The sequence below is a fragment of the Faecalicatena sp. Marseille-Q4148 genome (genome assembly GCA_018228665.1).
Lineage (GTDB): Bacteria > Bacillota > Clostridia > Lachnospirales > Lachnospiraceae > UBA9414.
The window spans coordinates 288,358-346,028 of record CP073692.1 but is presented as its reverse complement, the minus strand read 5'-3'; the positions used below and the strand labels follow the sequence as shown (position 1 = coordinate 346,028).

Annotated in this window: 56 protein-coding genes, 1 tRNA gene, 2 pseudogenes and 1 riboswitch (2 of these 60 only partly in view); of the genes and pseudogenes, 10 read left to right on the top strand and 49 right to left on the bottom strand. The window is 39.6% G+C overall.

All coding sequences use genetic code 11. The features are described from left to right. Positions 1-62, top strand: the final stretch of a protein-coding gene (locus KFE17_01655) for a ribose-phosphate pyrophosphokinase (GenBank protein ID QUO32487.1). 1,111 nt of this gene lie to the left of the window's left edge; only the last 62 of its 1,173 coding nucleotides appear in the window; its start codon lies beyond the left edge, outside the window; it ends in the stop codon at positions 60-62. 54 nt (positions 63-116) lie between these two features. Here the strand turns inward: KFE17_01655 and KFE17_01650 are convergent, their stop codons facing one another. The 23 genes and pseudogenes from KFE17_01650 to pcrA form a co-directional block, all read right to left on the bottom strand. Beyond that, on the bottom strand, positions 117-1,031 hold the full coding sequence (locus KFE17_01650) for a DNA/RNA non-specific endonuclease (GenBank protein ID QUO32486.1): 915 nt from the start codon (positions 1,029-1,031) through the stop codon (positions 117-119). 5 nt (positions 1,032-1,036) lie between these two features. Then, positions 1,037-1,468 (bottom strand): hypothetical protein, encoded by a 432-nt coding sequence (locus tag KFE17_01645; GenBank protein ID QUO32485.1) that lies wholly within the window; start codon positions 1,466-1,468, stop codon positions 1,037-1,039. A gap of 90 nt (positions 1,469-1,558) precedes the next feature. After that, positions 1,559-1,631, bottom strand: a tRNA-Thr gene (locus KFE17_01640). A gap of 109 nt (positions 1,632-1,740) precedes the next feature. Next, positions 1,741-3,045 (bottom strand): phosphomethylpyrimidine synthase ThiC, encoded by a 1,305-nt coding sequence (gene thiC / locus KFE17_01635; GenBank protein QUO32484.1) that lies wholly within the window; start codon positions 3,043-3,045, stop codon positions 1,741-1,743. A 20-nt stretch (positions 3,046-3,065) separates the two neighbouring features. After that, positions 3,066-3,869 (bottom strand): bifunctional hydroxymethylpyrimidine kinase/phosphomethylpyrimidine kinase, encoded by an 804-nt coding sequence (gene thiD / locus KFE17_01630; GenBank protein QUO32483.1) that lies wholly within the window; start codon positions 3,867-3,869, stop codon positions 3,066-3,068. After that, positions 3,866-4,495, bottom strand: coding sequence for a thiamine phosphate synthase (gene thiE / locus KFE17_01625; protein ID QUO32482.1), 630 nt, complete (start codon positions 4,493-4,495; stop codon positions 3,866-3,868). Before thiE ends, thiD begins: the two co-directional genes overlap by 4 nt. Beyond that, a complete protein-coding gene (thiM, locus tag KFE17_01620; GenBank protein QUO32481.1) occupies positions 4,482-5,282 on the bottom strand; it encodes a hydroxyethylthiazole kinase in 801 nt (266 codons plus the stop codon). Before thiM ends, thiE begins: the two co-directional genes overlap by 14 nt. Before the next feature lie 3 nt (positions 5,283-5,285). Further along, positions 5,286-6,002: an energy coupling factor transporter S component ThiW gene (thiW, locus tag KFE17_01615; GenBank protein QUO32480.1), complete on the bottom strand. Its 717-nt coding sequence runs from the start codon at positions 6,000-6,002 to the stop codon at positions 5,286-5,288. Positions 6,003-6,272: 270 nt separating this feature from the next. Then, positions 6,273-6,377, bottom strand: a riboswitch (TPP riboswitch). A 46-nt stretch (positions 6,378-6,423) separates the two neighbouring features. Continuing rightward, positions 6,424-7,212 (bottom strand): ABC transporter permease subunit, encoded by a 789-nt coding sequence (locus KFE17_01610; protein ID QUO32479.1) that lies wholly within the window; start codon positions 7,210-7,212, stop codon positions 6,424-6,426. Next, positions 7,209-8,090, bottom strand: a complete 882-nt coding sequence (locus tag KFE17_01605) for an ABC transporter ATP-binding protein (protein QUO32478.1) — start codon at positions 8,088-8,090, stop codon at positions 7,209-7,211. The genes KFE17_01610 and KFE17_01605 overlap by 4 nt, the downstream gene beginning before the upstream one ends. Before the next feature lie 82 nt (positions 8,091-8,172). Continuing rightward, positions 8,173-8,661, bottom strand: coding sequence for an NAD(P)H-dependent oxidoreductase (locus KFE17_01600; GenBank protein QUO32477.1), 489 nt, complete (start codon positions 8,659-8,661; stop codon positions 8,173-8,175). A gap of 85 nt (positions 8,662-8,746) precedes the next feature. Continuing rightward, positions 8,747-9,604: an AraC family transcriptional regulator gene (locus KFE17_01595; GenBank protein ID QUO32476.1), complete on the bottom strand. Its 858-nt coding sequence runs from the start codon at positions 9,602-9,604 to the stop codon at positions 8,747-8,749. 88 nt (positions 9,605-9,692) lie between these two features. Next, positions 9,693-10,169: a hypothetical protein gene (locus KFE17_01590; GenBank protein ID QUO32475.1), complete on the bottom strand. Its 477-nt coding sequence runs from the start codon at positions 10,167-10,169 to the stop codon at positions 9,693-9,695. A gap of 22 nt (positions 10,170-10,191) precedes the next feature. Next, positions 10,192-10,629, bottom strand: a complete 438-nt coding sequence (locus tag KFE17_01585) for a GNAT family N-acetyltransferase (protein QUO32474.1) — start codon at positions 10,627-10,629, stop codon at positions 10,192-10,194. Positions 10,630-10,650: 21 nt separating this feature from the next. Then, entirely contained in the window at positions 10,651-11,331 is a 681-nt protein-coding gene (gene pnuC, locus KFE17_01580) for a nicotinamide riboside transporter PnuC (GenBank protein ID QUO32473.1), read from the bottom strand. 16 nt (positions 11,332-11,347) lie between these two features. Beyond that, positions 11,348-13,171: a cytidylate kinase family protein gene (locus KFE17_01575; GenBank protein QUO32472.1), complete on the bottom strand. Its 1,824-nt coding sequence runs from the start codon at positions 13,169-13,171 to the stop codon at positions 11,348-11,350. 9 nt (positions 13,172-13,180) lie between these two features. After that, on the bottom strand, positions 13,181-13,816 hold the full coding sequence (locus KFE17_01570; protein QUO32471.1) for a TetR/AcrR family transcriptional regulator: 636 nt from the start codon (positions 13,814-13,816) through the stop codon (positions 13,181-13,183). A 303-nt stretch (positions 13,817-14,119) separates the two neighbouring features. After that, positions 14,120-14,743, bottom strand: coding sequence for a fibronectin type III-like domain-contianing protein (locus KFE17_01565; GenBank protein QUO33585.1), 624 nt, complete (start codon positions 14,741-14,743; stop codon positions 14,120-14,122). 233 nt (positions 14,744-14,976) lie between these two features. Beyond that, positions 14,977-15,879: pseudogene (locus tag KFE17_01560) on the bottom strand (LD-carboxypeptidase). Positions 15,880-15,899: 20 nt separating this feature from the next. Further along, entirely contained in the window at positions 15,900-17,012 is a 1,113-nt protein-coding gene (locus tag KFE17_01555) for a Fic family protein (GenBank protein QUO33584.1), read from the bottom strand. Positions 17,013-17,081: 69 nt separating this feature from the next. Beyond that, a complete protein-coding gene (gene rlmD, locus KFE17_01550; protein QUO32470.1) occupies positions 17,082-18,470 on the bottom strand; it encodes a 23S rRNA (uracil(1939)-C(5))-methyltransferase RlmD in 1,389 nt (462 codons plus the stop codon). Between the two features lie 127 nt (positions 18,471-18,597). Continuing rightward, the gene (locus KFE17_01545; GenBank protein QUO32469.1) at positions 18,598-18,840 is read right to left on the bottom strand and encodes a DUF4366 domain-containing protein; all 243 of its coding nucleotides are present in this window, start codon (positions 18,838-18,840) and stop codon (positions 18,598-18,600) included. 139 nt (positions 18,841-18,979) lie between these two features. Further along, a complete protein-coding gene (gene pcrA / locus KFE17_01540) occupies positions 18,980-21,217 on the bottom strand; it encodes a DNA helicase PcrA (GenBank protein QUO32468.1) in 2,238 nt (745 codons plus the stop codon). Between the two features lie 218 nt (positions 21,218-21,435). Between pcrA and KFE17_01535 the strand changes: the two genes are divergently transcribed. Beyond that, a complete protein-coding gene (locus KFE17_01535) occupies positions 21,436-22,041 on the top strand; it encodes a DUF1836 domain-containing protein (protein ID QUO32467.1) in 606 nt (201 codons plus the stop codon). A gap of 119 nt (positions 22,042-22,160) precedes the next feature. On the opposite strand, the gene KFE17_01530 is transcribed toward KFE17_01535, so the two are convergent. Together KFE17_01530 and KFE17_01525 are read right to left on the bottom strand one after the other, a co-directional pair. Continuing rightward, positions 22,161-22,451: a TrpR YerC/YecD gene (locus tag KFE17_01530; GenBank protein QUO32466.1), complete on the bottom strand. Its 291-nt coding sequence runs from the start codon at positions 22,449-22,451 to the stop codon at positions 22,161-22,163. 76 nt (positions 22,452-22,527) lie between these two features. Continuing rightward, the gene (locus KFE17_01525; GenBank protein ID QUO33583.1) at positions 22,528-23,244 is read right to left on the bottom strand and encodes a phosphatase; all 717 of its coding nucleotides are present in this window, start codon (positions 23,242-23,244) and stop codon (positions 22,528-22,530) included. Positions 23,245-23,344: 100 nt separating this feature from the next. Between KFE17_01525 and KFE17_01520 the strand changes: the two genes are divergently transcribed. Further along, positions 23,345-23,563, top strand: a complete 219-nt coding sequence (locus KFE17_01520) for a hypothetical protein (GenBank protein QUO33582.1) — start codon at positions 23,345-23,347, stop codon at positions 23,561-23,563. Between the two features lie 67 nt (positions 23,564-23,630). Further along, a complete protein-coding gene (locus KFE17_01515; GenBank protein ID QUO32465.1) occupies positions 23,631-24,125 on the top strand; it encodes an ABC transporter substrate-binding protein in 495 nt (164 codons plus the stop codon). A 209-nt stretch (positions 24,126-24,334) separates the two neighbouring features. Here KFE17_01515 and KFE17_01510 read toward each other — a convergent pair whose 3' ends face one another. Both KFE17_01510 and KFE17_01505 read right to left on the bottom strand, forming a co-directional pair. Next, positions 24,335-25,318: an Abi family protein gene (locus KFE17_01510; GenBank protein QUO32464.1), complete on the bottom strand. Its 984-nt coding sequence runs from the start codon at positions 25,316-25,318 to the stop codon at positions 24,335-24,337. Positions 25,319-25,368: 50 nt separating this feature from the next. Next, positions 25,369-25,689 carry a multidrug transporter gene (locus KFE17_01505; protein ID QUO32463.1) on the bottom strand — a complete coding sequence of 107 codons (321 nt, stop codon included), beginning with the start codon at positions 25,687-25,689 and terminating at the stop codon, positions 25,369-25,371. Positions 25,690-25,958: 269 nt separating this feature from the next. On the opposite strand from KFE17_01505, the gene KFE17_01500 reads away from it, so the two are divergent. The 5 genes and pseudogenes from KFE17_01500 to KFE17_01480 all read left to right on the top strand — a co-directional run bounded on the left by KFE17_01500 (position 25,959) and on the right by KFE17_01480 (position 29,333). Further along, entirely contained in the window at positions 25,959-26,228 is a 270-nt protein-coding gene (locus KFE17_01500; GenBank protein QUO32462.1) for a cytoplasmic protein, read from the top strand. A 12-nt stretch (positions 26,229-26,240) separates the two neighbouring features. Beyond that, positions 26,241-26,603, top strand: a pseudogene (locus KFE17_01495) (ATP-binding protein). 39 nt (positions 26,604-26,642) lie between these two features. After that, on the top strand, positions 26,643-26,843 hold the full coding sequence (locus KFE17_01490) for a hypothetical protein (GenBank protein ID QUO32461.1): 201 nt from the start codon (positions 26,643-26,645) through the stop codon (positions 26,841-26,843). After that, positions 26,840-28,789: a recombinase family protein gene (locus KFE17_01485; GenBank protein QUO32460.1), complete on the top strand. Its 1,950-nt coding sequence runs from the start codon at positions 26,840-26,842 to the stop codon at positions 28,787-28,789. Before KFE17_01490 ends, KFE17_01485 begins: the two co-directional genes overlap by 4 nt. Then, the gene (locus KFE17_01480; GenBank protein ID QUO32459.1) at positions 28,770-29,333 is read left to right on the top strand and encodes an ABC transporter substrate-binding protein; all 564 of its coding nucleotides are present in this window, start codon (positions 28,770-28,772) and stop codon (positions 29,331-29,333) included. Before KFE17_01485 ends, KFE17_01480 begins: the two co-directional genes overlap by 20 nt. Positions 29,334-29,379: 46 nt before the next feature. On the opposite strand, the gene KFE17_01475 is transcribed toward KFE17_01480, so the two are convergent. Beyond that, entirely contained in the window at positions 29,380-30,336 is a 957-nt protein-coding gene (locus KFE17_01475; GenBank protein ID QUO32458.1) for an alpha/beta hydrolase, read from the bottom strand. A gap of 263 nt (positions 30,337-30,599) precedes the next feature. On the opposite strand from KFE17_01475, the gene KFE17_01470 reads away from it, so the two are divergent. Beyond that, complete coding sequence (locus KFE17_01470; GenBank protein QUO32457.1) at positions 30,600-30,800, top strand: cold-shock protein; 201 nt, start codon at positions 30,600-30,602, stop codon at positions 30,798-30,800. Between the two features lie 212 nt (positions 30,801-31,012). Here KFE17_01470 and KFE17_01465 read toward each other — a convergent pair whose 3' ends face one another. From KFE17_01465 to KFE17_01365, 21 genes are all read right to left on the bottom strand, one after another. Continuing rightward, positions 31,013-35,542, bottom strand: coding sequence for a PolC-type DNA polymerase III (locus tag KFE17_01465; GenBank protein QUO32456.1), 4,530 nt, complete (start codon positions 35,540-35,542; stop codon positions 31,013-31,015). 3 nt (positions 35,543-35,545) lie between these two features. Then, complete coding sequence (gene ispG, locus KFE17_01460; protein ID QUO32455.1) at positions 35,546-36,601, bottom strand: flavodoxin-dependent (E)-4-hydroxy-3-methylbut-2-enyl-diphosphate synthase; 1,056 nt, start codon at positions 36,599-36,601, stop codon at positions 35,546-35,548. 74 nt (positions 36,602-36,675) lie between these two features. Beyond that, positions 36,676-37,134, bottom strand: coding sequence for a hypothetical protein (locus KFE17_01455; protein QUO32454.1), 459 nt, complete (start codon positions 37,132-37,134; stop codon positions 36,676-36,678). Positions 37,135-37,310: 176 nt separating this feature from the next. Next, a complete protein-coding gene (gene dnaJ, locus KFE17_01450; protein QUO32453.1) occupies positions 37,311-38,510 on the bottom strand; it encodes a molecular chaperone DnaJ in 1,200 nt (399 codons plus the stop codon). Positions 38,511-38,646: 136 nt separating this feature from the next. After that, entirely contained in the window at positions 38,647-40,518 is a 1,872-nt protein-coding gene (gene dnaK, locus KFE17_01445) for a molecular chaperone DnaK (GenBank protein ID QUO32452.1), read from the bottom strand. Positions 40,519-40,610: 92 nt separating this feature from the next. Beyond that, positions 40,611-41,249 (bottom strand): nucleotide exchange factor GrpE, encoded by a 639-nt coding sequence (gene grpE, locus KFE17_01440; GenBank protein ID QUO33581.1) that lies wholly within the window; start codon positions 41,247-41,249, stop codon positions 40,611-40,613. Positions 41,250-41,276: 27 nt separating this feature from the next. Further along, entirely contained in the window at positions 41,277-42,311 is a 1,035-nt protein-coding gene (hrcA, locus tag KFE17_01435) for a heat-inducible transcription repressor HrcA (GenBank protein QUO33580.1), read from the bottom strand. A gap of 137 nt (positions 42,312-42,448) precedes the next feature. Beyond that, positions 42,449-43,621 carry an oxygen-independent coproporphyrinogen III oxidase gene (locus tag KFE17_01430; GenBank protein QUO33579.1) on the bottom strand — a complete coding sequence of 391 codons (1,173 nt, stop codon included), beginning with the start codon at positions 43,619-43,621 and terminating at the stop codon, positions 42,449-42,451. A 5-nt stretch (positions 43,622-43,626) separates the two neighbouring features. Continuing rightward, positions 43,627-44,709: a DUF3810 domain-containing protein gene (locus KFE17_01425; GenBank protein ID QUO32451.1), complete on the bottom strand. Its 1,083-nt coding sequence runs from the start codon at positions 44,707-44,709 to the stop codon at positions 43,627-43,629. Between the two features lie 130 nt (positions 44,710-44,839). Next, complete coding sequence (locus KFE17_01420) at positions 44,840-45,979, bottom strand: hypothetical protein (protein ID QUO32450.1); 1,140 nt, start codon at positions 45,977-45,979, stop codon at positions 44,840-44,842. 142 nt (positions 45,980-46,121) lie between these two features. After that, complete coding sequence (gene grdB, locus KFE17_01415; GenBank protein QUO32449.1) at positions 46,122-47,441, bottom strand: glycine reductase complex selenoprotein B; 1,320 nt, start codon at positions 47,439-47,441, stop codon at positions 46,122-46,124. Positions 47,442-47,457: 16 nt separating this feature from the next. Next, complete coding sequence (locus KFE17_01410; protein ID QUO32448.1) at positions 47,458-48,744, bottom strand: glycine/sarcosine/betaine reductase component B subunit; 1,287 nt, start codon at positions 48,742-48,744, stop codon at positions 47,458-47,460. Between the two features lie 266 nt (positions 48,745-49,010). Continuing rightward, positions 49,011-49,754 (bottom strand): TetR/AcrR family transcriptional regulator, encoded by a 744-nt coding sequence (locus KFE17_01405; protein ID QUO32447.1) that lies wholly within the window; start codon positions 49,752-49,754, stop codon positions 49,011-49,013. A gap of 33 nt (positions 49,755-49,787) precedes the next feature. Beyond that, complete coding sequence (locus KFE17_01400) at positions 49,788-50,177, bottom strand: GrdX family protein (GenBank protein QUO32446.1); 390 nt, start codon at positions 50,175-50,177, stop codon at positions 49,788-49,790. A 22-nt stretch (positions 50,178-50,199) separates the two neighbouring features. After that, positions 50,200-52,014: a translation elongation factor 4 gene (gene lepA, locus KFE17_01395; GenBank protein QUO32445.1), complete on the bottom strand. Its 1,815-nt coding sequence runs from the start codon at positions 52,012-52,014 to the stop codon at positions 50,200-50,202. Positions 52,015-52,082: 68 nt separating this feature from the next. Then, entirely contained in the window at positions 52,083-53,060 is a 978-nt protein-coding gene (gene holA, locus KFE17_01390) for a DNA polymerase III subunit delta (protein ID QUO32444.1), read from the bottom strand. Positions 53,061-53,748: 688 nt separating this feature from the next. Next, positions 53,749-54,579 carry a DUF169 domain-containing protein gene (locus tag KFE17_01385; GenBank protein QUO32443.1) on the bottom strand — a complete coding sequence of 277 codons (831 nt, stop codon included), beginning with the start codon at positions 54,577-54,579 and terminating at the stop codon, positions 53,749-53,751. A gap of 29 nt (positions 54,580-54,608) precedes the next feature. Next, complete coding sequence (locus KFE17_01380) at positions 54,609-55,433, bottom strand: DUF169 domain-containing protein (protein ID QUO32442.1); 825 nt, start codon at positions 55,431-55,433, stop codon at positions 54,609-54,611. Between the two features lie 4 nt (positions 55,434-55,437). After that, entirely contained in the window at positions 55,438-56,433 is a 996-nt protein-coding gene (locus tag KFE17_01375; protein ID QUO32441.1) for an ABC transporter ATP-binding protein, read from the bottom strand. After that, complete coding sequence (locus KFE17_01370; GenBank protein ID QUO32440.1) at positions 56,420-57,394, bottom strand: ABC transporter ATP-binding protein; 975 nt, start codon at positions 57,392-57,394, stop codon at positions 56,420-56,422. The genes KFE17_01375 and KFE17_01370 overlap by 14 nt, the downstream gene beginning before the upstream one ends. Before the next feature lies 1 nt (position 57,395). Then, positions 57,396-57,671: the end of an ABC transporter permease gene (locus tag KFE17_01365; GenBank protein QUO32439.1), read on the bottom strand. It continues 609 nt past the right edge of the window; 276 of the gene's 885 nt are visible here — the last part of the coding sequence; its start codon lies off the right edge, out of view; it ends in the stop codon at positions 57,396-57,398.

Genomic DNA, 57,671 nt, shown 5'->3' with positions numbered 1-57,671 from the left:
GCGCTGTTTTGAATCCGACAGACCGCATTCATGCATTACTCAAGAAATATCATCAGGAATAATTTTATCCAAAAAATACTGCGCGAATCTTTCCCGGACCCGCGCAGTATTTTTTCTTACGGTTTACATCTTTTACAAGGTTCATACCCTTCCCCGATCAATTCTGTTTTACTTTTGGTCACTTCCTGCCGGTTCTCCTTCTGTATCTCAGAAACACTTGTACAATCTAACTTGTGGATTTTCTTTGTATTTGTATTCAAAATGTATGTCATCTCTCCGGTTTCTGAATTCGTCGATTCATTTACTGTTCCATCCATCTTTCGGCTGTCGCCTGTTGCATAATCAATTTCAATACCTGGCTGCACATTATACACATAGACATTAAAAGAAATACTTTCGCCCTGATCTTCCACAGATTCTGCTTCCATCTGCACACCGGAAGCCACCAGATCATCGCCTTTATAAATCGGTGTAACCCGGTATCGCACATGATGATCTGTTTCTTTGATATAGTCTGCCACCATATTTTCAAATGGAAGCATTCCTTCTACATTCATATAACGCGTCCCGGTAATCAGATTTTTCTCATTGGCATTTTCTGCTGTCAGCTGATAGCCGATCAAATGACATCGATTGTACAAATATCCTCCGTCTACATTCTCGTACTTTTTGTTTACCCAGCCACTTGGCGTTACTTCCGAAATACTTTCCCGCTTCTCCGTAGGCATAAGCTCCTGCCCAATCGTTGCCTCTGCGGTCTGTGCCCTTCCCTGTTCATCCAACTGACTGTAGATTTCTACCGCTTCCTCTGTCAGCTCGTTTTCTGTAAATTCCGGTTCATTGTTATTGATAGGAACATAAGGTTCCCCAGAATATTCCGGAATTTCTTCGATCGAAATTTCTTCTGTCGGAGTCTCTTCCTGAAATCTGTCTGTACTATACGTTGCCTCGCCTGCACAGGCTGTGAAACATCCAAGCCCCAGTACGCACATCCATATAGCGATTCTTTGTTTCCATACTGCTAACTTCATCTATCTTACCTCTCTTCTGCCTTTTTATCATAAATTTCTTTTCGAATATGCTCATGGGAAGTTCCCGCAAATTCTTCCGCAGTATTCATCTCCCACCGCTGCAGATCCAGTGGAAAAAACTGATCTGCCGGATAACTCCGATTCCAATGATATAATATCAGTGTTTCTACATATTCCTCACAAAACCTCTCTGATAACTGCTCCGGCCACGTTTCTACAAGACAGTATTCTCCTTCCCCGGCTCTGTTTAAAAAATCTTCCGCAATCCCTAAAGATGCGTCTGTTTCTTTCAAAAGCGGTTCTGATTCCGGCGCAATCCACAGTCTTGCATCCCCACACATATTTACGATATTCTCTATCACTGCCCGGTCCCGGCTCTGTCTGCGCCGATGGAACATCATTCCCATTTTGTCATCTACACATACGATCAGTTTCACGCTAGTCACCTCTTTTTCCCTAAATGATATTACAAAAAAGGTATCACAATCTCATCCTTCCTGATGACACTTGCGATACCCTCTCATCAAAGCTGCCTAGGGGACTTGAACCCCCGACCTCCGCCTTACCAAGGCGACGCTCTACCGACTGAGCCAAGGCAGCCTATCCTCTGCAACGCTTATACTATAGCGGACTTTTTCGTCTTTGTCAATAGAAAAGGGGATTTCTCTGACAGAAATCCCCCTGTATTTTTCTTCTTCCCGTTTTTGTTTTACAGAATATCGATGTATTCTCCATTCAATGCTTTGTTCATACTTCTGACTGCACAGAATTTTCCGCACATGGAACAACTGTCTTCCTGTTCCGGGGCTCTGTCATCCCGAATTTTTCTGGCAGTGTCCGGATCAATAGAACATTCCCATTGTTTCTCCCAGTCAAATGTTCTTCTGGCATCTGCCATCTCATCATCAAGATCCCGCGCATGAGGGATTTTCTTTGCAATGTCCGCTGCATGAGCCGCAATCCGGGAGGCAATGATTCCCTGCTTCACATCTTCCAGATTCGGAAGCGCCAGATGTTCTGCCGGAGTTACATAACACAAAAAGGCTGCTCCGGATGCCGCAGCAATTGCACCTCCAATGGCAGATGTAATATGGTCATACCCCGGTGCAATGTCTGTTACGATTGGTCCTAACACATAAAATGGCGCTCCCATACAGATTGTCTGCTGAAGTTTCATATTCGCTGCAATCTGATCCATCGGCATATGTCCCGGTCCTTCTACCATTACCTGTACATCTTTCTCCCATGCCCGTTTTGTCAGTTCTCCCAAACGTACAAGCTCCTCTATCTGACAAACATCGCTTCCATCCGCAAGACATCCCGGACGGCAGGCATCTCCAAGTGAAATCGTCACATCATATTCCCGACAGATGTCAAGAATTTCATCAAAATACTCATAAAACGGATTTTCTTCCCCCGTCATACTCATCCACGCAAATACTAGTGAACCTCCTCTGGAAACAATATTCATCTTCCGCTTATGCGTCTTAATCTGCTCAATCGTCTTACGGGTAATCCCACAATGCAATGTCACAAAATCTACACCGTCTTCCGCGTGCAGTCGGATAACATCGATAAAGTCTTTGGCAGTTAATGTAGAAAGATCCCTCTGATAATGGATCACACTGTCATAAACAGGAACCGTTCCAATCATAGCCGGACATTCCTTTGTTAGTTTTTGCCGAAATGGCTGTGTATCTCCATGAGAAGACAGATCCATAATTGCTTCTGCTCCCATGTGGACCGCAGCCATTACTTTCTGCATCTCCACATCATAATCTTTGCAATCTCTGGAAACCCCAAGATTGACATTGATTTTTGTGCGCAGCATTGAACCGACTCCATTTGGATCAATGCATTTATGCTTCTTATTTGCACAGATTGCCACCTGACCTTTCGCCACAAGTGCTCTGATCTCTTCTTCCGTGCGATACTCTTTTTCTGCAACTATTTTCATTTCCGGTGTAATGATTCCCTGTTTCGCTGCATCCATCTGTGTTGTATAAGTTCTCATCTGTTTCCTCCTGTTACACGCTATGCTTCTTCACTAAAATATCCATTCAGATTAAAATTATGTTTCATTGGTCCGGAACCTTTTCCAAGATCCAGCATTGCCTCAAGTGCTCCGGAGATATATTCTTTCGCCCGTTTCACAGACAGTTCCATCGAAAATCCTTTTGCCAGATTTGAGGCAATTGCGGAAGACAGAGTACATCCTGTCCCATGTGTATTGGTATTTAAAATCCTTCTTCCTTCAAACCACTGACAAACTCCGTTGGCATACAAAAGATCATTCGCATCGTTTACACTATGACCTCCCTTCAGAAGCACTGCACAGCCATAAGTATTTCCAATCTTTTTTGCTGCTGCTTCCATATCGGTCCGATCAGAAATCGTCATTTCTGCCAAAATCTCTGCTTCCGGAATGTTTGGTGTCACAAGTTCTGCTAATGGTAAAAGTTCCTTCGTCAGAACCTCCACCGCATCCGTTTTCATAAGTTTTGAACCACTTGTCGCAACCATAACCGGATCAATCACAATATGTTCCGCCTTGTAAAATCTCAACCTCTCTGCAATAACTTGAATAAGTTTTGCGCTGGAAAGCATTCCAATCTTAACTGCGTCCGGATAAATATCTTCAAAGACCGCATCTATCTGCTGTTTTAAAAATTCTGGAGAAGCTTCCTGAATCCCCTGCACGCCGGTTGTATTCTGCGCTGTCAATGCCGTAATGGCACACATTCCATAAACACCGTTCATTGTCATTGTTTTCATATCTGCCTGGATTCCTGCACCTCCACTGGAATCGCTTCCGGCTATTGATAATGCTGTTTTCATAAGCCCACCTCAATTTTCTCCCGGAGTATTTTCGCCGCTTGAGCCGGATCATCCGCCTTCATAATTGCCGATACGACACAGATCCCTGCAATCGGAATGCCCTTTAACACATCCAGATTATCTGCATTTAATCCGCCGATTGCATTCACCGGAATGGGAACTGCTTTACAAATATCTGTAAGCATCTTTGTTGACGTTAATATTGTCTTCACCTTTGTAGTTGTCGGATAAATTGCTCCAACTCCGAGATAATCTGCCCCCTCTTTCCATGCCTCCACTGCCTGTTCCACTGTTTTTGCCGTAGCGCCAATGATCTTATCTTCTCCTAAGATACTTCTTGCAATAGAAACCGGCATATCACTCTGTCCAAGATGAACTCCATCTGCTTCCACTGCCAGTGCCACATCCAACCGGTCATCAATGATGAGCGGAATATGATACTTTTTTGTTAATTTCTGCACCTTTTTTGCAAGCGCAATGTACTCTCTCGTTGTTTTTTCTTTTTCGCGAAGCTGAAGGAACGTCACACCTCCCTTCAAGGCTTCTTCTACTCTGTAAAGAAATTCTTCTTCACAAAATCCTGTGCTGTCTGTGATAAAATAAAGTTTCAAATCAAAATTTTTCAATCGTTCTCACCTCCACCTTTGCTCTGGAAAGAATCGTTTCTTCACTCCATGTCGATAATTGATCCAGAAGATTTTTCAAAAAACTTCCGGATCCCTGTTCTGTTTCGGATAACTCTCCGCAAATTCCCATAATCATGCAGGCATCTACTGCCGCTTCTGCTGCATCTTCTGACGCAAGACAGGAGGCACAGACTGCCCCGAGCATACATCCAGTTCCGGTAATGTTAGCAAGCTGGGGCGTTCCACAATTTACGACGCACAGCTGCTTTCTGTCTGCAACAAGATCTTTCGCTCCACTTGCCAGGATTACCGCATGATATTTCTCAGACAACGCCATTGCACGTTCTGCCGTTCTATCGATGCAAAGAGCTTTATCCGCATCCACCCCTGAAGAATGGTAATTACTATCATAAAGCGCTGTAATTTCAGAATAATTTCCTTTGATTACCGTCACTGCCTCTTCTGCAAGCATCTCCATCGCAAAATTCCTTCTCAGCGCTGAACATGCCACACCAACCGCATCCAGAACAACCGGAATCTGATATTCTTTCGCCGTTTTCAGAGAACGTCTCATTGCTTCCATTCGAACATCAGAAATATTCCCAAGATTCAGAAGCAGTGCTCCTGCTGTAGCTGTAATCTCTTCTACTTCTTCCGGATGTTCTGCCATCATTGGCCTTGCTCCCATTGCCAGCACCGCATTTGCACACTGTGTCATTGAAATTGGATTTGTAATACAGTGAATCAATGCCTGTTTTCTTCTAATCATTTGTCGCAGATCTTTCATAATTTACGGATGCTCCCTCCCCTTTTTTACTGCAAAATACACCACTGCTGCCACAGCACAGACGCCAAGTGAAGCATAAGCTAAAAAGGACCATGCGAAAGCCTCCAGGTGGAAAATATCTGCAGCGATTTTTATCACAACAAAGAAAATTGCCCCGAACCCAGCAATCATCACTGCATTTGAAAAAATACTGCTCTTATCGCCATAGCATTTCGCGTCAAGCATCGCCTGGATTCTCGTAAGCATACCATTATCTGCCAGTTTTCTAAGAAATACATAAGCAATGCTGCCTCCGATCAAAGTACCACAAATAAATGAAGGCACATAGAACATCCAGCTCAATCCTTCTTTGCCCCATAAAAAGGTCATAACCGGGTAAGATACAATGGCTCCGATAATTCCTGTCCCAATGACTTCTCCAAGTACTGCAAATAAAATCTTTCCTTTCGAAATCCGATAGAAAACTCCGGATAGAAATGCGCCAAATACAGCTCCGGTTAATGCAAGTGGCGGAATTCCCATCAATGTCATACGCAAAATTCCGATAAGTGCAGCGCAGAGCAGTGAATACCATGGTCCAAGAAATACAGAACAAACTATATTAATAAAATGCGCCATAGGACACATCCCCTCCACTCTTAAGATTGGTGATATGACCACTCCAAGAGCTACCAGCATCGACAGTACAACCATTTTCAATAATCCTTTTGAACGTTTCATTTTTATTTCCTCTTTTCGTGTTTTGTACGAAGTCTTCACTACTTCGTTCGGTCGAGAATCTATTTTCTCCTCTCACCCCGAAACACGGGTTCCCATCGCAAAACTACAAGACACAAGGCGCTCCCCTTCTATCCGCCCGAAACTTTACGGGAAATTCTCCAGTCACTTCCTTTCCAATCGCTGCAGATTGCGCATCAGCTTCATCCGCTGTATCACAACAAAAAACGGAAGCTACCTAATTCGATAACTTCCGTTTCATACATACATTACATTGCTCATTCTCTGCATCCCTACGTTGGCATTATCCAAATCAGGTTATCGGTCGAAGGTCATACCTTCCTCTCAGCCTGTCATACAAGCTCCCGTTCATTTTATTGTCTTTATCATTATAAACAAACCATTTTCAAATTGCAAGAAAATTTCAATCTAATATATCTTTCCGTAAATATTTCAAAAATGCAGCAGCTACACTGCCTATGCATATTATCATACCAATTGTAATCAGTCCACCATCCAGACTGCCATTGGTTACGAGATCTGCTCCTTCACAATAACCAAATGGGGTGATGTATTTTAAAAACTCCGCAGATTCTGTTATATTTGAAATCAAATTCAAAACATACATCATTGCCGCAATTCCCAGCCCGACACCTGTACTTCCTCTTCGCAAAAATGCTGAAATCCCAAAACAGATTCCCGCCAGTTCCATCTGAAGTAAATAGTATGCCGCGTGTAACAGATTGATTTCTCTCCATGGTATTGCCTCTCCAATCACAGCTATAGAACTTACCGCCAGTATATAAATGATCATATTCATCGCCGTAATCTGAAGTGTAACAGCAATCAGTTTTTCAATCATAATCCGTCTGCGGCTTACCGGATGTGTCAGCAGAATTTCTGCTGTTCTGTCCTTTTCCTCTTTGCTGAGAATACCAACGGCACAAAGTGAGGCATAAAATGCACCTCCCAGTCCTAAAATATTCCCGCATTCAATCGCATAAAAACCAACAAGAGTACCAAAGTTTAATCTATCCATTCCAAAGGCAGCGGTAAAGCTCCCCATAGAAGCAAACACATCATTAAGGCTCTCCATTTCTCCCTTCATCTCCGGAAAAAGGAACACACAGACTGTAAGCAGAAGACCAATCGATATCGTCCATATCCAAAAGGAAATCTTCCCCTGCCTTAATTCATGTTTTACAATCGTCATAGGATATCACCAGCCTTTGTGTAATAGTGCATAAATATTTCTTCCAAATTCGGCTCTGTAATAGAAAGATCCGAGATCTGTCCGGCAGATAGTACTTGGAGCAGACGGTTCATATCGCCACTGTATAGAAAGCTGACAGAATCCTTCATACTCTTTTTATCACGAATCCCCTCAAGCGCATCTAACTTTACGTTTCCATGCACCACGATACGTTTCGTACTTGTTTTGGATAACGCTTCCACACTGTCGCATGCAATTACACTGCCATCCCGGATAATCGCGGCCCGGGTACAGTTCCGTTGGATTTCTGAAAGGATGTGACTGGATAAAAAAACAGTTGTCCCCTCTTCATTTCTTTCTCTCAGAATATCAAAAAACTCCTTCTGCATCAGCGGATCCAGTCCCCCGGTCGGCTCATCAAGAATCAGTAATTCCGGTCTATGCTGCAAAGCACATACAATAGCAACCTTTTTTCGATTTCCAAAAGATAACTCATCTACCTTTCGTGTCTCATCAAGATGCAATCGTTCGCAAAGGATTTTTGCATCCCCGGTACAATTCATTTTTTGCAGATCTGCCGACAACTTCAGCATATCTTTTACTCTCATACCCGGATAAAATACAGCTTCAGCCGGGAGATAACCAACCTTCTGTAAAATCTTTTCCTTTTCCTTCACAATATCCAATCCGAATATCTGTGCCATACCGCTTGTCGGTGTTATTAATCCCAATAGTGTTCGGATTGTTGTTGATTTCCCGGCTCCATTTGGTCCGATAAATCCAAAAAATTCGCCTGCCTGTACTGTCAGACTAAGATTTTCAATTCCTTTTGCTTTGCCGTAATATTTTGTAAGGTTCACTGTTTTGATTGCATCCATAGCCTTGCTCCTTCCGCAGACAACTCCCTGCCCAAAACTTTATCAGCCCGGTCAAATCTTTCCTAACGGATATGTCCTTAAATTATGCCAATGAAATCCCGAATTGTTCTGCCCATGCCTTTAGTTCTTCTTCGCTTGCATCCGCAGAGAATCTCTTTCCTTCTTTTAATTCCGCTCCCGGACAGGAATCCTCCAGTTCTTTATTTGTGTTCCCCATACCACTGCTGCCTGAAGTTGCCAACGGAATAATTGTCTTTCCTTTCAGATCATATTGCTCCAAAAACGTGTTCATAATGGTCGGGGCAACATACCACCAAATAGGAAAAGCTATGAAAATAACCGAATACTGATCGATTTTATCCACCTTATTTGCAACTGCAGGCCGGAATGACTTATCATTCATTTCCACACTGCTGCGGCTATTTTTATCTCTCCAGTCTAAATCGGCATCTGTGTATGGAATTTCCGGCTGAATCTCATGTAAATCCGCTCCGATAGACACTGCAAGCCGCTTCGCCAGTTTTGCTGTTACACCACTGGCACTGAAATACGCTACTAATACCTTACTCATAACCAATCCCTTTCCTTTCCAAAAAATCATATTTTATCTCTGTGCTTTACCATAGAATATCATAAATCTGTGGCAAATGCACTCTCTACTTTTTCTTAACCGGAATCCAGATTTCACAATAATAGTTTTCGTCCTGCGCTCCCTTCGAATATTTCGATGGATCATCATAATATTCTACACAATACCCTGCAGCAAATTCATATTCTCTAAGTGCTGGGAGCCATTCTGTAAAAATCTTTGTGTTCACATCCTGCAATGCATACGGCAAAGCACCTTTGCAAGGGAATACCGCCCATGTAAACTCCGGAATCGTCTTCACTGTAAAGCCTTCCGGAACCTCCTTGACCGGATTATATGGATCTGCAATGAGATACTCAAAAGTATCATGTCCCATGTTCAGGTCAATGTTGATTCCATATACCCCCATAACCGTTTTTCCTTTTCCCGCCTGATAATGTTCCTGCCAGAACTGCGGTACTACATCCTTTGCATCTTCATAAGAAAATTCTCTTGCATTTGCAATTACGGTAAAAGCTTCTTTTTTTACAATTCTGTAATCCATGATATATCCTCCTTCTAATGACAGTTTTACCTTCAGCGGTGCAAAAGATTTCAGCATGACCTGTCCTTTTCTGGCTGCTGTCGGTGTCACACCATGAAACCTTGTAAACGCTCGTGTAAAACTATCCGGAGAATCATATCCATATTTCATTGCAATATCTATAATCTTCTCCTCACCCGTAGCCAGATCATTTCCAGCTAGTGCAAGTCTGCGGTTCCTGATATATTCCATAAGCGTAAATCCGCAAAGCATCGCAAATCCTTTCTGAAAATAAAAGGAAGAAATATTGATATTTTCTGAAATTCTGTCTGCGGTCAACTCCTCTGTGATATGTTCTTCGATATACTGAATTGCTTTACTTATTGCATCCACCCAATCCATGCTTATTTCACCTCTTTCGCTTCGCTGTTCCTATATCCTATCAGTTCGGAGAATCATTTTCCCGACTATTTTTGCCTAAATTTGTTCTTCAAGATTCCACGTGAATTGCCATCTCCCATTCTTCTCTCAATTGTCGGATGGACTGTTGCCTTCTATTTCTGTCATCACTTACAGCTTTTGCTGCAACCTCAAAAAGTTTGTCGCTGAGCTGCCACCTGTCCCGATTACGGTTATACTCGCCGAAGAGAGCAAAGGCTGTTGCACCCACCGTATAAACATTCGTGATTTCATCTATAACTGCACCAAATTCATATTCTTCGGGCGCTTGAAAAAGTGAACTGCCCCACATTCGTCCCATATCAAAGATAACATATTCAATCAAGTTCTCATGCTGTAGTTCACTATATACAGGCAAAGTTGCTTTCAGTCTTGCAATAGCATCTGCAGGATTACCGTTATACTGCTCAGTAGGAGCACCTGCAAATTTGATAAAATAACGCTGACCGTCCTTTTCTGTTCCGAAACAGATATTTCCGGAATCCTGATTATCATAAACCTGGAACACCGTTCCATACGCTCTCAGAAAATTATCTCAAATCAATTCGATATATACATTTTTCCATTTCACCATCTTCAAGCCGCATATCATTATCTTCTGGCAATTCAGCAGTCTCAATAAGATGACATCCCAAATATTCACAAGTCCTTTTTGACGCATAGTTATCAGGATTGCAGGTAATGATGAGATAATCCATATTATGCTTTTTCGCTAATCCAAATAATAGTAAGCATGCTTTTCCAGCATAATGGTGGCCCCTATACTCTTCATATATGCGATATCCGATATTACCACCATAATATGTATTTAAATTATGGCCAACCCTCAAATCACAAACTCCCATCTCTCGCCCCTGCTTATCGCAAATAGCAAAATAATATGCAGGAAGCCATTCTTTCTCAATATTACCATCTACTGTTTTTTGCAAACACAATTGGATTTCATCGCTCTCAAAGTCTATAAACATTGATACTGCTTGTCTTTTTATTTATATACTTTGTAATAATTTCATTTTTTTCCAATTCATGTAACCATAAACGTCATTAATAAAAAATATACAAAAACATATGACAACAGAGATATACATCGAATTATCCAGTGAGGCTAAATACCACAATATAATTAGCACTAAATCATTCGCTGCATAAGCTAATGCATAAAATGAACTTCTTTTATATGTTAGATATACAGCAATAAAGCTAGTAGTAATTGATATTGTACTGAAAAACAGATTAGAAGTATTAAAAAATTCAAGAATAAAATAAAAAATAAAAGTTACAATAATTGTTAGAAACATCATAAATCTAACTTCCTTTACGGTCAATGTTTCAATCTTCACTTCATTGTTATTATCTTCATATGGATTTTTCAGCCAAGTAATTAATGATAGGATCGCCATTGGCAAGGTCATCCCCAAATATGTAAGCATTTCACCGTAGTAATCAAAAGTGTATGATATATATCCATATAATAAGCTAAAAATTATCATTAATAATTGACCAATTGCATTTCCCTTAGCGCAGAAAATTAATGATGTGATTCCTATTAAAGATGCAGTCAAAATAAAATAATTATTGGTATCAAAATAAATAAAAGAACTAATTATAATAAAAACTGAGCAAACCCATAGCAATATTTCATATCGTGTGAAATTCCTTATTAATTTCATTATATTCCTCCTTAAGCTATACTTTCGTATGGTTAAAGTAGGCAGAACAGATTGTTTTCACGCACTCATCCATACCTAGCGATCCACTATTCAGACACATATCATAATTTTGTGCATCACCAAATTTTTTCCCTGTATAATGCTGATAATAGGAACAACGTTTTTTCTCCAACTTTTCCAGATCATTTGCCGATTCATGGTAGCAATTTTCAACACGCACTCGTCTTATATCTGTATCCGCATAGATAAAAACTCGAAGAAGATGCGGATAATCAGCTAAGACGGTATCTGCACAACGCCCTACAATTACGCATCCACTCTTTGCTGCGATATCTCGAATTACCTTAACTTGATGCAAATACACTCTATCTGTAATCGGAAGCGTGACATGGTTATCCACAGAAAGTTGGTGAATCAAACTACCTGCATCCTTTGTTTCACTGTTCTCAAAAAAGCTGATATCAAGATTGCTCTCCTTTGATGCCAAATCAATAATTTCTTGGTCATAGAATGGAATTCCCAGCTGTTCTGCCACTTTTTTCCCGATTTCACGTCCTCCGCTTCCATGTTGTCTGCTGATTGTAATAATCGTATGTTGTACATCATCTTCACTCTTACTTTTCGAACCCTTCAATTCACCAGCCCACTCAAATCCCTTCTTGGCTGTTATTACAGCAATGACCTCATTGATTACCGCTGCCGCTGCAATAGTTCCCTGAACAATTTTGGCACACTCTGGCGCGGGTATAGTCAAAACAGAAACGGCAATCCCCGTAAATACAAGAGAAACGCCAGAATGCGGTAAAAGCGTAAGACCTAGATATTTTTTTACAGTTTCTGGAGACTTTGAAATACTTGCACCAAAATATGCTCCAAAATATTTTCCTGTTGCTCTTGTCAAAATATAAATGGCAGTAAACAGACCTGCTCCAAAAATCAAGTGATAGTCAAGAGGCGCGCCAAGATTCAAGATTACTACAATCATGGCAATACCTAAAAGAGGATTGAATCCTTCCATGATCTGTTCCAGTCTTGTTTCAGAAACCATATTGGAAAATGTTGCTGAAAAAGCCATTCCAATTAACATAAAATTCAAAACGGGACGAGGCAATACCAGTGTATTAAAAATAAATCCAACACCAGAGGCTACTATAATCATTGTCAACAGCAGCATTAGTGTAATCGCTTTGCTTCGCTCTTTTTTTAAAACAACTCCCGCTGCCAGACCTGTTACAACACCGATGAGTAAAGGCAAAAAGACAACAATGACTATCATATATCCAGGCAGATCACCCGCAGAAAGATTGCCTGCGACAATCGCAATCGTCGTGAAAAAGACAATACAACCTACAATATCATCCAGAGCCGCCATTGGAATTAATGTTTTTGTAACCGGTCCTGTCGTCTTAAATTCCCTAACGATAGACAAGGCTGGAGCCGGTGCTGTTGCAAGTGCAATTCCTCCAAAAATGAATGCCAAATAAACCGGGATATGTGATACATAAAATATGATGCTAAAAACAAGGGAAACAACAAGAAATGTTCCCAATGACTGTGTCAGCGTAGTAATGATAATAGCCTTGCCTGACCGCTTTATTTTGTTCCAGACAAGTTCTGTTCCAATCATCAAACCAACACCACACTCAAGAATATGTACCATCGTCTGATACCACTGCGCGTCCAAAAGCTGCTGATTCATCAGTGACAATGCGTGTGGGCCTAAAACCATTCCTGTAAGTAACCATCCCAATATAGACGGTAGTTTTACTTTTGAAACAAGCTTTCCCACAAGAAAAGCAATCCCTATAGTAAACAATAATCTTAAAAATAACAGAAGCATGTTCTTCACCTAACCTTTCTTCTCTATTGGTTCTTTTGCAATCCCGTAAAGCATAATATCAAATATTACAGACAATCTGCCTTCATGGTCTTCAACCAATTTCCGATAATCTCCACTTTGCCCGACCTTTTTCTGAAAATAACCATTAAACATTTCACTGGCAATCAAAAAATATTCCAATGCCATTTCTCTTGTAATTCCATCCCTTAAAGACAAACAATCCAAAATAGCAAGATAGCACTGGCTAAAATATTCATCGAACCCACAACGCAACTCCATAAGTTCTCGAACCAGATGCTTCGGTGGTTGTAACACTGCATTGAAAAAAATGTTTGCATAGAAAGGATTTTCCTGGAAAAATTTTTGCCTTATCATCAAAAAATTTTGCAGAGCCATCTTAGCATCTTGAATCTCAAACGTCTGCACTTTCAAAGCCACCACCAATTCATCATAACTTTTTTTTACACAAAGCAGATATAGTTCATCTTTCCCTTTGAAATTGTGGTAGATGAGCCCTTTTGAAATTTTTCCAATTTCACAGATGCTGTTAATTGACGCTGCATCGTAACTTTTGGTTCCAAATTCTTGAAGAGCTGCATCAAGAATTCGCTCTTTTGTTTTCTGAGTTTTTTCTTGTTTTTTCATTTATAACCTCCATTATTGACTGCGCAGTCTATTATAACCCATAATGGACCGCATGGTCAATATATGTCACATGAATTTTATATGTTCTTATAACTAATTCGTTGTACCCACTTTTTACTTAAAAAGACAATTTTAGAGTGACCAAATAATAACTATAAAATAAGGCAAATGGAAAAAGCCATAATCTTTCCACTATTGAAAATCTTACAGCTTTTATCTCTATAATATCTTATTCCAAAATTTGTTTTTCTTTACATTACAACGCTTGCCAAAAAATTTCTATAGATTGTTTACCTGAATCATTTAACATTTTCTCATAATTCGAAATCCGTGAATATAATGTCCGTTCATCATTTCAACCAATCCTTCCATTACTTGTGGAGTCAACGCACCACCTGACATCATAGCAAGTTGTCGTATAGGCATGTCCTCCAACATTGCATCTATAATTCTTGTAAATTCTTCCATCCCTTCATTTCCGGTACTACCAAATTGTTTCTCCATATTTTTCTTAATCATTTTCATAAACATACGACCTACAAAACTTTCCTGTACTTCTCCCAATGTAGAATTAACAGTAAACGGATGAATTTTTCTCTTCTCTGGTACTGAATGTCCCAAAAGCGACTCAAATTCTTCTTTTGATACCGGCCAATAGCTTTCCGGATGATAATATGCAGGTAATTTTCTTAAATCCACATTTTTGCAGACAGAGCCTTGTACTTGTACAGAACCTGTAAGACGAATATCACGACTAGAAGAAGCCACCTCTATTTGATAAACGCCTGTGTCCATTTCCCACTTCTGTGTTTCTACATTAAAATACGAAAACGCTCTTTTCCCTAATATTATGGTAATTTTCTTTTGTTCCCCTGGATTCAAGAATACTTTTTTAAATGCACGTAACTCCCGAACCGGACGAAAAATGCCTGTATCCGGTGGTGTTACATATTCAACTTAAAATTATTTTTATAGTAGATATGCTTCCATATAACAAAATCGAGCTTTCCGCAAGGTTTCTCTGCTGATATCAACCTTACAAAAAGCCCGGAAATACGCCACTTTTCAATATTTATTTATCTTTCCGCTCCAACAAGCACACTGTCTCGACTGTCGCTTACTTGAGCAACCGAATTTCACATCATAATATCGGCTGCTGATTATTCAAAAGAGATTACCTGTTGCTCTGCATCTACATGCGCATTTACTCCAAACGGAATAATACATCTGGGAGTCGCATGTCCGATATTGATATTGTACAATATCGGAAGTTCCGGTTTGTCGATAACCTTTACCAGCAGGTCGCAGTACTCAGTGGAATAGGTTTCGTCTATAGGTTTTCCGACCAATACTCCGGATAGCACATCAAAAAGCCCATATTCCTCACATAAAGAAATACTGTCTTCATATCGGTCATTATTAAAAATGTCATATATGGAATCTATACAGCCACCCAGTATTTTCCCCGAAAAGGCGGACGGTCCCTGCAGCAGTTTATACCCGTTATTCTTATGGCTGATCCTCGGAACTCCGATCTGGCTTTCATCAAAGCTTGTTCTTTCCTCGTACCAGACATTACTTGGACATATTTCTCTTATCGTTCCTGTGCGGAGCAATTCTTCAAAATACTTTTTGCTGTATGACAGCATATCGTTGTCAAGCTCACACAGATCCGCAAGAAAGGACTGCCCGTAAAATGTTTTCAACCCCAGCTTGTGCAGCATAAAATGGTTCATGGTTGTGTCGGAAAATCCCAGAAATATTTTTTCGCATATCACCTTTTTCAGTCTGTCATCTTGGAATAAAAACGGAAGCAGGCGATAGGTATCATCACCACCGATAGCACATAGAATTATATCTACTTCAGGATCAGCAAATGCTTCGACCAGATCCGAAGCTCTGTCCTCGAGATGCTCTTTGATATAGTCAATTCCCTTTAGCGTATGCGATGAGTATTTTACCTTTAGCCCCATTGACTTTAGGCGTTCTTCCCCTATACGGAGTTCATGTGCTACGAATGGTTCACCGATGATGCCGCTGGATAAACTCACAATTTCAACTGTCAACTGTTTTCACCATGTTATCATTTTCTCCCAAATAAATACTTTCCTTTCCCTTTTCCTTTCATCGAATAAATCAACCCTGCTTCCAGCATTCTTCTTATCAAAGCTGAGGCCGGAGAAGCTGTTATGGAAAGTATCTTCATCACTTCAGTTCGCCCAAAAAATCTGTCATATCCATATTCTTTGAACAATTCTTGAATATGCTGTTTTGTTTTATTACTGATATTATCCGGTATTTCTATATACTCTTTTTCTGTCTCAATGTCCTGTTTTTTATTTTGAATGTCCTGTTTTTGTTCTTGAATGTCCTGTTTTTGATTCTCCCATCTGACATGCATGTATCGGTTCTTTAATTCATTTGATTCTCCCAGTAACAGATTTCTTAAAAACAATTCAAGATATTCCGTGGTTTCCCTGATACCTTTTGACAGATCAGTATAGTTTGCTCTTACAAGCGAATTTCTAAAAAACCATGCATTCTCGGCAAAGATATCATTGGTCACATCAAATCCCATAGACCTTAGATATTTGATAAAAAAAACCGCTGTTGTCCTTGTATTTCCTTCTCCGAAAGCATGTATCTGCCATAGGCTTGAAACAAATTTTGCCAGATGCGGAATGATTGATGAAATACTGTTCAATGGATATTCATATTCTTTTTCCGCACGAATATCATATTCCAGCATTTCTTTTAATTCCAATGCATTACCATAATGAACGGACTCTCCGTCCAATACCCACTCCTTTTTTGAAATGTTATAATCTCTCACCTTTCCAGCATGCGAAAATATTCCCTCAAACAGTCTCCTGTGAATTCCAATGTACTGAGGAACTGAAAAGGTAAAAGCTCTTTCTGAAAGAATATTTGCGATTCGTGCAGACACAATATCCGCTTCTTTTGTTCTGTCTGTATCCCGTTCTTTCGACTCTTCATAATAGTTTTCAATAAGCTTACCGGCTTCCGTTATTGATATTTCGCCTTCAATATTCTTTCTCGCAGTATTTCTCAGATAGTCCGAGGTTTCGAGCCCGTCTACAGCCTGCAACCCCATAGCAGTATACCAGGCATACCCCAGTTCACGTTTGCTTGGTTCAGACTGCCTTATATACTCCTCAAAAGGATCTTTCTTTATATCATCCATCCGATTTACCACCTTTCGAATCTTTGATTCTATAATAATCCTCCATCTTCACATTCAATTTCACATAGGAATCTTCTTTTCGGTTGCCACGCGCTCAAGGAGCGCGATACTCTCCACATGCACTGTTTGACAAAATTGATCAACTCCCGTGCATTTTACAACCCGGTATCCTCTCTCCTGCATCATTGCCAGATCCCGGGCCAGGCTTGTTACTTTACAAGAGATATATACAATCTTATCTACCTGATAATCGAGAATCTTCGGCAGTGCTTTTGGATAGATTCCATCTCTTGGTGGATCAAGAACAATCACATCCGGTTTTTCTTCAATTTCATCCAGTACACGGAATACATCTCCTGCAATAAATTTGCAGTTATCAAGTCCGTTATGTGCCGCATTTTCTCCCGCTGCCTCAACTGCTTCTTCGATAATCTCAACACCGATCACTTGCTTTGCTACCGGAGCAAGCACCTGTGCAATAGTTCCTGTTCCGCTGAACAAATCAAATACCGTCATATTATGAATATCGCCAATGTATTCTCTTACCGTTCGGTAAAGCACCTCTGCCCCAAGTGAATTCGGCTGAAAGAAAGAAAATGGCGTTACTTTAAACTCCAGATTAAGGAGTTTTTCATAGAAATAATCCTGTCCGTAGAGAACACGCGTCTCATCACTTTGAACTACATCTGACAGCGAATCATTTAGAATATGAAGAATTCCCACAATCTTTCCTTCCAGTGTAAGATCAAGCAGCGCCCTCTTCAATGGTTCCAGGTCATGTTCCTCCTGTGTTGTTGTTACAAGGTTGACAAGAATTTCTCCGGTACGCTCCCCTCTTCTTAAAAGTAAATGCCGCAAATATCCTGTATGCTGCATTTTTCGATAATAGCTAACTCCACGCTCTTGAAAATATTGCAGTACACATGTAAGAATCTTCGTCATGTCTTCATGTACGAGCATGCAATCAGAAGTCGTAAGGACATCATATGTACTTCCTTTCTTATGAAGTCCGAGCGATAACGGTCCGTCTTTATATTCATCCCCAAAAGAAAATTCCATCTTATTCCGATAACGAAATTCCTTTGGACTTCCTTTTACTCCTTCAAAAATATAATCTCCTTCCGTTGCCTCATCAATGATTGCTTTTACCTGCTCCTCTTTCATCTGGCGCTGCGCTTCATATTCCATTGTCTGATACATACACCCTCCGCAAGCCGGAAAATTGCTGCAGACTGGTTTTCTTGTTTCCAGCGGTGACGGTTCTAACACTTCTAACAGCCGTCCTTCTGCATTTCCTCTCTTGAATTTATTAATGCAAAAGCGAATCTTCTGTCCCGGAATACCATTTTTGACGAGAACCGGTTTTTCTTCTCCCGATACAGATACCATTCCTTTATTTGGAAATTCTACTTTTTCTATTGTTCCTTCCAGAACCTGTCCTTTTTTCATTTGCGGTAAATCCTTTCCTGCCATTTATTTTCTGCAAAAAGCTGTCCATTAGACGTTTTACGAAAAGAAATATCCGTCAGGGAGTTCCCAACGGATATTATCAATCACATTCAGTACTTTTGATTCTCTATACTTCATCCTCTTCATTAAAGAAGTCATCATCAAAATCGTCCTCAAAATCATCTTCGAAGTCTTCTAAATAATCCGGTGTGAAGAAGCAATATACTGCATAAGCAATCGCTGCCACTGCTGCTACTGCACCAACAATTGCAAGTACCCAGAGAATCGTCTTAGATGCCTTTTCTTCGTCTTTCTTATGGATTAATTCATTTAATTTTGATGCTGCTACAAGATCTTCTATTTTGTTCATTGTGCCACGTCCTTTCCGTCTAGTAAATTACTGACCACATCTATTTCTATTATTATAACACTAACCCTTTTATATTACTAGAAAAATCTGTTAAATTCTTTCATCTTCTCAAATCCAGTTTTCCCTGTCAGCATTATTTTTATTCGTCTATTTTTTGTAATTTTGCAAACGCTGCAAACATTTTCTTTGTCCCTGCCGTGTCAAATGCTACTGTAACTTCATAGTCCCGGCCGCCTTCCGTAATTCCTGTCACAAGTCCTTCCCCAAATTTCACATGACGCACACGATCTCCCACATCATAACCCGGACCATTTCCATTTTTCACAGCAAATTGCTGTACCGGTTTTCCCATGCCAAACGGCTTTGACTGAAAAGACTGCTTTGCCTGTGCGTAAGCAATCTGCTTTGGAAGTTCCATTGTCTCTTTTTCAACCGGCATTCCGGAAGAAAGAAGCGTCATCGGAATTTCTTTTAAGAAACGAGACATTTTATTGTATTGCGTTTCTCCCCGAATCATTCTTCTCTTTGCACAGGTCAATGTGAGCTTATGCATTGCCCTTGTGATTCCTACGTAACAAAGACGCCGCTCTTCTTCCAGTTCTGCAGGATCATCTGCTGTAATCGTCATATAGCTTGGAAAGAGTCCGTCTTCCATTCCGGCCAGATAAACATTTGGGAATTCCAACCCTTTCGCACTGTGCAGTGTCATTAAAACGACATAATCACTGTCTTCTTCCAAACTGTCAATATCAGCCACTAATGCCACTTCTTCCAAAAATCCACTCAGAGTTGCCGGGATCTGCTGATCCTCACAATCCTCTTCGTAAGCCACAATTTTATTCAGAAGTTCATCGATATTTTCCAGACGCGCCTCTGATTCCACCGTATCTTCTGCCTGTAATTCCTCGACATATCCTGTTACATCAATAATCTCCTGCATAAGTTCCGATACTTTTTGATTTCCGGATTCCATTTTAAAATGTTCAATCATTGCAGTAAATGATTCCAGCTTTCCAAGACTTTTTCCGATTCCCGGAATCAGATCCGCTCCCAAAAGCGCTTCATAGAAACTTATTTCCTTCTGCAATGCATACTCCTGCACACGATTTACAGAAGTAAGGCCGATTCCTCTCTTCGGCACATTAATAATCCGCCGTACTGCCAAATCATCCTGACCATTATCAACTGTTTTTAAATAGCTCAACAAATCTTTAATTTCTTTGCGGGCATAAAAATTAATCCCGCCAATAATTTTATATGGAATGTTTGCTGTAACTAATTTCTCCTCAAACATACGGGACTGTGCATTGGTTCGGTACAATATCGCATAATCCCGATAACTGCTGTCAGTTTCTCTAACATGCTTTCGAATATCATCCACGATATATTCCACTTCTTCATAGGCATTGTCAAACATCTGAAACTGTATTTTATCTCCCTGTGCATTCTCTGTCCAAAGCCGTTTTTCCTTCCGCCCCTGATTATTGGCGATCACTTCATTTGCCGCCTCAAGAATCGTTCCTGTAGAACGGTAATTCTGTTCAAGTTTAATAACTTTTGCATCTTCAAAAACTTTCTCAAAACTCAAAATATTTTGAATGTTTGCACCACGAAATTTATAGATTGACTGATCATCATCTCCTACTACACAAAGATTGCGATACTTAGATGCCAACAGGCTTACAAATTGAAACTGAACGGTATTCGTGTCCTGATATTCATCTACCATGATATACCGAAATCGTTCCTGATAGTATTCTAACACATCCGGCTGCGTCTGAAATAATTGTACGGTTTTTACAAGCAAATCATCAAAATCAAGCGCATTATTCGCTTTTAACTGATGTTCATATTCTTTATATACTTGTGCAATCTTTTTTTCATGGTAATCCCCGCCGGCATTTAGTTCAAATTCCTCCGGTGATATCATTTCATCCTTTGCAGCGGAAATAGCTGCCAGCAAGCTGCGTTCTTTGTAGATCTTCGTATCGATCTGAAGCAATTTACACACATCTCGCATCAGTGTTTTCTGATCATCTGCATCGTAAATTGTAAAATTAGTCCCATAGCCAAGTCGGTCAATATAGCGTCTCAAAATTCTTACACAGGTGGAATGAAACGTACTTACCCAGATGCTCTCAGAGCCAAATCCTACAATCTGATCCACACGTTCTCTCATCTCTCCTGCTGCCTTATTTGTAAATGTAATTGCAAGAATATTCCACGGATTTACTCCCTTTTCTTCTATTAAATAGGCAATCCTGTGCGTTAATACTCTTGTTTTCCCGGAACCTGCCCCCGCCAGGATCAACAGTGGTCCCTCCGTGTGCAGGACAGCTTCTTTTTGTCTGTCATTCAATGTATCATAAATACTCATAAATTTCTCCTTCTAACACAAATGGACTTTCTGACCATTTGTGTTTTAGTATAACATAAATCATCTGTTCTGAAAATCATTTGTCCGAACAAATTTTCTATCTGTAATTTTATAATTTTTTGTACCATTTTCCTCCTTTTGTAACATTCTGCTTTCTTAGAAAAGACTTGCTATCTAGTTTTTAATACTATATAATGTCATTTATAGAGGTGATAATATTGGAATTAACTACAGAAAAACTTTTACAGGATATGCTGGCAAACTTAACCCAGCTCAATTACATCGAGCCAGAAACAATCCCTAATATTGATTTATATATGGATCAGGTAACTACTTTTATGAATCAGTATCTTGCCGGTTCGAAAAGATATGAAGAAGACAAAATTCTTACAAAGACAATGATCAATAACTATGCAAAGAATCATCTTCTTCCGCCGCCTGTTAAAAAGAAATATTCCAGAGAGCATGTGCTTGTGCTGATTTTTATTTATTATTTCAAAAGTATGCTTTCTATCAAAGATATCGATACGTTGCTTCACCCTGTACTGGAAAAATATTTCCAGACAGACAGCGAACTTGATTTGACATCTATTTATAAAGAAGTATTCAGCCTTTCTGATACTCAACTTGCAAAATTGCGTGAAGATCTTTCCTCTTCTTCTGCGGCTGCTTTGCAGACATTTACAGATGTCAAAGATCCAAAAGAACGGGATTTTCTTCAGCTCTTCTCCTTTCTATGCACATTGAGTTTTGATGTCTATATGAAAAAACAGCTGATTGAACAGATTATTGATCTCTTTCCGGAACCGGAGCATAAAAAATAGTATATCCTTCATAAGCAGAACGTTAAAAGCAGGAGAAAGTTTTCAACACTGAAAAACTTCCTCCTGCTTTTGTCCCTATTGTGATGCTGTCAGCTGATATCTCGCTATTCCCTTCGCTATTATTTAGAAGAAATTCTATCAAATACCAGATCATATCCGTCATTTCCATAATTTAACGAACGATTCACACGGCTGATCGTTGCTGTCGATGCCCCTGTCTTCTCCGCTATATCCAAATATGTCTTTTGTTCTCTGAGCATCTTTGCAACTTCTAATCTCTGCGACAGCGAAAGCAACTCATTAATTGTGCAAATATCCTCGAAAAAAAGATAACATTCTTCTTTGCTTTTCAGACTTAAAACTGCATCAAATAAATAGTCGACTGCCTCTGTTCTGATCTTTTTACTCATAATCACAATCTCCTTATCCTCTGCCTATCATTGATACAATTTTAGCACATTAAATTCATAAAGTAAATAAATATTATCAATATTGCCGCAAAAAGGATTTTAATTTCGCTGCAGAAGTGCTTACGATCAGTTCTTCCGGAAATTCTGTTTCATGGATGACTGCTTCTGCCAGCGGAAATTTTCCAACTGCTGAATCAATATGGGAATCACTGCCAAGTACAATCGGAACTTCATACTGTTTACATAGTTTCAGCATCTGACAAACATTTTCATGTGTATTTTGCCGAAATCCCTTTGGATTTAATGAAGAATTATTGACTTCCAATAATGTCTTTGTTTCTTTTGCCGTTTTTACAAGCACCTCATAATCAATCGGGATTCTTCCGTCGTCCGGATGACCAATGATATCAATCAGAGGATTTTTCATCGCATTGATATATGCCTGCATATTATGCTCTAATGTATTCTCTGTCTGATAGCACGGTCCATGAATACTCGCAATCACGATGTCCAGATTCCGGATCGTAGATTCCGGAAGATCTACCGTCCCCTTTTCATCTAAAATATTTAATTCAGCGCCAAGCATCAATTCTACTCCGCACATCTGTCTCGGAACAACAGAAAAATTCTGGAAATAAAACATCCCGCATGTTCCCGGCATTGTCGGTGCATGTTCTGTCAGCGCCAATACTTCCAATCCCGCTTCTTTTGCTGCCTGTGCCATTTCTTTCATAGTACTGTAGGCGTGACCGCTCACAATGGTATGTGCATGTGTATCTGTTACAAACTTCATCTCTTCTCCCCACTTTCTTTCTGTCGTAACTTCCATGTATAGTATACCACCATTCCGGAGAGAATCCTATAGTAAATAAGGAGGTGAACTTATGCGGAAAATGCATTTTCCATCACGAACTGAACTGGAACAGCAAAACGATATCATCATTGATTCCTATGATTATCTGGCAAATGCTGCGTCAACAACTGACTGTACAGGTCTGATTCCTTCTGAGCCTGTTTCTGATGCAGAACTAGAATCTTACAGCGAACTCTATAAATATCAGGCTCCTGTATTAGATCAGCGCGCTCAGTCAGAACCGCCAAACCTTTCGTGACACGCACATTTTCTTCTGAATCACATATAGTATACCGAATCACATACTTGTTATTCAGGAGGATTTTATGAAAAAGAAAACATCAATGCTGCTGGCAGGCGCTGCCTGCCTTTCCCTCTTTCTGACGGGATGCTCACAAAGCGAAACAACAATAGGTTCCGATACCGCTGAACAAAAAACTCCGGCAAAAGAAAAACCCGAACATGTCGTTCTCAATGAAGTGGCTCATTCCATTTTTTACGCACCGATGTATGTAGCCATCGAAGAAGATTATTTTCAGGAAAATCATATTGATCTGGAGCTTGTTACAGGATACGGCGCTGACAAAACAATGACTGCTGTCCTTTCTGGGGAAGCTGATATCGGTTTTATGGGATCAGAAGCTTCCATTTACACCTACAACGGCGGTTCAAAGGATTATGTTGTCAATTTTGCCCAGCTGACACAACGCGCCGGAAATTTTCTCGTTGCCAGGGAAGAAATGCCTGATTTTTCATGGAATGACTTAAAGGGAAAAACTGTACTTGGCGGTCGAAAAGGTGGCGTACATATATTAATGTAAATTTAGAGAGTATTGTAATTTTATGTAACTGGGTGGATTGCAGCTGATGGAATGAATAGTGCGAAAGAATTTCAGACATTGAAATAAAAAATATCATGATGTATCAAAAGAGGAGCCAGATTTCTCCGGCTCCTCCAAGTATGTGTCCGCAAACACATACCCCAATTGCTATTAATAATATACTATAATAACGAAAAATATGCAATAGATCAGATTGAATTTTTTAATATTGTCATCCGCGAAAACAAGTCTGGATGAACGGTGATTGCGGCTACGGCGGAACTAACCTGCCCCTCATATTCTTTAGTTATTTTTTCAAATTCTCTTATGAATGCTTTGATTTCAGTTTTGGACATTTTCAACAACTTTAAGAAATAACATATAAGAATGATATAATCCCCTATAGTCTTAAAATTTATGTATGGTAATCCCATTTCTAACATTAGACATTGCTTCATAGGTTTCGATGGATCCATTTTTCTAAAACGTGTATCATAAACAACATCATTATGTGCGATAGCATTTCTTAAATCTTTTAATGCATATACATATTTATAGACTAACGTACAATTGGTATCGCTGGACAAATTCAAACCAATATTTCTTGAAATCTTTTTTCTGACATCTTGTGTTAAGCAGGAAAGAAGATATCCAAAATCTCCCATTGTCAAAATTTCAAAGATTGCCCAGATTGGGACTTCATTATAATTCACAGTATTATAAAAATGTGTAATTTTCGGATTTTCTTTTCGGTATGCCGCTGCAATAGAATTTTGAATAGAACCCTGTAAATTCAATTTATTGTTCTGGAATTTTTTCCTAATGTCTTCCGAAGTTCCTGGTGAAACATTTTTGTAACTGCTGACGGCTTTGTCATACATATCATAAATGCTGTTTGAATTAATCTCTGCCATAATGGTATTAAGGGCAATGTTTTTGAGAGCAGTTTCAATCAACATCATTTTACCGTATAACAATGATTTTAATTTTGTGTCGTATTGGATCGTAGCATTAATTTCACTGTATGAGGTAAAAGGGATTCTACGATTAGACGAAACAAAAAAACGGTATCCCTTATATCCGTGAAAATATCCTGTATTAATTAATTGTTGCTTTTGTGAACTGCCTGAAATGGCAATTCCATTATTCCGAAGATGCCTCATAAGTGCATCTGTTGATTTATAATCTGACATAAATTCTCCTGTTTAACATTTAAAACTATCAATTGTGATACAATCGATTTTTAGCTTGTAATAAAGCGAATGTTTTCCTTCAGTTCATCGCTAAATTCTTCTAAATCATCCATAGTGATTGCACCTTCATTTAAAAGTGAAACAATGTTAGAGATGCAATTAGAACGACTCATTCTTAACTGTACACCTGTGTCTTTTTTATCGTTGCGAATTCGCTCTTCTAAAGCCCAGAATTTTTCGGAAGGAGTTCCTTCACCATTTAGCAATTCAATATATTCTTTATTCAACTTATCCATATAGGCTTCTTGCCAGTCTGAAATTTTCTCTCTGAACAAAGACCAATCCTTTTTAGTAAATCCGTATTCTGACATTTGTATCCCCTTCACTTTGACATAAGTAAATTATAGTATAAGCAGTTCTGTTTCTCAATACTTGTCTTTGGAAAATGTATTTGATTTTAAAGTCTGCCTGTTCAAGTGTTCAAGTCCCAGATTGACCGTTGAGTTTGGATTGACGATATGATAAAATTTTTTAGCAAATTAGAATTGACCGAGCTGAAAGAGAGGGATACTTTTTGTCCGGAGGACAAGAAGGTAAGAGGGGAACATTAAGAATTCAGCTAATTATAAGGAGGGTGAAGATGATAAAAGAATTTACAGATAGAGAATTGCAGATTGTAATAACAGCAGCACATAAAGCCTCTTGGGATAACTTGGAGAGATTAAAAACAGCCAAGAAATGTGGATGTTTTTATTGTTGTAAAATTTTTGATGCAAAAGAAATAAAAGATTATGTTTCAGATACTACTGCATTGTGTCCTTACTGTGGGATAGATTCTGTGTTAGGTGATAATGAAGGATTTCCTATAACACAAGAGTTTTTAAGAATTATGAATGATGAATGGTTCTGAAAGGAAAATTAAGAATATATCAATACTCTGGCACGATATGAACTTTTAATTTTGGATGATCTTGGCACAGAACGAAGTTCTGAGTATGCTCTTGGAATTGTATTCAGTGTAATTGACCGAAGATATCGCTCCGGCAGACCATTAATCGTAACTACCAATCTTCCGATAAAACAATTAAAAGAAGAAACGAACATAGAAAAGAAACGAATTTATGATCGTATTTTGGAAATGTGTGTTCCGTTATATGTCGGCGGTTCTAGCTATCGGAGTGATATTGCCCATGAAAAAATGGGGAAAATGAAAACCTTTTTCGCTACTGCCGAATCAAGTCAGACTGAAAATATTATAGAGCAGACAGGCACAAAAACCATCTGATGTTTATATCTTAGTATAGACATCAGAAATAGAAAGAGTGTGATGGCTCTGCAGAAACCTACATATTACTTGTGGCGAACAGATTATACATCTTCAGAAGACTTTGAGGCTGATAAGGAGAAATATACGAAAATAGGTTTTCGGGTTGTTACGTTTGCGGACGGGCAGCCGGATAAAAACATACATAATGGAATAAAAGCGTTGATCCGAAATCATATCAAAGAAATGGCGACAACATGAATGCTGGATATGTGCGTCTTTCAAGAGATGACGATAAGCGAAATTATGTTTCTATAGAAAATCAGAAATTAATTATCAATCAGTATGCATCTGACCATGGAATGGTTATTGACCGATGGTATGAAGATGACGGAGTATCCGGTTATATTTTTGACAGACCGGGGTTTAGGCAGATGATGGCTGATTTGGATAAAGATATTGATACCGTATATGTGAAAGATTTCTCGCGTCTTGGCAGACATAATGCGAAGGTTCTTTTGCTTTTGGATGAATTTCAGGAACGGGAAAAACATCTCATTGTCATTGATGATAATTACGATTCTTTCGATTCCACCGACGACACCATTGGAATTAAAACATGGTTCAATGAGCGTTATGTAAAAGATACCAGTAAGAAAATCAAAAGAGCGATCGGAGCCAGACAAAAAGAAGGCACTCTTATGACAAAACCGCCTTTCGGATATTGTCGGGATACGAAAGACAAAAGTATCATCAAAATCGTTCCCAAAGAGGCAGAATTTATCAAAATGATTTACGATCTTTATATCTCAGGATCCGGTTATCGCAAAATAGCAAATTATTTGACCGATCAGGGTATCCCAACGCCTTCTATGGTACAGCGAGAGCGAGAAATTGAAGAAGGTCGCATAAGCAAAAAGAAAGTTGCAACCATTTGGTCTGACAGTATGGTGAAGGAATTATTAGATAATGATTTTTACATTGGAACTTTTCGTTTGAGAAAACGTGCCAGAAATACAGTACATGGAAAGGATAAACGTGTTCCAAAAGAAGAACAGTGTATTTTTGAAGATCATCATCCGGCAATTATTGATAAAGCCACTTTTTCTCTTGTACAGGAATTAAAGGAAAAGCGTAATCGCACGAATTATCGTGGAAGCAGGGGGGAATGGATCGGTTCAGAAATTCCCAATCCTTTTGGAAGCTGTTTGTTTTGTAAAGATTGTGGAAGTCGTTTGACACCGATTAAGCGTCAAACATCCAGCAGAGAAAGAAAATATTATATTTGTACTACCTATAATACGAAAGGCAGGCGGTATTGTGAGAAAGCGCATCTGATTGAGGAAAATGATTTGATGGAAGATGTGCTGAATTATATTAAACTGTGCAGAGAAGCGCTTTGTGAAGTAATTTCCACATATGATATGAGGGACTTTGAGGCAGAAAAGAAAACGCTGGCAGAAAAACGACAGGACATTCAGGAAGAAATTCAAAACCGAAAAAATCAACTGAAGGTACTTTTAACACAAAAAATAAAAGATTTATCCATAGCATCTGAAAATGAGGATTTGATCCATGAAACCTATGATTCTATGCAAAAGGATCTACTGGCGCAGATTCATGGTTTGGAGATACAGGAAAAAGAACTGAACGAAACTACTATAGAAACACCGGATGTAAAGGACAAATTGAGAAATGCATTGGATGTAGTTGATAAAATCATTGCAGGTGGAACTCTTGACCGAAGAGATATTGAACTGTTGATTGAGAGAATTGACGTAGATAAAGAGGGAATGCCGGAAATCACTTTAAAATATGGTTTGTCTGATTTAATCAATTACAGTCCTGCTGATGAGATGAATCGCCGGGAAAATACTGTAATCGCTCTTGTAATGAAGCTGATTATAGAAGATGAACGTGGATATACATCTGCAAAATACTTGTCAGAACATATCACAGCATTGGGATTTAAGAAAACGAAACAAAGTATCTTACCTTATATCAATTTGATGAAAGAATTGGGAATTTGGGAAGATACGGATAATCCGCTGAAACCTTACAATATTGTGAAAACAAAAGAAGAGATTACGGTATTGATGCATCAATATCTGCCGGAGTTGCCGACTCAAATGACTTCTGAACAATTATCGAACAATTATTTACATTGTAATAGTGGCGATAGGTGGCATGCCGGAAATGGTTTTTGAGTATATTCTAAAACAGAATGGAATTCATCCGCAAAATGACCTGACGATTGACCAAAGCATTGATTTTGGCTCTACTGCTGCTGCCTTTGCCGGAGGAAATGGCGATTTTACGGTAGAGTTTGAGCCTGGTGCAACTTCACTTGAATCCGAGCAAAAAGGATATGTTGTAGCTTCACTTGGCAAAGACAGCGGCTATATTCCATATACTGCTTTCTGTGCAAAGAAAAGTTATCTGAAAGAGAATACTGATCTGATCCAGCGATTTACTGCTGCACTTCAAAAGGGCATGGATTATGTCCAAACCCATTCTCCGGAAGAAATTGCCGAAATTATCCAGCCTCAATTTCCTGAAAATGACTTAAAAACAGTCCAGACAATCGTAACCCGCTACTATGAACAAGGTACCTGGAAAGCCGATCTGATTTTTGAAAAAGAAAGCTTCGAGCTGCTTCAGGATATTCTTTTGGATGCCGGTGAATTAGAAAAACGTGTTCCTTATGAGGATCTCGTCACAACAACATTTGCCAAAAAGGCAGTAAAATAAATTTCAAAATAAATTTATTGGATATGAAAAATACAGCAGGGGCGTCCTAAATGACGCTTCTGCTGTATTCCAATTCTATCTGCGTCGGTTCCGATCGCTTTTGACACAGTTTAAAATATTCCAACATTTCTTCGATTGTCTGTGCGCTCTCTTTCCATTCCGGATGCAGCACGCAGAATGTTTTTCCAAGTGTACCTTTCTCTCCTCTGTCCCAACAGTGCATTTGATGCGGAATCCCCCGTTTCTCCAGTTCCGCGCTAAATGCTTTCGTAGATTCTTTCAGCATATCTTCCTCGCTTGTCACAAGATAGCAAGGCGGAATCGAACATTTCTCCAAAAGATTGTGCGGTTTCATATATGACAGATAAGGAACTTCTTTGTAATGATTTCCAAAAAGCAGCGAGTACATTCTTCCGATTCTGTTGCGCTGATAGAAATAAAACATTCCTGAAATCAGCCCCAGCGCCTGAATCTTAAGTCTGGTTCCCCGCAGTTTTAATAAGTCAGCCAACATTTGATTCTGGTTTACTGCTGCCGCATATACGGCAAGAAGCGCTCCTGCCCAGTCTCCTGTTACAAATACTGCCTGCGGATCATACCCAAGCCTTCCCTGATGTTGATCGATCCACCGAAAAGCAGATAGAATATCTCCGATCTGTTCCGGAAAAGTCACTTCCGGTATCAGGCGGTAATTGATTGACACGACAATATTTCCTTTCTCTGCCAATGTACGGCAAAAGGCTTCTCCCCGGATCTTATCACCGCAAAATAATCCTCCGCCATGAATGTAAATGATAAGCGGACTTCTCTTCTGTCCCGAACCATTCTCATAAATGTCCAGCAAATGTCCCTTACTTTTCCCTTTTTCGTAACAAATATCCCGCTGCACCGAACAAGTATCCTCCAAAACAGCAGCTTGAAAGCGCTTCTTCTCCTGCCGCTTCATTCTATATGCAGAAACTCTCAGCATTGCTTTTAACAATGGTTTTGGTATTTTTTGCATAAATATCTCCCCTTTCATGCAAAACCTTCCCCTCTCAACATTTTTGTATTATAAAACATCTAAAAATGAGATACAACTATTTGTACAAAATCTATTTCATTTTTTTGTAAATTTTATTTCTTCTTAAGGAAATCCTAACATTTTTACTCAGCAGTTTTCACAAATATCTGTCGAAAAAATGTATTTGACTTTTTTATAAAATTGTGATAGCCTTGATTTACAGTTTTTTATAAACTTATTTTATTATTAATGGAGGTAACCTCATGAGCACAGGTACAGTAAAATGGTTTAACAACCAGAAGGGCTACGGATTCATCTCTGACGAGGCTGGCAATGACGTATTTGTTCACTACAGCGGAATCGCTTCTGACGGATTCAAGTCTTTAGAAGAAGGTCAGGCAGTTGAATTTGAAGTCACAGAAGGTGCTAAAGGACCACAGGCTACAAACGTAGTAAAATTATAATCTAATATTTGATGTGCCTTTTTTCGTGCTGATGTATTATAATTATATTGCTAACTATATATACCGAAAAGAATTAAGGAATAATTAAATGAAGATTAAAAGGGAACCGGTTTTCGGTTCCCTTTACCACTTTCTGAAAATCTTTCTGAAAGTTTTTCTGCAGCTCTTTTCAATTTCTTCCGAAGTTCCCGGAGCAAACTTTTATCCTATCGCTAAAAATCAAAAATCGAAAGCTGATTTGTTTCGGGCAGATCTCCAAATACACCAAATTCATCCATCAAGTCAATAACCGTCTTGCTGACTTTCGTCCTTTGACGGAAATCATCTTTGGACAAATATGGCCCATCCATAGACGCTACTTCCACAGCTTCTGCAGCTTTATCTCCCATTCCTTCAATAGAAGACAGCGGCGGCATCAGTTTCCCGTCTATGATCTGAAATTTTGTTGCTTTCGCCCGATACAGATCAAGCGGCAGGAATTCAAATCCTCTTGCATACATTTCCTGTACAATTTTCATATCTTTTAACGTAGCCTGTTCCTTTTGCGTCAGAGAATCTGACCGTTTCTTATAGTCTTTTATATAAAACTCAAGCCGGTCTTTCCCCTGGCACATTAATTCATAGGAGAACGCAGAGGCACGGATACTAAAATATGCGGCATAATAGGCAAGCGGATAGTTGACTTTACAATAAGCAATGCGATATGCCATCATGACATACGCTGCGGCATGGGCTTTCGGGAACATATATTTAATCTTTTCACAAGACCAGATATACCAGTCCGGAACATTGTGATCTTGCATATCTTTTTTGAATTCCGGCCATTCTTTACATTTTCCCTTTGCGACAGCTCCTTTTCGCACCCGTTCCATAATCGTGAAGGACTCCTCACTGTCAAGCCCTTTTCCGATCAGATAAGTCATAATATCATCCCTGGTACAGATTGCCGTAGAAATTGTCGCTTTGCCTTCTTCGATTAATGTCTGGGCATTTCCAAGCCAAACATCCGTACCATGAGAAAGACCTGAAATCCGGATCAGATCAGACAGTGTTTTGGGTTTGGTGTCCACTACCATCTGAATAACAAAGTCTGTCCCAAACTCCGGAATTCCGAGACAGCCAACCGGACAGCCTCCAATGTCTTCCGGTTTGATTCCAAGCGCACTGGTATCTGCAAACAGCGACATAACCCCCGGATCATCCAGTTTAATCTGCTGTGCATCAAACGGTTTCCCTGTCAGCTGTTCTACTAACTCTTCCAGCATTTTGATCATTGTCGGATCATCATGTCCGAGAATATCCAGTTTCAACAAGTTGTGGTCAATGGAATGATAATCAAAATGTGTCGTTATAATATCTGTTGTCATATCATTTGCCGGATGCTGCACCGGTGTAAATGAATTAATATCTTCCCCAAAGGGAAGCACAATGATTCCACCCGGATGCTGTCCGGTACTGCGGCGGATTCCGGTACAGCCCCCTACAATCCGCTCAATCTCACAGCGTCGTTTACGGTTTCCCCGTTCCTCATAGTAGTTTTTGACATAACCATACGCTGTTTTTTCTGCCAGTGTTCCGATAGTTCCTGCCCGGAACGTCTGTCCGTCTCCGAAAATAACCTCGGTATATTTATGCGCGTTACTCTGATAATCGCCGGAGAAATTCAAATCAATATCCGGCTCTTTATTTCCTTTAAATCCCAGGAACGTTTCAAATGGAATATCAAATCCGTCTTTTACGAGCATTTCCCCGCAAACCGGACAGGCACGGTCCGGCATATCCCATCCACAGCCTCCGGCATAAGCACGGACTTCTTCTGATGTAAAATCACTGAAATGACAGTTTTTGCAATAGTAATGAGGACTAAGCGGATTTACTTCTGTAATTCCTGCCATCGTAGCTACAAAGGAAGAACCAACTGATCCTCGCGAACCTACAAGATAGCCGTCATCATTCGATTTCCATACTAATTTCTGCGCAATGATATACATTACGGCAAACCCATTGGAAATAATTGAATTCAGCTCACGCTCCAGCCGCTCTGTTACAATCTCCGGAAGCTCTTCGCCGTACATGGAATGTGCTTTATCATAACAAATCTTCCGCAAAGTTTTGTCCGAATCCAGAATAACCGGAGGACATTTATCCGGGCGCACCGGAGATATTTTTTCAATCTGATCTGCAATCCGGTTAGGATTGGTAATCACAACCTCGTACGCCTTCTCAGAACCGAGATAAGAAAATTCCTCCAGCATTTCTTCTGTCGTATGAAGATACAGCGGCGCCTGCTCATCCGCATCCTGGAACCCCTTTCCTGCCATAATAATCCTCCGGTATACCTCATCTTCCGGATCCATAAAATGGACATCGCATGTTGCCGCAACCGGTTTTTGGAACTTCTCTCCCAGTTTTACAATCTTGCGGTTTACATTTCTAATATCTTCCACTGATTGAATACCGGAAATACGTTCGCTGTCAATCATAAACATATTGTTTCCTACCGGCTGTATTTCCAAATAATCATAGAAATCTACAATCTTTGCAATCTGTTCTTCGGAACGATTATCAAGGAGTGCCCGATATAGTTCGCCCGCCTCACAGGCACTTCCCACAAGAAGTCCTTCCCGGTATCGGTTCAATTCACTTTTGGGAATTCGCGGACGGCGGTTATAGTATTTCAAATGGGACATGGAAATCAACCGATAAAGATTTACTCTCCCCACATCATTCTGCGCCAGAATAATTACATGGTATGTCGGAAGCTTTTTAATGGAATCAGGATTCAGATCCCCGAAAGCATTTACTTCCTGCAGTGTATGAATGCCCCGCTCTTTCAGCATTTCAATAAATTTCACAAAAATTTCTGATGTTGCTTTTGCATCATCTACCGCCCGATGGTGGTTCAGAAGAGATACATTCAATGCCTTTGCCACCGTATCCAATTTATACTTTGACAGTGTCGGCAACAACACTCTGGCAAGTGCCACTGTATCTACATAAGTAAAGTCTGTACTTAGTTCCATATTCCTGCAGTTCTGTTCGATAAATCCCACATCAAATCCGGCATTATGGGCTACAAGTACTGCCCCTTCCGCAAATTCCAGAAATTTGGGCAGAATTATCTCTATTCCCGGTGCATTCATGACCATTTCATCTGTGATACTGGTCAATTGGGTAATTCGATAAGGAATCGGAATTCCCGGATTCACAAATTCACTGAAATGCTCCGTAATCTCACCATGTTCTACTTTTACCGCACCTATTTCAATGATCCGATCCTGCACAGAGCTAAATCCTGTCGTCTCAATATCAAAGACAACATAGGTATCCTCCAGTGTCTGGTCTTTTGCCCGCTCTACAATTTTCATAAGATCATCCACCAGATACCCTTCTACACCATAAATAACTTTAAATGGATCATCTTTCTCTAGCTTTTCGATAAAATGATTCGCGTCCGGGAACGCCTGCACAACTCCATGATCCGTAATGGCAATTGCCTTATGTCCCCAGTCATGTGCCCGCTTCACAAGATCCTGTACTTCTGATACCCCATCCATATCACTCATTTTCGTATGACAATGAAGTTCTACTCGTTTCTCTGGCGCCGTATCCATTCGGCTTACCGTGAAATCCTGCGCCTTTTTAATTCCGGTCACAGATCCGATCGTCAGCTCGTTATCAAATTTATCAATGGTAGTCACACCTTTAATTTTTAAGAAAACACCTTTTTTAATTTCACCAAGTAACTCCGGAAGATGTTCATTTCTGGCAAACATTTTTACCATGATCGTGTCCGTAAAATCTGTTACGGCAAACATAATGATTGTTTTCTCATTCCGGATTTCCCGCGTATCAAACTGGATAACTTTTCCCCGGAATGTGATTTCACCCATTTCTCCCGTTACTTCTTTTAGTTCAATCGTCTCATCATCAAAATTTCGTCCATAAATCAAATTCGGATCGTCATCTCGTTTCAAAGGTGCATAATTTCTCTTAAACTCTTTCCTGAATTCTTTCTTTTCTTCTGAAGTTTTCTTCCCGGTATCTGGATTGCCGTTCGATGTTTCCGGTTTCTTGTCATTTTTCCTGCTTTTTTCAGCAGAAAGTTTTTCTTTCTTTTGACTCTCCTCTTCTCTGAGTTCCTCCTGACTCTTAACTAAAGAGGCATTATGCTTCATAATAACTTCTACTTCCTGCTGCAGCTGCAGTTCATTGAATTTCTTCATTTTACTTTCTTTCGGTTTGCGGTACTCTATGCGAATGTTGAGCGGAATATGGCATCGACCGGTAAATACTTCTGTCAGATACGATACCATCTCATCTTTTTTTCCTTTGGCTACAACAGTATCTTCTAATCCGAGACACATCACATCTTTTCCCTCAAAACTGCACTTCGCATTTTGCAGCATACTGTATTCAATCTGACTTTTCTGCCGCAATTCCCAGAAAATACTCTCCCGATATTCACGAAAAAGATTTTCCGGTGTATACTGCTCAGACAGATAAAAAGACTCTCTGATTCTGATTTCAATCGGTGTACGCGCAAAAAGCTGCTCTTTGATGGCCCGCTCCATCTGATAAATATCCTTTTTCGGAATAAGATGCCGGCTGCTCATATCAACCTTCAGATACGATCTTGCTGAATTTGTCGTCACCTTCTCTACTTCTGTTTCCTGAAACAGCATCCTTCGCTCTTCATCTGTCTTTAATGTCGGAAATACATCGAAAAAAAGTTTTCCCATATTCTATCCCTTCCAATTTAATAATTCTTCGCGCAGTGTGCTTAAAAGTTCTTCCTCTTTTACTTTTTTGATAACCTCGCCTTTTTTGATCAGAAGCCCTTCACCAATTCCACCGGCAATTCCAATATCAGCCTCTCTCGCCTCTCCCGGTCCATTCACAACGCAGCCCATTACAGCTACTTTAATATCAAGAGGAATATCTGCCACCATTGTTTCTACCTGATTTGCCAGTCCTATCAGATCAATCTTTGTTCTCCCGCAAGTCGGACAGGATACCACTTCAATCCCGCCTTTGCGAAGCCCCAATGTCTTTAAGATTAATTTGGCAGACTTGATTTCTTCCAGCGGATCACCTGTGAGAGATACCCGGATTGTATCGCCAAGTCCCTGATACAGCATAATTCCAAGTCCAACAGAAGACTTGATATTACCGGACAACAAAGTTCCCGATTCTGTAATACCAATATGCAGCGGATATGGACATACTTCAGAAATTAATTCATGCGCCTTAACACACATCAGCACATCTGATGACTTGATGCTGACAACAATCTGATCATAGTCCATCTCTTCAATCATCCGCACTTTATCTAATGCACTTTCTACAATGCCTTCTGCCGTAACACCTCCATATTTTTCAATGAGAGATTTTTCAAGAGAGCCGCTGTTTACACCGACACGAATCGGCACCTTATATTCTTTTGCCTTATCTACAACAGCCCGTACACGGGAACTATCGCCAATATTTCCCGGATTGATCCGAATCTTGTCTGCCCCGTGTTCGATCGCCGCAATCGCCAGACGATAATCAAAATGAATATCTGCCACAAGCGGAATATGAATCTGCTTTTTAATCTCACGCAATGCTTCCGCTGCTTCCATCGTTGGAACAGCGCATCGGATGATCTCACATCCTGCTGCTTCTAACTTCAGAATCTGCTCTACAGTTGCCTTTACATCTTCTGTTTTTGTATTTGTCATTGACTGGATTGCAATTGGATTACCTCCTCCGATCCAGCGGTCTCCAATGCGAATTGCCTTCGTTTCTTCTCGCTTCATATCTCTTCCTCCGTTCATTTCCCATAACTGGCAAATCCCTCTATGATACATAGAGGGATTCACTGTTATATTATTTATTTTTTCTGAAATACGATCTTATCTCCGTACTCCCGCTCTGTCAGCGTCAATTTATTCTTCTCTACATTATAATTAAATGTATTTGTCAAAATACTGATCTCTGACTCCAGCCCACTTACCGTAAATGCACTGTCAGAACCTTCTGCCGCCTCTTTCAGAGATGCCTCATCTGCCTTAATGGAGATTGTCTTTTCATCTTTATCAATTGTATAATTCAAACGAATCTTAATATTCGAATCCTCATATACACCGGACAATCGAACAGACATATCATTATTCCCGCGAATTGCCAGTACGAGATCTCCATCCTGATATTTCCATGTTCCTTCCAATGGATTCGCCGTAAATAGTTTCACAATAAAAAACACCGCAACAATTACAATCAAAGCCGTGGCTACTGTCATAACAACATCCCACAAACGACTTCTTTTCTCTTCATCTCTTTTTCTACTCATCTATTCTGATCCTCTCGGTTCTACACTATATTTTAATAAACTCACACATCATATTCTTATACTCGATATGGGGGCTCTTTTGTTATTTTTCTCTTCCCGATAACAATATATGCGTTTAAAATAAATTATAAAGAGTTTCTCAGACGATGTCAACGGGTTTTTCTGCGAAGTAGCTTTTAATCTTCCAGATCTTCAAAAGTTTCTTTGAGCTTATTCATAAAACCTTTTTTCTTTTTCTTCGGCTCTTCTTTTGATGTCGTCGTATTCTGATTCAGTGTATTTCCTGTCAGCTCATCGAAATGGCGCAGCGCTTCTTTCGCTTCTGCACTCAGATGTTCCGGAGTCTGGATTACCAGTGTCACATAGTGATCTCCTCTTACCTGCGAATTTCTCACAGACGGAACACCTTTTCCTTTCAGGCGTACTTTTGTGTCTGTCTTCGTGCCAGGTTTTACCGTATAAATAACGTCGCCATCAACTGTCTTAATGCGAACATCGCCTCCAAGTGCCGCCTGTGCAAATGAAATCGGAGCTACAGAGAAAATATGCATATCCTGGCGCTGGAAAATCGGATGTCTTGAAACAACCACTTCCACAAGCAGGTCTCCTCTTGGTCCTCCGTTCACGCCCGGTTCTCCTTTTTCACGGATCCGTACGCTCTGCCCATTGTCAATTCCTGCCGGAATTGTCACTTTAATCTTCTTACGGCTGGAAATATAGCCTGTACCGCTGCAGTCCGGACATTTTTCACGGATAATTTTACCGGTTCCGTGACAGTCCGGACAAGTCTGGACATTCTGAACCGTTCCAAAGAAAGACTGAGATGTATAGACAACCTGACCACGGCCTCCGCATTTCGGACAAGTCTCTGGTGAAGTTCCCGGTTTTGCGCCTGTTCCATTACATTTTTCACAAGGATCTTTCAGCGTCACTTCTAACTCTTTCTCACAGCCAAACACTGCTTCTTCAAACGTAATTCGTACACTCTTGCGGATATTAGCCCCCTTCATCGGACCATTATTGGCTCCTCCGCGTCTTCCGCCTCCACCGAATAAATCACCGAAAATATCTCCAAAAATATCACCGAAATCAGCTCCGCTGAAATCAAAGCCGCCAAATCCGCCGGCTCCGCCTCCCGCGCCTCCGTCAAATGCTGCGTGACCAAACTGATCATATTTGCGCCGTTTTTCAGCATCACTTAACACTGCATAAGCTTCTGATGCCTCCTTGAACTTTTTCTCGGCTTCTTTATCTCCCGGATTCATATCCGGATGATACTTCTTCGCTAAGGCTCTATATGCTTTTTTCAAAGTCGCGTCATCAGCGTTCTTATCAACGCCTAACACTTCATAGTAGTCTCGTTTTGTTTCAGCCATGTGATTCTTCCCTTTCTCCATCCCTCGTACAAGCAGTAAATTCTGCGAAACCGGAACTTATGCCGTTTCCGGCCTGTTGCCGATTCCGCAGAACCATTACTTATTTTTGTACAAAAGCTTTTTTGTATCTGTTTCTTTATACTTCTTTATAGTCTCCGTCTACAACATCATCGCCGTCAAATCCTTCCGGAGCCGGTCCTGCCTGCGGATTTGGTCCTGCCTGCGGGCCGCCCTGTGCGCCCTGATTCATCTGCTCATACATTTTAGCAAATACTTTCTGAGCACTCTCCATTAATTTTTCTTTTCCGGCTTTGATTTCTGCAACATCTGCATCTGTTGCGCTTTCCGGTGTAGATTTTGCAAGGATATCTTTTAATGCCTGGATATCTGCTTCTACTGCGGATTTATCTGCTGCATCTACCTTATCTCCAACATCTTTTAATGCTTTCTCTGTCTGGAAAATAATTGCATCTGCATCGTTTCTTGTATCGATTGCTTCTTTACGTTTCTTATCCTGTGCTTCGAATTCTGCTGCTTCTTTTACTGCTTTATCAATGTCTGCATCTGACATATTAGAGCCTGCTGTAATTGTAATATGCTGCTCTTTTCCTGTTCCAAGATCTTTCGCAGATACATTTACAATACCGTTGGCATCAATATCAAATGTTACTTCGATCTGTGGGATTCCACGTGGTGCTGGCGGAATTCCATCCAGTCTGAACTGTCCGAGAGATTTGTTATCTCTTGCAAACTGTCTCTCACCCTGTACGACATTGATATCTACTGCTGTCTGATTATCAGCTGCTGTAGAGAAAATCTGGCTCTTCTTTGTCGGGATTGTTGTATTTCTTTCAATCAATCTTGTAGCAACACCGCCCATTGTCTCGATAGAAAGTGAAAGTGGTGTAACATCAAGAAGAAGGATGTCGCCTGCGCCAGCATCTCCGGCAAGTTTACCGCCCTGTACAGATGCTCCTAATGCAACACATTCATCTGGGTTTAATGATTTGCTTGGTTCTTTTCCTGTCAGCTGTCTTACTTTATCCTGAACAGCCGGAATACGTGTAGATCCACCTACCAGTAATACCTGACCTAATTCAGAAGCAGATAAGCCTGCATCAGAAAGCGCACGTTTAACCGGTTCTGCTGTTCTTTCTACAAGATCGCTTGTTAATTCATCAAATTTTGCTCTTGTAAGGTTCATGTCGAAATGTTTCGGTCCCTCAGCTGTTGCTGTGATGAATGGCAGGTTAATATTTGTTGTTGTTGCGGAAGAAAGTTCTTTTTTCGCTTTCTCTGCAGCTTCTTTTAATCTCTGAAGCGCCATTTTATCTGTTGATAAATCAACGCCTTCTGTTCTCTTGAACTCAGCTAACATATAATCTGTAATCTTCTGGTCAAAGTCGTCTCCACCAAGTCTGTTATCACCTGCTGTTGATAATACTTCGATAACTCCATCACCGATTTCGATAATAGAAACGTCGAATGTACCGCCTCCTAAATCATATACCATGATCTTCTGTTCTTTCTCATTATCAAGACCATATGCAAGCGCTGCTGCTGTAGGCTCGTTGATAATACGTTTTACATCAAGACCTGCAATCTTACCAGCATCTTTCGTTGCCTGACGCTGAGCATCGTTGAAGTAAGCCGGAACTGTAATAACAGCTTCTGTAACTTTTTCTCCAAGATATCCTTCTGCATCTGCTTTTAATTTCTGAAGGATCATAGCTGAAATTTCCTGTGGAGAATATTTCTTGTCATCAATTGTTACTCTGTAATCGGAACCCATCTCTCTTTTGATGGAAGAGATTGTTTTCTCTGCATTTGTTACTGCCTGACGTTTTGCAGGTTCACCTACAAGACGTTCTCCTGTCTTTGTAAAAGCTACAACAGATGGTGTTGTTCTTGCGCCTTCTGTGTTCGCGATAACTGTTGGCTGTCCACCTTCCATAACGGCTACACAACTGTTTGTTGTACCTAAATCAATACCAATGATTTTGCCCATAATGTAATTCCTCCTAATAATACTTATATCTATTACTTTTATTACTGTTATATTTATATAAAGTATATTTTCCTAAAAAATATACTTATATGCTAATTTGCTACTTTTACCATGCTGTGTCTTACAACAGAGTCACGGTACATATATCCTTTCAGAAACTCTTCGGCAACAATGTTCTCTCCAAGTTCCTCATCCTCCACATGCATGACTGCATTATGGAAATCCGGATCAAATTCCTTGCCTACTGCTTCGATCGGTTTTACACCAATCTCTTCAAAGGTTGTCATCATCTGTTTGTAGATTTTTTCCATTCCCTGAACAAATGGATCTTCCTTCTGTTCTTCTGGAACTGCCGCCAGCCCTCTTTCGAAATTATCAACGACCGGAAGGATCTTTTCTACAACACTCTTGGCTCCTACTTCGTACATCTGTGTTTTTTCTTTCTCAGTACGTTTTCGGAAATTATCAAATTCTGCCATCTGTCTTGTCAGACGGTCAGTCAGTTCTTCGATCTTTTCGTCTTTTTTGTCTTTTTTATTTTTCTTTTTGAAGAATCCCTTCTTCTCTTCTTTTTCTTCAGAAGTCTCTTCCCCGGCTTCTTCTGTATGTTCTTCTGCTGTCTCTGCCTCTTCTGCTTTTGCGTTCTCTTCACAGTTTTCTTCTGTTTCCTGAGCCGCTGCCGCTTTCTTCGCATCCTCTACAGCTTCTTTTATCATTTCTTCTTTGCTCATTTCGTTTTCCACTGGTAAACCGCCTTTCTACTCTTCTTTATGGAATACTGCATCCAGTTCCGTTTTTAATGTTTTCAATGTTTTCATAACATTTTCATAATCCATTCGCTTTGGTCCGATAATTCCTATCGTTCCCTGCATGCCTTCGCCCAATTCATAAGTAGCAGTAACGACACTGCAGTCTTTCATCATCTTTACCGGTGTCTCCTGCCCAATGTAGACTTGAATTCCGGTATTTTCTTCACTTTGAAGAGTCTTTGTTACCAGCTCTGCCAGTTGCTGTTTCTCCTCAAATGCATTGATGATCTCCTGAGCACTCTGATTATCACTGAGTTCCGGATACTTAAAAATATTTGTTGCACCGCTTGTATAAATCTCCAGATCTTCATCAATCTGAATTGCCTCGGCAACTGCATCCAGAACATTGCTGATTACTTTGCCATGGATTCCCGCCTGTTCTTTCAGTCTGGCAATCAATCCAAGATTGATCTCCTCGATAGACATACCATTTAATGTTGTGTTCAAAAGCATGTTTAGCTTAAGAAGTGTCTCATTACTGAATTCCTGTTCAACATTAATAATCTTATTCTTAATGATATTGCCTTCCATGACGATCACTGCGATCAGCTGGCTTTCATCCACTTTGGAAAGCTGGATGAATTTTAATTTGTTTCGGTTCGAAATCGGAGCCGAGATCATCGTTGCATAATTCGTATTCTGAGCAAGAACTCTTGCTGCCTGCTTGAGAAGCTTCTCCATCTTGTCGGCCTTCTCAAGCACCAGATCCTTCATCTCGGTAATCTCCTGTTCCTTCTCTTCCATAAGCATATCAACATAGAATCGATATCCCTTATCGGAAGGAATTCTTCCCGCGGAAGTATGCGGCTGAAGAATGTATCCCAGATCTTCCAGGTCTGCCATCTCATTCCGAATTGTCGCAGAACTCAAATGAAGATCTGTATATTTTGAAATCGTTCTGGAACCAACCGGCTCTCCCGTTTCAAGATAGTTTTGAATAATTGCCTGAAGAATCTTCGTCTTTCTGTCATCCAATTCATGCATCGCCACACTCTCACTTCCTTTCAGCTTATTAGCACTCTTCTTTTTTGAGTGCTAACATATTCGCTGATACTAAAATACCACTACCAAGCCTATTTGTCAACATCCTAAATATAAAAAATCTATAAAACAGGCAGCTTCTACAAAAAATCTGCCAGAACAATATTGCTGACTGAAATTCCCTGCTCTGTAAAACGCACACGATTGTCTTGTGTCAGTTCCAGAAGATTCCAGTCAATATATTTTTTAAGAACATCGCCATACACTTCATCCATCGCTTTTCCAAATCGTTTGTGAAATTCGTCTTTTGCTATTCCCTTCATCATGCGGAGTCCAAGAATCATTGTTTCACTCATCTGATCCTCCTTTGAAAGTACTTCTTTCTCTGTCCGGATTGCCGCAAACACTTCTTCTCCTTCGTATTGCTCCAACGCCTGCACATAGACACTTCTGTCCCGTACATTAGAAAAACGGTTTTCCTCAAGCAGTGATGCCGCCCCGATCCCGAATCCAAGATAATCTTTCCGCTCCCAATATCCAATATTATGGCGACATTCTTTTCCCGGAAGTGCATAGTTAGACACTTCATAGCGGTAATATCCTGCCTCCTCCAGAAGTTCTTTCGTCCGTCTGTACATACAGCGTTCTGTATCCTCGTCCGGAAGTTCCGGCATATTGCCTGATTCTCCTTTGCCATACCATTCAAAAAACGGCGTTCCCTCTTCAATAATCAAACTATAGGAAGAAATATGCTCTGGTGCAAGTGTAAGTACCTTTTGGACCGTCTCTTCATAACTCTCCTCTGTCTGTCCCGGAAGCGCCGACATCAGATCTACATTAATATTATCAAATCCTTCTTCTCTTGCCATCTGATACGTCTCTAAAAAAGTTTCAAACGTGTGTATTCGTCCCAGTATCTTTAATTCCTGATTATTTGCCGACTGCAGTCCAATGCTCAATCGGTTAATTCCCACCCGCCGATATGCTTTTAATTTTTCCCTGTTCGCTGTTCCGGGATTCATTTCCATTGTAATCTCTGCATCTTTTCTGATAAGAAAACTCTCCTTTATCGCTTTCATAATTTCATCAAGCTGCTCTCCCGCTAAAAGCGAAGGCGTCCCACCGCCGAAAAATATCGTTGTCACTTCATATCGGCTTCTATAACAAGCGGCTGCCCTAATCTCTTTGATAAGCGCCCGCACATATGCCTTCTGTTCTTCCGGTGCTGCCGGACCTGACAGAAAATCACAGTACGCACATTTTCTTACACAAAAAGGAATGTGAATATAAATCTCCAATTCTTTTTTCTTCATAATAGCTATTTCCATATTGTCTCCTTCTTTATAAGATACTGCACGATCAGATCTGCTACTTGATCATAGCTTTCCACTCCCGCTTCCTGCCGATTGGCTTTCAGATAGGCATCGTTGACTTTTTCAGAAGCTTCAGAGATAATCCCCTCATGCTCATCCCAGAACTGGGAATTCGCTTCCAGATCTTTGTGTGCTTCCTTTGGAAGCCGTTCAGACAGGCTTTGATATTTTTCCTTATCCCTGTCATACAATTCATTTCCACAATAAATCCATCCCATCATCGCACTGCTGTAGCGAAATTCTGGATTTTCCGACTGTTCACATGCCAGAAACCCAATCATATTTGCTTCTTCTTCCTGCATAAAACCTTTCAGGTGCGCCAACTCATGGCACATCGTAAAGGGTTGGTTATACCCCGTCATTTCCTTATTATAATTTGCTTCCACCGTAAACGGTGAATAAACTCCTGTCAAGCCTTGAACCGACAAAATCCATGATCCGGCAAGCCCTTTCGGCAGCGGATAGAATCCTTCCAGTTTTTCATAAGACGCTCCAAGCGCCTGCATTGCTGACACAGCTTCCCTGCGTGCATCTTTTGAAACAATCATTTCTCCTGTTTCATTTCTTCTAACCTGATCATACAGCTCATTCATTCGTTCCACCAGAATTTCGCATGCACGATACAATTCTTCCGTTGTATAAACTTCTTTCCTAATCCCATACGTCTCTGTAAAGGACATTTTATAATAATTTATCCCACAAGTCACAGTATATAACGTAAATAATACTGCACTAAACAGAAATGCCCGCTGCACCCCTTTCAGAAAGAACTGTTTTGTCCCCGACGTTTTCCGATGAATTTGTATAAGAAATCTGCCAAACCATATTGCTGCTGTCAAAACTAGCGCATACAATAACCATTCCACTACAGAACCGGGAAACCATCCGCACACTCTGCCCAGTGTCTGTAACCAAATCGGATAAATCCTATTGCCATACCATTCTGCCATCGCTTCATAGCGTCTTGCTAATACAAGCAACAACAGATCAGCTCCGATCATGGCAAATGCAATCTTTATTTTTTTCATTGGTTTCTCCTGTCACACATGATCTTTTTTATTCTACTACAAAAATGTGTCGAATCAATGGAAAAAAGAAAAAACTCGCCTGAATTAGACGAGTTTCTTCTATATTATATGACATTTAAGAGAAAACCTTTTATTTCGCTCTCTTTGCTCTGAAATCTTTAATATTCTTCCAGATCATGAAGAGGATCAGGACTGCTCCTACATATCCATTTAATACATAGATTACATTTACAAGTACTCTGAATGGAAGGAATAAACCAACAATCAGACCAATGATTCCGAGCACGATTGTAAGAATCTTAAACTGAGATGTACCTTCTTTGGCAAATCTTGCTGCCGGGTTGTAAAGTAACGGCACAGCTGTTGTATAGATACCTGCAAATACAACAATTGCAAAAATTGCAGAGAATGGTTTCCAGATTTCCATTGCAAGAATTAAGTTCGGGATATCTGCATTCCAAACATATGCTTCTCCATTTGCCATAGGTGTGTTAATATTAGAAATCTGTGCAAAAGATACAAGACCGATTGCTACACAAACAGCAATTGTACCACCGATGATACCGTAATTTAAGTCTTTTTTCTTATTCTTTGCACCTAATGCTGCTGTAAAGCTTGCAAACCACAGAAGTACGAAACCTGCATAAGAAAGACCTGAAATCAGCCAGTTTGCTCCGGCATTCTTAATTGTCTCGCCGGCTGCTGCACCTTCGTATGCACCTTCTTTAATAACTTCAAGACCTGCTGCAATGTTACCGCCATCTGAAATACATGTAATCAAACCAATTCCGATACAAAGCACAACGATAATCGGACCAACAATACCAATGGCATCTACAAGAGAATTCAGACCACCTACTACTGTAAGAATTGTCAGCACTGTTAAAATAACAGCTCCAACCCACTGTGGAAGACCATATTCCTGATGTAATGTAGAAGCAGCGCCACCAATCATTACCCAGAATGACATGTAACAGAAAATTGTTGAATAGTAGTCACAGAATGTACCTACATATTTCCCACAGAAATATTTATAAACGTCATTACCACGTTCAAATTTCTGCTCAGCACCTGCTTTTGCAAAGTTAAAGTTATAGTATAAAAATGCAACCGCAAACACTGCAATAACTAATAAACTCTTTGTTCCATATGCTGTAAAGTACTGAATAATTTCCTGTCCGGTTGCAAATCCGGAACCAATTGTAAAGGCGATTACTGCTCCTGCAAGAATTAATACTCGTTTCCAACTAACTTTTTCGCTGTTACCCATAAAAACCCTCCTATCCCTTTTCAGGTTATCTTTTGTCAATTTTATGACAATCTATAATTCCCTTATCCACAAAAACCTTCCGTGAATAAAAAATTGAGTGCGGTGCACGGTTGGCACCGCACTCAACTGAAAGTGCTATATTTTAGAAATCATCTTTTTCAAAAACAGTCTGACCATCAACTGGAGTCTGAAGAGCCTTCAGTGCACGTCTAACCATTTTCTTACGGATCTTCTTAGAATCAACTTCGCCCTGTGTCGGATCTCCAAGTGGATACGGAATACCAACGCCTGGGATAATTCTGTTTGCACCGATTGTCAGAGAAATCGGAACTACTGTAGCCATATGAACTACCGGAAGACCATATTTTTCAATACCTTTTACCATCGTTGCACCGCAACGTGTACAGGTACCTCATGTGCTGACGAGGATAACACCGTCTACATGATCCTCAACAAGTCTCTTACCAATAGCATCACCAAATTTTGCTGCAGAACCAGTTGCTGTACCAGTACCGGTTGTTGTGCAGAAGTAGTTAACGAGTTCACCAAATTCTCCGTCTTTTTCCATTTCACGAAGAACATCAAGCGGAACTACAAGGTTTGGATTTGCCATAACAAACTGTCTGTCATATCCACCATGAATTGTAGTAAAGTCGTCCGGTGACATTGTATCCATACCCTCAATGGAGTAAACACCAAATTTAGTCGCATTGGAGGATTCGATATGATCCGGATTACCTGTAGGAACAACACCACCGGATGTAACTACCGCGAGTTTTGCATGTTTCATATCTTTAATAGGAGGGGCCGGATCTACGCGGTCAAATTTCGGCATCGGAAGATCTGTCTCAAATTCTTCGCCCTTCATCTTCTTCACAAGCATTTTTACTGCTCTTGCAGATGCTCTTTCTTCTGCGAAGTAGTTCACACGGATACCTCTTTCATGGTAACCTTCGATGGACGGTCCTAAGATTTCTTCGCCTGTTGCAAGTTTTTTAACAAGATTAGCAAGTACCGGAACAACTTTTCTCATAGATGCTGAAGAATCGCCTGTTTTAACAATGATAACGTCTTTGCGGAACATATCCACACCAGGGTTTTCCTCATACTGTGCTGTAATAACCGGAACGCCAAGTCTTTCTTCTACTGCTTTACAAATTGTACCACATGCTACTCCGTAACGTCCTGCATTGAATGCCGGTCCTGCTACGAATACATCTGGTTCGTATTTTTTCACCATCTCGATGATTGTATCTGTTGCTTCATCAAGATTTTCACCAAAATAGTTATCTCCACAGATCACTGTAGCCACGATTTCGTAATCTTCTCCCAATTCTTTTGCAAGTGCCATACCAGGTCCGATTACACTTTCTCTTACTTCTGGCTGAATGTCTGCTTTTTCCTCTCCACCAATTCCGGCGAAGAACTGATTTATATAATGTACAACTTTATATTTTGCCATAAGTTGCGCCTCCTCTCTAATATCCTCTTGCTGCCAGCTTATTGAAGCCGTTTGCAATTGTTGATGCTATGATAATCTGAAGTTCTGCTTCGAAAGAACCATCCGGATTGATACATCCAGCCCATCCACCAATCTGGCTTTCGATGTAATCCAGTGTACCAATAACTTTATCCATAGCTGGGAAGTGAAGAGTCGCGTTACCCTGACCACAAGATGCAAGTGCTGTTGCTTCTTCACATGTATCTGCAAGAGACTGGGATTTTCCGTCTTTTCCTGGGAATTCGTCTGTAATTAATACAACTTTAACGCCCTTTCTCTCTACTTTACGGCAGTTCATCATAAGGTCTGTATCTGGGTTACCATATCCTTCTTCTGTGATCAGCACACCATCCAGTCCCATCCACTCAGCAAGTTTTGCAACCATATCTGAATGTCTTTCTTTGTCTGCAAGGAATACGTTCTCATTTGTCAGGATAACACCCATAAAGTTGATATCTTTTCCATGATGTTTGAAGCAGTCTTCAATAACCGGGTTATGGAAATGATGATATGTTGTAACTTTATCACAAGGAGCAACACAGTTACCGGATACGATTGCACCGTCCATAATCTCTGTTGGATACATAAATGTAGGAACAAACTGTTTTGCATCTACGCCATAATAATATGTATCATGGAGAAGTCCCTGAGACTGAAGCATATGAACATATCCTACTTTTGGAAGATCCGGATACATCTGAGCCTGTTCGAAGATTGGTTTTGTTTCAAATACTTCTAATGTATCAGGTTCTACGTTTCTTCCTGCTTCACCGAGGTATGCTGCAACTTTTAATCCAGCCATACGTCCGGCTTTCTCATAAACGTGTGTTTCAAGTCCTTCCTGTGGTTCGATAACAACACAAAGATTTACTGTCTTAGAGAATGGACAGTAATCTGCTGCCGGACCGCTCATATCAATAACACCTTCCTGGAATCCTACGATTCTACCAACGGTAACAACGCAGCATCCATCAAGTGCATGTGTTCTTCCTTCACCAACTGTTGGTGTAACTTTTCCAATCACTCCCGGGAAAATCTCTCCGCCGCTTACTTTTACACGTGGCTCGATAACATCCTTAACCGGTGTAATACGAGTGCTGTCGCCCGGACGTGCGATATCCAAATGACATTCTAACAGTTTATCATCCTCGAGTACCAGTTTTTCAACTTCTTCTTTGTTCACATAGAGTACTTGATCTTTGACATACGTTCTGTCTGCAAATTGGATATCTTTGATCACAATTTTACCTAATTCCAATTTCATATATAGGTCCCTCCTTTTAATTTGTAATCGCGATAACTTACTTTGAAAAAAATATGATATTGGCAGTTCTCTTATTTTTTTCTTTCTGTACCGTTTCTTAACTTGTGCTTATTGTACAACTTATCGCGATAACATTCAAGTGTTTTTAATTATTTTTTTCTTTTTTATCACTTTTATCTATAAATAGAGTTCTTTGATTGCTTTTTCCTATTATCATTTTATGCAAAAATAACAAAAAAAGAACTGACTTTCATCAGTTCTTTTGATCAGTTCTTTAAATTTCGCTTTCGATATCCCTGATATCCTTTCATATCTTTTGCAAGTGACATAACAATACGGTCCACATCGTCAACGAACTGGTTCACGCGCGCTTCCATTCGATGTTCTTCAATTCCGTCATCCAGTATCGTCTTCAGATATCCCTTATAAAGCATACATACCATCCGGTTCATCCGAAGTGCATTCTCAAATGAGATTACATTTGCACGAACACATTTCTTACATACTTCAAAATCTCGCCCCATAAAATCAGGCGTCTGGAGCATCGCGCTGAAAAATTGGTTTGAATCGCGAATGTCTTCCGGAAACATATCATAATATTCCCGGATTGATGTCTGAAGCTTCTCATTCGTATATGTAAAAAATAAAAGGTTATATGCTTCCGGATTTGCAAATGCTTCTCTTGCATAACAGTCCCATATTCCAACATAGATATCCCATATATTTTTCCAAGTCCGTTCTGCCTGATTCAGACGCACAATATAATTCTTCAGTGTTCTAAGCTCTGCATAATATAACAATTCATCCCGATTTTCAAAATGTCGATATAAACTGGCAGAAGAGCACCCTAACTCCTGTGCGATCCTTCTGATCGATACCGCCTGGATTCCTTCTTTCTGAATCAAGTCATACGCCTTTTGAATATAATCTCTTCTGGACAACCCTTTAAAATATCCGGAATTTTCTTTTTCTGACGGAACTTTATGCAAACAATCTTTTTCTGACGTCATTCTTATTCCCCTTTGTATCTGTAGTAAAACCGTTTAACAGATTCGAGGGATAATATTGTCAATTACTGATAGGTCAATCGTTTTAAAGTCATTTGCCACCTTCTCTTCATAAGAATCCGGTGTCTTGGCGATATCCTGCCATTGACGGAATGTTTCAATACATTTTTCAATCAACATGATATCTTTCATATTATCCTCTTCACCCTTTGGGTACACAACAACCGAACGGTACGGTGTCTGATTCGGTTTTAAACTAGAAGCCTGCGGATGCGTCAACAGTACATGTCGATCATACACAAGGTCTCTTGTTTTTAGAAGTACCTCCTCGTATGTTTTGAGCAGAATTACTTCCAGGTCATTTTTGTACTTTTCATACACGCGATCATTATTTGTGATCAGCGTTGCCTTTTCTAATTCCCACATCGGTTTGTCCTCACTTTCCTTGTTATTTATCGTCCAATTTCAGAACGCTCATAAACGCCTTCTGCGGAATTTCTACATTTCCAACCTGGCGCATACGTTTCTTTCCTTCCTTCTGTTTTTCCAGAAGCTTTTTCTTACGGGAAATATCTCCACCATAACACTTGGCAAGCACATCTTTCCTCATGGCTTTTACAGTTTCCCTTGCAATGATCTTGCTTCCGATTGCCGCCTGAATCGGAATTTCAAAAAGCTGACGCGGAATCTCTTCTTTCAGCTTTTCACACATCTTTCTTCCACGCTCATACGCTGAATCTGCAAAAACGATAAAGGATAATGCATCCATCTCTTCACGATTGATCAGAATATCTAGTTTCACAAGTTCAGATCTCTCATAGCCTGTCATTTCGTAATCAAAGGAAGCATAACCTCTTGATCTTGATTTCAAGGCATCAAAGAAATCATAAATAATCTCATTCAAAGGCAGACGGTATTTTAATACAGCGCGGGTTTCCTCAATATATTCCATTCCTTCATAAATTCCCCGGCGTTCCTGACACAGATCCATGATTGCTCCGATAAATTCAGATGTTACCATAATCTCAGCCCGGACCATCGGTTCTTCCATATAGTCAATCTCCGTCTGATCCGGAAGATTGGACGGATTCGTCAGGTCAATGACTTCTCCGTTCATCTTATGCACTTTATAAATAACACTCGGTGCAGTTGTCACAAGATCCAGATTGTATTCCCGCTCCAACCGTTCCTGGATAATTTCCAGATGCAGCAAGCCAAGAAAACCACAGCGGAAGCCAAATCCAAGCGCCACCGATGTCTCCGGCTCAAACTGAAGTGCAGCATCATTGAGCTGCAGTTTTTCAAGCGCATCCCGCAAATCCTGATATTTCGCTCCATCTGCCGGATACATTCCGCAATATACCATAGGATTTACCTTCTTATATCCCGGCAAAGGTTTCTCACAAGGGCGATTCGCATCTGTAATCGTATCGCCGACACGGGTATCTTTTACATTCTTCAGACTGGCTGTAACATATCCTACCATTCCGGCGCTCAGTTCGTCGCACGGAATGAACTGACCGGCGCCAAAATATCCGACTTCCACAACTTCTGCCTGGGCGCCTGTTGCCATCATGCGGATGGTTGTTCCCTTCTTGATCGTGCCTTCTTTCAGGCGGCAGAATACAATAACTCCCTTGTAAGAATCATATACAGAGTCAAAGATCAATGCCTGAAGCGGCGCATCCGGATTGCCTGTAGGAGATGGCAGTTTGTGAACAATCTGTTCCAGTACCTCTTCCACATTCAGTCCTGTCTTCGCTGAAATCAGAGGTGCGTCCTGCGCCTCAATTCCAATAACATCTTCTATCTCTTCGATGACTTCCTCCGGTCTCGCACTCGGAAGATCCACTTTATTAATGACCGGAATCACATCCAGATCGTGATCTAACGCCAGATAAACGTTCGCCAGCGTCTGCGCCTCCACACCCTGAGCTGCATCCACAACAAGAATCGCCCCATCACATGCCGCCAGACTTCTTGACACTTCATAGTTAAAATCCACATGTCCCGGCGTATCAATTAAATTAAAAATATATTCCTGACCGTCCTTTGCCTTATATACAACACGGACAGCCTGTGATTTGATCGTAATTCCGCGTTCCTGCTCAAGTTCCATATTGTCAAGCACCTGAGCCTTCATCTCACGGCTTGTCAAAAGCCCTGTCATCTCAATGATACGGTCTGCAAGTGTTGATTTTCCATGATCGATATGTGCGATAATACAAAAATTTCGAATCTTACTCTGATCGATTGTCGCCACAATTTATTCCTCCATCCTATTTTCACGTTCTGTTAAGTATACCATAAAAAAGATTTACCTTTCAATTCTTATCTTGAATATTCTATAATAAACAGCTCTACACTGAGAATATCTCCCATTTTTCCGGTCTTAACAGCCTCCTCAGCATTCACAGCTGCCTCCAGAATCTCTTTGAGACGCTTTGCTGTAAAAGCTTTTGCCTGGCTCTGGTACTTTCCTACTGCAAAAGGCGGAACACCCGCTTTCGATGCAATCTCACGATTCGGATACCGCCGCTCTGTCAGATCTTTTACGAGAAGCAGAATTCCAAACTGTCTTGCCAAAAGAAACAAAATCCTCATCGGCGGTTCTTTCAGCGCCAGAAGATCATAATAATAGTCGAGCGCCTGTCGCTGTCTGCGTCCTGCCACCGCATCTACCATTTCAAAAATCTTATTTGTAATCTGCACTGTACACACCGCATCCACATCTGCTGCAGTAATTGCCGATTGCTCAAGCGTATAGCAGAATAGTTTCTCCAGCTCCTTCTCCAATGTCTCCATATCTGTTCCGCTTCGTTCAAGCAAATGCTTCACTGTCTGAGCCGAAATCTGCTTTCCTTCCCGCTTCACTCTTCCAAGAATCCATTTGGTCAGCGTATTTTCATCCTGCCGCCCCAGCTCCACCGGGCGTCCTTTTTCCTTTACTGCCTTAAATAGTTTTCCCCGCTTATCAATCTCATTCTCAATAAAAACAAAATAAGTTGTCTCGGGAATCTGCTTCATATATTCTGCCAGCTCCGGAGAAGCATTTTTAAAAAATCCTGTATTTTCCAGCATAATCAAACGTCGCTCTGCAAAAAAAGGCATCGTCTCTGCCAGATCAATGATTTCCAGAGGGTTCGTATTCTTTCCCTCAAAATAAGAAAAATTCATCGTATCCCCATCCGAAACTATCGCCTTTCTCAGACGCTCTTTATACAGTTTTTTTAGATAAGCCTCTTCTCCGAATAAGAGATACACATGCTTAAACTGTCCTGTCTTTAAATCCTCATTCAAACTCTGCATAAGCTAACTTCCTGTCTTTCTTTGTTCTTCTATCTTACACCAGAATCCGCCCTTCTTACAAGCATGTTTTTGAAAGTCCTTCTTCCGTAAGCTCATATACTGTGGATTTTTCCCCATTAGAAACATGCGCCGTAAAGTGCACTATCGAGTAAGTAAGTGAACTTTCACCTCAACCTTCTCACGGAACCATACTTGAAAGTCTCCGTTCATACGGCTCTTATCATTCAACAATCTGAATACAGATTATTCCAATGAGTAAACATTTTTGGCTCTCGCTATCTTACAGTACTGAGCCATTTTTCAGCTCTGCGTCGTCTTTCACGAAAATTCTTATATGTGCACATTGCTCATTTAATCAGTCTTCGTTTGATACATTGCAAAGTTCCTCTCATTGTCGATGAATTAAACTGAATATTCCATTTAAACAGTGCACCTGGGGGTACCGCACAAGAATATTCATCCAGCAATGAATTCCATCGTCAGCCTACCACACCACTGGAACCTTTGTTGACTTTTACTCGTTTCCATAATCATTCATTGGTTATCGTCCTGTAATGAATTTACACATTCTCATGTGCATGGATGCAAATTCCATCTCAACTGAGTATCACACCAAAAAAGGATGGAAAAAGCAAAATTTTTCACACCCTTTTTATTATAACGCTCATACTTCGCAAAATAAAATTACCTATTCACTCTTATATTCACCTCTTTTTAATTGCTCATATAAGTGCGGTCTTAAATATTCTTTTCCCAATCTTGATGCATTGATATTATCATCAACTATAATACCTAATTCCTCAGGATAATTTAATCTTTGTCGTATTTTTTCTTTATATTTAGGAAATTCTATATAATTTAATGTTTGAATAACCCCTTCAACCATTGGAATAAATTTATTTATAGAAATTCCAACACCAATTTCTTCATCTTTCCATTGACTCATCATACGAGTACCACAGCACATTGCGGAATAATTGATATCATTTCTTTCATATGGACATGCAACTAAATCTGTACACATTCCTTGAAGTCCAATCATATGATGATTTTTAGGCTCTCCATATTTATATGCATAACCTTGAATGACCCTCATTAGCTGATAACCATTTACCATAAATACTACAACATCGGCATCTGTCATTTCTTCTAATGGCCCCAGTTCTAATCCATATATTCTATGCTTAATTCTTGGAACAGACTGTGCTGCTGCTTTTGCTATTGCACGAGATTCATATAATTTCAGTGAAAAATATCTTTCACCCGAATCCATACATGGCATTGGATCTTCAAATCCTAACGTTTCAATTGCACTTCTACAAACTACATTCACATAATTTACTTTAAAATGGTTCCCATCAATTGCATGTCTTGCCATAACACAAAAAGACGTTTTTTTATCAAAATGCGGAAGTTTAAGTTCTTCAAAGTTATGTTTATAAAATAAGAATCTTACTCCCATAACTTTTCTTTCCAAACATAATGCTTTTTGTAATTTATTAGCATTTTCTCTAAACATAACTAAACTCCTTGCAATAATCTATAAAATTATTCTAATTCACCATTTTTTAACTGTTCGTAAATATGCGGTCTTAAATATTCCTTTCCTAATTTTCCATAATGGAGATTATCATCAACAATCACACCTAATTCATCTGGTGTATCTAATTTTTTTCTAATTTCTTCTTTATATTCTGGATAATCAATATAGTTCATAGTTTGAATAATTCCTTCTACTAATGGACCAAGTTTATTAATCGGAATACCTACACCCATTTCATCATCGCCCCAACGGCTCATTTTTCTCGTACCACAGCAAAGCGCGGAATAATTTAAATCATTTCTATCATATGGACATGCCACACAATCTGTACACATTCCTTGTAAACCAACCATCTGATGATTTTTTATCACACCATATTTGTATCCATATCCCTGCACAACTCGCATTAATTGATATGCATTAACCATGAATACTGCAACATCCGCATCTTCCATTTCTTCTAATGGTCCTAACTCTAATCCATAAATTCTATGTTTAATTCTTGGGATAGCCTCTGCTGTTGCTTTAGCTATTGCACGCGTTTCATATAATTTTAACGAATAATATCTTTCACCCGAATCCATACATGGCATTGGATCTTCAAATCCTAACGATTCAATTGCACTTCTACAAATTACATTTGTATGATCTGCCTTGAAATGATTTCCATCCATTGCATACCTTGCCATAACACAAAAGGATGTTTTTTTTCCATACTCTGGTATATCTAACCGATCATAATTATGTTTATAATATAAAAATCTTACACCCATAACATGATGTTTTAAACAGAGTGCCTTCATTATTTTATTTACATTTGAATTTTCCATTTTCTTAATCCTCATCTTTCTTGTTATTTTCATATAAATGGCAACTAACATAATGATCTTTGCTAATTTCTATCATTCTAGGCTGTAGTTTTTTGCATTTTTCCGTTGCATATTTACATCTTGTGTGAAATCTACACCCTAATGGAATTTCTCCGGATACTGGAAGTGTTGACATTAAATCTATATCTTTTTTCTTATCCCAAGGATTTATCTTTGGTACAGATGAAATTAAAAACTTCGAATATGGATGCATTGGAGTTTTGCATACCTCTTTAGCATTTGCAATTTCGACTATTTGTCCTAAATACATTACTGCAATTCGATCACACATATTTTGAACAACACTAATATTATGAGAAATAAACAAATATGTTAGATTTAATTTATCCCTCAAATCTAATAATAAATTTAAAATCTGTGATTGTACTGAAACATCTAAAGAAGCGGTTACTTCGTCACATACAATGAACTCTGGTTTTACTGCTAGTGCTCTTGCAATTCCTATTCGTTGACGCTGTCCTCCAGAAAATTCATGAGGGAATCTGGTAATTAAATTAGGATTAATTCCACAAATTTGTAACATTTCCTCACAGTATTCTTTCACTTCCTTTTTATCTACCACTTCATGTTTTATAGCACCTTCTGATAATGCTTTTTGGATACATTGTTTAGGATCCAAAGATAAATAAGGATCTTGAAAAATAATTTGGATATCTTTTCTTAATGTTGCTAATTCTTTTTTGGGCATCCATATATTCTGTTCAACATCATATAATATTTTATCTTTATATTTCACACTTCCACCAGTTGGCGCATATAATTTTAATAAAGTTTTTCCTGTAGTTGATTTTCCGCATCCAGACTCTCCTATCAATCCCAATATTTCTCCTTTTGATATCGAAAAAGAAACATCATCTACACTTTTTAAATAAGAATTTTTATTTGTTTTAAAATATTTTTTTAAATTTCTAACTTCGATAATTTGATTAACTTTCTGCATAACCTTCACTTTCTTTCGCATAAAAGCATCTTACATATCCATTGTTTTTTAATTTTTTTTCTGTTGGTTTTGATATTCTACAATATTCTGTTGCGTTTGGACATCTTTCATAAAATTCACATCCTTCATATTTCATAAAATTTTCAGGTATATTTCCTTGAATCACATTAAAACGTCCATTAAAATTCTGAGGTCTTGCATTTAAGAGTCCTTGAGTATACGGGTGTAATGGATCCTTGAAGAATTCATCCACATTTCTTTCTTCCATTTTTCGCCCGCAATACATTACTAAGATTCTATCTGCCATTTCAGCAACTACTCCCATATCATGTGTGATTAACAAAATAGCACAATTAAATTCTTTTGCTAATTCTTTTAATAGAAGTAATATTTGAGCTTGTGTACTCACATCTAATGCAGAAGTAGGTTCATCTGCAATAATAAGGTCTGGTTTCTGTGAACATGCCATGGCTAAAACAATTCTTTGCAACATTCCACCTGATAATTCAAAAGGATATTTTTCAATAACCTTTTCTGGTAAAGGTATTCTTACCTTTTTTAGCATAGAAATAATTTCTGATCTATAATCTTTTCGTGAATCACCATGCAATCTATATAATTCTTGCATTTGTTTATAAATTGTATAAGAAGGATTTAATGCGTTTCTGGGAGTCTGATGCACTAATGCTATTTTTTTTCCTCTTATTCTTCTCATTTCTTTATCTTTCATTTTAGTAAGATTCATAGAATCATAAAAAATATTTCCTGAATCAATTTTAGCATTTCTGTCTAAAATTTTCATAATTGCTTTAGCAGTAACGCTTTTTCCACTTCCAGATTCTCCTACAATGCAAACACATTCTCCACATCTTACTTTAAAAGATAAATCATTAACTGCAAAAATCTGTCCATAAATACTCTGAAAGGATACTGACAAATTTTCAATTCTTAATACATCCACTTTATCCACACTCCTTTGGATCCAATGCATCCCTTAACCCTTCACCTATTGAATTAATAGATAACACCGTAATGGTTACCATGAAACCTGCTGGAATCCACATCCACCAATTTTTAGATAGCGTAGAAATATTACGTGCTTCTGCAAGCATATTTCCCCAACTCGATATAGGAGGCTGTACACCCATTCCTAAAAAACTTAAAGCTGATTCCAAAATTATTCCATGTGCAACTGCTAAAGTTGCTGATACCAATATAGGTGATATTATATTATTTAA

Excerpts from the sequence above, each read along its gene's own strand:
- KFE17_01430 (QUO33579.1), bottom strand. The coding sequence starts at position 43,621 with ATGAAGAAAAAAGAATTGGAGATTTATATTCACATTCCTTTTTGTGTA.
- KFE17_01410 (QUO32448.1), bottom strand. The coding sequence starts at position 48,744 with ATGAAATTGGAATTAGGTAAAATTGTGATCAAAGATATCCAATTTGCA.
- dnaK (QUO32452.1), bottom strand. The coding sequence starts at position 40,518 with ATGGGCAAAATCATTGGTATTGATTTAGGTACAACAAACAGTTGTGTA.
- holA (QUO32444.1), bottom strand. The coding sequence starts at position 53,060 with ATGCAGAGTTTGAATGAGGATTTAAAGACAGGACAGTTTAAGCATGTG.
- KFE17_01505 (QUO32463.1), bottom strand. The coding sequence starts at position 25,689 with ATGTCAGAATACGGATTTACTAAAAAGGATTGGTCTTTGTTCAGAGAG.
- thiD (QUO32483.1), bottom strand. The coding sequence starts at position 3,869 with ATGAAAACAGCATTATCAATAGCCGGAAGCGATTCCAGTGGAGGTGCA.
- KFE17_01465 (QUO32456.1), bottom strand. The coding sequence starts at position 35,542 with ATGGGAAAACTTTTTTTCGATGTATTTCCGACATTAAAGACAGATGAA.
- KFE17_01425 (QUO32451.1), bottom strand. The coding sequence starts at position 44,709 with ATGAAAAAAATAAAGATTGCATTTGCCATGATCGGAGCTGATCTGTTG.
- KFE17_01405 (QUO32447.1), bottom strand. The coding sequence starts at position 49,754 with ATGACGTCAGAAAAAGATTGTTTGCATAAAGTTCCGTCAGAAAAAGAA.
- KFE17_01475 (QUO32458.1), bottom strand. The coding sequence starts at position 30,336 with ATGCAAAAAATACCAAAACCATTGTTAAAAGCAATGCTGAGAGTTTCT.
- KFE17_01400 (QUO32446.1), bottom strand. The coding sequence starts at position 50,177 with ATGTGGGAATTAGAAAAGGCAACGCTGATCACAAATAATGATCGCGTG.
- KFE17_01385 (QUO32443.1), bottom strand. The coding sequence starts at position 54,579 with ATGTTTAGAGAAAATGCTAATAAATTACAAAAAGCATTATGTTTGGAA.
- KFE17_01520 (QUO33582.1), top strand. The coding sequence starts at position 23,345 with ATGCATTTTCCATCACGAACTGAACTGGAACAGCAAAACGATATCATC.
- pcrA (QUO32468.1), bottom strand. The coding sequence starts at position 21,217 with ATGAGTATTTATGATACATTGAATGACAGACAAAAAGAAGCTGTCCTG.
- KFE17_01605 (QUO32478.1), bottom strand. The coding sequence starts at position 8,090 with ATGGATGCAATCAAAACAGTGAACCTTACAAAATATTACGGCAAAGCA.
- KFE17_01530 (QUO32466.1), bottom strand. The coding sequence starts at position 22,451 with ATGAGTAAAAAGATCAGAACAGAGGCAGTCGACTATTTATTTGATGCA.
- KFE17_01375 (QUO32441.1), bottom strand. The coding sequence starts at position 56,433 with ATGCAGAAAGTTAATCAAATTATCGAAGTTAGAAATTTAAAAAAATAT.
- KFE17_01600 (QUO32477.1), bottom strand. The coding sequence starts at position 8,661 with ATGAGTAAGGTATTAGTAGCGTATTTCAGTGCCAGTGGTGTAACAGCA.
- grpE (QUO33581.1), bottom strand. The coding sequence starts at position 41,249 with ATGAGCAAAGAAGAAATGATAAAAGAAGCTGTAGAGGATGCGAAGAAA.
- KFE17_01515 (QUO32465.1), top strand. The coding sequence starts at position 23,631 with ATGAAAAAGAAAACATCAATGCTGCTGGCAGGCGCTGCCTGCCTTTCC.
- KFE17_01455 (QUO32454.1), bottom strand. The coding sequence starts at position 37,134 with ATGAGTAGAAAAAGAGATGAAGAGAAAAGAAGTCGTTTGTGGGATGTT.
- dnaJ (QUO32453.1), bottom strand. The coding sequence starts at position 38,510 with ATGGCTGAAACAAAACGAGACTACTATGAAGTGTTAGGCGTTGATAAG.
- KFE17_01470 (QUO32457.1), top strand. The coding sequence starts at position 30,600 with ATGAGCACAGGTACAGTAAAATGGTTTAACAACCAGAAGGGCTACGGA.
- KFE17_01510 (QUO32464.1), bottom strand. The coding sequence starts at position 25,318 with ATGTCAGATTATAAATCAACAGATGCACTTATGAGGCATCTTCGGAAT.
- thiC (QUO32484.1), bottom strand. The coding sequence starts at position 3,045 with ATGAGAACTTATACAACACAGATGGATGCAGCGAAACAGGGAATCATT.
- rlmD (QUO32470.1), bottom strand. The coding sequence starts at position 18,470 with ATGAAAAAAGGACAGGTTCTGGAAGGAACAATAGAAAAAGTAGAATTT.
- KFE17_01380 (QUO32442.1), bottom strand. The coding sequence starts at position 55,433 with ATGGAAAATTCAAATGTAAATAAAATAATGAAGGCACTCTGTTTAAAA.
- KFE17_01525 (QUO33583.1), bottom strand. The coding sequence starts at position 23,244 with ATGAAGTTTGTAACAGATACACATGCACATACCATTGTGAGCGGTCAC.
- KFE17_01570 (QUO32471.1), bottom strand. The coding sequence starts at position 13,816 with ATGAAAAAACAAGAAAAAACTCAGAAAACAAAAGAGCGAATTCTTGAT.
- ispG (QUO32455.1), bottom strand. The coding sequence starts at position 36,601 with ATGAAGCGAGAAGAAACGAAGGCAATTCGCATTGGAGACCGCTGGATC.
- KFE17_01610 (QUO32479.1), bottom strand. The coding sequence starts at position 7,212 with ATGACGATTGTAAAACATGAATTAAGGCAGGGGAAGATTTCCTTTTGG.
- KFE17_01595 (QUO32476.1), bottom strand. The coding sequence starts at position 9,604 with ATGGATTGGGTGGATGCAATAAGTAAAGCAATTCAGTATATCGAAGAA.
- KFE17_01585 (QUO32474.1), bottom strand. The coding sequence starts at position 10,629 with ATGTTTATAGACTTTGAGAGCGATGAAATCCAATTGTGTTTGCAAAAA.
- KFE17_01545 (QUO32469.1), bottom strand. The coding sequence starts at position 18,840 with ATGAACAAAATAGAAGATCTTGTAGCAGCATCAAAATTAAATGAATTA.
- KFE17_01650 (QUO32486.1), bottom strand. The coding sequence starts at position 1,031 with ATGAAGTTAGCAGTATGGAAACAAAGAATCGCTATATGGATGTGCGTA.
- KFE17_01575 (QUO32472.1), bottom strand. The coding sequence starts at position 13,171 with ATGCTTCTGTTATTTTTAAGATTATTGTTTACTATAGGGATTGCTTTT.
- KFE17_01500 (QUO32462.1), top strand. The coding sequence starts at position 25,959 with ATGATAAAAGAATTTACAGATAGAGAATTGCAGATTGTAATAACAGCA.
- KFE17_01480 (QUO32459.1), top strand. The coding sequence starts at position 28,770 with ATGCCGGAAATGGTTTTTGAGTATATTCTAAAACAGAATGGAATTCAT.
- KFE17_01420 (QUO32450.1), bottom strand. The coding sequence starts at position 45,979 with ATGGGTAACAGCGAAAAAGTTAGTTGGAAACGAGTATTAATTCTTGCA.
- pnuC (QUO32473.1), bottom strand. The coding sequence starts at position 11,331 with ATGAAATTAATAAGGAATTTCACACGATATGAAATATTGCTATGGGTT.
- thiM (QUO32481.1), bottom strand. The coding sequence starts at position 5,282 with ATGAAAGATCTGCGACAAATGATTAGAAGAAAACAGGCATTGATTCAC.
- hrcA (QUO33580.1), bottom strand. The coding sequence starts at position 42,311 with ATGCATGAATTGGATGACAGAAAGACGAAGATTCTTCAGGCAATTATT.
- thiW (QUO32480.1), bottom strand. The coding sequence starts at position 6,002 with ATGAAACGTTCAAAAGGATTATTGAAAATGGTTGTACTGTCGATGCTG.
- KFE17_01485 (QUO32460.1), top strand. The coding sequence starts at position 26,840 with ATGAATGCTGGATATGTGCGTCTTTCAAGAGATGACGATAAGCGAAAT.